This is a genomic window from Streptomyces sp. DSM 120436 (assembly GCF_055778765.1).
Window position 1 is genome coordinate 1,988,433 of the sequence record NZ_JBSKBS010000002.1, and the last position, 56,646, is coordinate 2,045,078.

The window sequence follows — 56,646 nt, forward strand, 5'->3', positions numbered from 1 at the left end:
CGACGTCGAGGACGTCGTACGCCGGTGGCGGGAGCGCCGGGCGGCGTCGGACGGACAGGGCGACCAGGGCGGGCCGGGCCGCTAGACGGTCAGCAGGCGCTCCGCGAGTTCGCGGTAGTCCCGCAGCGCGAGCCGCAGTTGCTCGGTGTCGGCGGCCGGCGCGGAACCGTCCTTCGGGTCGCCCTGGGCGGGCGTCCGCCAGTTCTGCGCGAGGGCACGGCGGCGCTCGGTGAGCGCGTCGGTCAGCCGCTCGGTGAGCTCGTGCAGGACGAGGTCCGCCTCCTCGACGGCGTCCCGCGGCCGGTCCACGAACCCGGCCACGGCCTGCCGGAGCTGCGCGGAGAGGCGGTCACAGGTGTCGTCGGTGAGCAGACGGGCCTCGGGGCCGTGGTGACCGGTGTGCCCGGACCCTCCCTTCGCGCCGGGTGCGGAGCCGTGGGCGCCGGCGCCGTCCGGGCCGGTGCCGGGCGTGTGGGCGCCGGCGCCGTCCGGGCCGGGCACGGTGGTGCGGTCGGTCGTGCGGGCGCCGGCGCCGGGGGCGCCGGTCTGCGGGTGGGCGGCGACCAGCGGGCTCCCGGTCCCGGCGGAACCGGTGTCCGTGCCGCGGGGGGCGGCGGAGGTCTCCGTACCGTCGTGCCCGCGGACCGGGGATCCGCTGCCCGCGCCGTGCGCGGTGTCCGTGCCCCCCGGCAGGGTGTCCGTGCCGCGCGGGGCGTCCGTGCCGCCGAAGCCGGCGGTGGGGTCCGCGCCCCCACGGCTCGGGGAGGCGTCCCCCGCACGGGCGGCGTCCGTCTTGCGGTCGAGCGTGGCCGCCTCGTGGCCGGGGTCCGCGGAGGCGGGGCCGGTGGCCGGGGCGTCCGGGGCGGCCCCCTGGCTCCGGGGGATCCAGGTGTCCTGGGTGTGACGGGGTGCGTCGGGCATGACGATCAGCTCTCCTTCGCCTGGCGGCGGTGCAGCAGCGACGGGGTGCGCTGCCCGCCGCGGTGGGTGGCGGGGGCGTCGGCACGGCCGCCGGCGACGCCACGGCGTGCGCCGTCGTGCCGTGACGGCCGGACCAGTTCCTCGAACAGCGCCCGCGCCTCGACCATCGCCTCGCGCATCTCCTCCGTGCCGGCGCTGCCGTCGTGCGCGCCGTCCGGGTGGGCCCGCGCGACGCGGTGCACGCGGCGGTAGCCCTCGACGTGGTGGGCGTGGTGCACGGACAGCGCCGCGACCTGCTCCTCGTACTGCCCGCCCGCGGGGAAGCCGCGCGCGCCGGCGAGCTCGGCGATCAGCCGGTCCGCCTCGACGACCGCCTCGCGCGGGGCGTCGACGAACCGCTCCTGCGCGGCCGTCCAGCGCGCCTCGTAGCGCTCGCGCTCGGCCGGCTCCAGCGGCCGTACCTGGAGGGAGCCGTGGCGCTCCACGCGCTCGGCCAGCTCCCGTTCGGCGGCCTTGGTGTCCCCGTCGTGCCGCGCGACGGCACGCTCGTACTCGGGGCCGAAGCGCCGCTTGAGGTTCGCTCCGTGTCGCGGGCCGCGTGCGCGCAGGGTCAGGACGACCGCGACGGCGACAACGACCGCGAAGATCACGATCAACGCAATGATCAGGCCAGTGGACATGATGCCTTCCGGGGGTTCTCGTCCCAACCGGCACTCCTCGCGAGCCGGTTCGCCCATCGGGTTGCCCGATGCACCGCGCACAAACTGCGCGGTGCAGACGCCCGCGCCCGCCGCCGGCACCCCCGCCGCCCCAACTCGCTTGCGCGGACGTGCTGTCGGGGACCGACAATGCCGCCATGACCTGGACCGTCGCCCCGGAACGCCCCGACTCGCCCGCCGCCCTCGCGCTCTGGCGGGCGTACTACACGGAGGTCAGCGACCGCTGGTACCTGCTGCACGAGGGACGCCGGACCGACCCGGACGAGCTGGAGCGGGAGATCGCCGCCACCTCGGGCGCCGACCTCGTCCCGCCGCGCGGGCTGCTGCTGATCGCGCGGTACGCGGACGCGCCGGCGGGCAGCGCCGGGATCCGGCTGTCACCGGACGGCACGGCCGCCGAGCTGACCCGGGTGTTCCTGCACGAGCGGCTGCGCGGCCGGGGCGGTGCGGCGCTGCTGGTGCGGGCCGCCGAGGAGGCGGCGCGGGCCCGCGGCACCCGCCGGATGATCCTGGACACCCGCGGCGACCTGGTCGAGGCCCGCGCCCTGTACGCCCGCCTCGGCTACACGGAGACCGAGCCGCACAACGACGACCCGTACGCCGAGCACTGGTTCGCCAAGCGGCTCGCCTGAGCCCGGGCGGGCAGGCGGCCCTCAGCGCGCCGGGGTCACCGCGCGGGCGCCCCGGGGGCGTTCGTCACGGGAGCCGCACAGCTCGTCGTTGAGTTCGTGCACGAGCTGCACCAGGTCGGTCGGGCGGTCCGCCTCCCACCAGTCGCCCAGCAGCTCGGCCAGCGACTCCTCGCGTGCCCGTGCCAGCCGTTCGCTCACCTCCCGGCCCTCGTCGGTGAGCATCATGTCCACGCCCCGGCGCACGGCGAGGTGCCGGCTCTCGACCTGCCGCGACGCCTCCAGGACGACGTCCAGCGGGACGGGGTTGCGCTCGGCGAGCCGGGCCGGTTCCACCGAGCCGTGGCGGCGCATCCGCAGCAGCAGCCAGCTCGACGCGGGCAGCAGGTCGTAGCCCGCGCGGTCGGTGATCCTCCGGTAGATCTCCCGGCGCCCCTCGCGGGTGGCGAGCACCGACAGCGCGCGGCACACCTCGTCGTGCGAGGAGCGCTCCACCGGGTTCGGGGCCAGGGTCTCGGAGACGTCGGGCGCGGTGACCGAGGCGCGCAGCGGGTCCTCCTTCAGGAACCAGGCCAGCGCGAAGCCCAGCAGCGCGAACGGCACGGCGTACAGGAAGACGTCGGTGATGGCCGTGGAGTAGGCGTCCAGCGCGGCGGGGCGCAGGGCGGGCGGCAGCGCGTCGATGCCGCGCGGGTCGGCCTCCAGCGTCCCGGGCGAGACGCCGGGCGGCAGATCCGCGCCGCGGAGGGCGGCGGTGAGCTGGTCGTCGAGCCGGCCCGCGAAGATCGCGCCGAACACGGCGACGCCGAAGGAGGCGCCGATGGACCGGAAGAAGGTCGCCCCGGAGGTGGCGACGCCGAGGTCCTCGTAGGGGACGGCGTTCTGCACGATCAGCACCAGGACCTGCATGACCAGGCCGAGGCCGAAGCCGAAGACGAAGAAGAACGCGCTCATCACCGCGGTGGAGCTCTGCGTGTCGAGCTGGTGGAGCAGCAGCAGTCCGACGGCGGTGACGGCGGTGCCCGCGATCGGGAACACCTTCCAGCGGCCGGTGCGGCTGACGATCTGCCCGGAGCCGGTGGAGGACAGCAGCATGCCCGCCACCATCGGCAGCATGTGCACCCCGGACAGGGTCGGGCTGATGCCGTGGACCACCTGGAGGAAGGTCGGCAGATAGGTCAGCGCGCCGAACATCGCGAAGCCGACGATGAAGCTGATCACGGCGGACAGGGTGAAGGTCCGCACGCGGAACAGCTTGAGCGGCAGCACCGGTTCGGCGGCCCGGCGCTCCACCGCCACGAAGGCGACGATCAGCACGGCGCTCAGCACCGCGAGTCCGATGATCTGCGGCGACGCCCAGGCCCAGGTGGTTCCGCCGAGGGAGGCGACCAGCACCAGACAGGTGGCGACGGAGGCGATGAGGAAGGTGCCCAGGTAGTCGATCACGTGCTTGGCCGACCGGCGGGGGATGTGCAGCACGGCGGCGATGACGGCGAGCGCGACGATCCCGACGGGCACGTTGACGTAGAACACCCAGCGCCAGCTCAGATGCTGGGTGAACAGCCCGCCGAGCAGCGGCCCGAGCACACTCGTCGCGCCGAACACCGCCCCGAACAGGCCCTGGTAGCGGCCGCGTTCGCGGGGCGGCACCAGATCGCCGACGATCGCCATCGACAGCACGATCAGTCCGCCGCCGCCGAGGCCCTGCAGCGCGCGGAACCCGATCAGCTGGGCCATGTCCTGCGCCACCCCGCACAGCACGGACCCGACCAGGAAGATGACGATGGCGGTCTGGAAGAGACGCTTGCGGCCGTACTGGTCGCCGAGCTTGCCCCACAGCGGGGTCGCGGCCGTGGACGCCAGCAGGTAGGCGGTGACCACCCAGGACAGGTGCTCCAGGCCGCCCAGCTCGCTGACGATGGTCGGCAGGGCGGTGGAGACGATCGTCTGGTCGAGGGCGGCCAGCAGCAGGCCGAGCAGCAGCGCGCCGATCGACAGCAGGACGCCGCCGGACACCTGGTCCTCGCCGGCGCCGCCCGTCCCCGTCGAACCGTCCGGCGGTGCGGGCCGTGCGGGTCCCGTGTCCGACTCCGAACGGTGCGCGTCCCCGGCCATGCAGACCTCCAGAGGTTCTCGTTCCACCCTCCATCGTGGTCGGAGTGACCGCATATGGCCTGTCGAGTCCTACCGGAAGTTCTCATTCCGGGGGCGCGCGAACGCGAGTGTGAAGATGATCTGCATAATCTCTGGAGTTCGCGAGGGGAGGGATGACACGTGGACCAGCCGGACGGGCACCCGTGCCCGGAATGCGGTGCGCCCAGGAACACCGACAACACTCCGTCGTGCGGCTGCACCCGACGCGCCTCCGACGCCCTCCGCGACGCCCGCACGGCGGAGGCGGCCGCGGCGGAGGACTTCGACCCCCTGCGGATACGCCCCTACGTCGACCTGGACGGCCGTCCGGGCAGCACTACGCCGGACGGGTCGCCCCGGGCGACGGAACCGGGCGCGCCGCCCGCCCCCGAGGCGCCCGGGGCTTCCCGGACACCCGTGAGCGGGGGTGCGGGAGCGCCCGACGCCACCGCGGCCCCGGAGGCCGTACACCCCGACGCCACGGAGACCGGCGGGGCAGCGCCCGGCTCCGCGGCCGCGTCCGAAGCGGGGGGAGCCGGAGCGGGGGGAGCCGGAGCGGGGGGAGCCGCCGGCGCCGGGGCGACGCCCCGCACCGGAACACCCCGCGCGGGGGCCGCGCGCACCGGCGGCCACACCGACGCGGCACCCGCCACCGCCGACCGGGCCGGCACCGGCGCGCCCGGCGGACGGCGGGCGCCGGCGGAAGCCGCCGGCCCGGGGGCGCCCGACGCCACCATGACGCTGCGCGCCGTCCGCCCCGACGGCGCTGCGCCCGGCACCGGGAAGTCCGGCGCCGCGGCCGCGCCCGGCGCCCCGGCAGCCGCACCCGGACCCGACGACGCCACGGCCGTGGGGAAGACCGTCGCCCCCGGCGCCGACGACCGCACGTCCGTGCTGCCCACGCCCCTCGCCCCCGGCACCGCACGGCCGAACGCCGACGATCTGGGCCTCTTCGACGACGCCACGCGTCCGCTCCGCGCGGTGCCCGCGGAAGCGGCGGTGCCCGTGGAAGCGGTGGCGCCCGCGGGAACGGCCGTCCCCCGGCCCGGCGCCGCCGCGCCGCGCGACCGCCGCAGGCGCGGCGCGCTGATCGCGGCGTCCGGCGCGGTCGTGGCCGTCCTGGGCGCGGCGGGCTGGGCGAGCGGGCTGTTCTCGTACGACACGCCGTCGCGGAACACCGCCGCACCGGACGACATCAGGGCGAGCGTGCCGGACGCGTCGTCCGCGGCCCCCTCGGCGGAGCCGTCCCCCGACGCCTCGTCCGCCTCCCCCACCGCGTCCGCGTCCGCGTCGGACTCCCCCTCCGCGAGCGCGAGTGCGAGCGCGTCCGGGTCCCCGTCGCCCTCGGCGTCCAGTTCCGCGCCGAGCCCGTCCGCGTCCGCCGAGCCGTCGGCGACCCCGTCGGCCGACGCCGCGTCCTCCGCGCCCGCGGCGGCCCCGGAGCCGGAGGAGCCGGTCGGCGCCGCCCCCGTGCTGCGGCGCGGCGACCGGGGACCGGAGGTCGTCGAACTCCAGCAGCGTCTGCGCCGGCTGTGGCTGTACCACGGTGACCTCGACGGCCGGTACAGCCACCGGGTGGAGGAAGGCGTGCGCCACTACCAGTGGTCCCGCGGCATCACCGAGGAACTGGGTGTGTACGGCCCGCAGACCCGCAGCCGCCTGGAGACGGAGACCCAGGCGCCCTGACAGGCCCGCGCCGCCGGTCGCCCCTCACGCGGAGACGTGCAGCCGGATCGTCCCCTCCGGCGTGCGCTCGACCCGCACCTGGGTCAGGTCCCGGACGACGACGTCCGGCTGGTGGAAGCCGGCCCGCGGGCCGATGCCGACCACCCGCATCCCGGCGGCGCGCCCCGCGGCGATCCCCGCGCCGGAGTCCTCGAAGACGACGCAGTCGGCCGGGTCGACGCCCAGCTCCGCCGCGCCCTTCAGAAAGCCCTCCGGGTCGGGCTTGCTCGCGCCGACCGACTCGGCGGTGATCCGCACCGCGGGCTGTTCGAGCCCGGCGGCGGCCATCCGCGCCGTGGACAGGGCGACGTCCGCCGACGTGACGAGCGCGTGCGGCAGCCCGTCGAGGGAGGCGAGGAACTCACGGGCGCCCGGTATCGCGACGACGCCCTCGGTGTCCGCGGTCTCCTCCGCGAGCAGCCGGGCGTTCTCCGCGTGGTTCTGCTCCATGGGCCGGTCCGGCAGCAGCAGGGCCATGGAGGCGTAGCCCTGTCGGCCGTGCACCACCTTCATGACCTCGTCGCCGTCCAGCCCGTGGCGCTCGGCCCAGCGGCGCCAGATGCGCTCGACCGAGGCGTCGGAGTTGACGAGGGTGCCGTCCATGTCCAGCAGGAGGGCGCGGGCGGGGAGTACGGCGGTGGTGGCCGTCATCGGCTGCTCCAAGGCGGGGGTGCGGGACCGCGGGGGCTGATCCTGTACGGGACCGTGGGGACGGACCCCGTGCGGACCGTGGGAACGGATTCCGTGCGGGACAGAGCGGCCCCGCCCGCCGGTCAGGGAGAACGGGCGGGAGCCACTTTGTTCATCCACGGTACAAAACGTACCCCACGTCCCGCCACCGTCCCCACCGGGTGTTCACCGACGGGACGGACCCCGGTCACCCGGCGACCGCCTCCCACAGGCTCCACACGCCCAGGCCCAGCATGAGCAGCGCCGCGATCCGCGTGATCAGCTTCAGCGGCACCCGCTTCATCAGCGCCTTGCCGCCGACGATGCCGAGACCGGCCACCGCCCACAGCGCCAGCACGGCCCCCAGGCCCACCGAGAGCGGGTCGTCGTAGCGGGCGGCGAGGTTGGCCGTCATGATCTGCGTCAGGTCGCCGAACTCGGCGACCAGGATGAGCATGAACCCGGCCCCGGCGACCTTCCAGAAGGACTGGTCCTCCGGCTTGCGGATCTCCTCCTCGCCCTCGTCCTTCTTGAACAGCAGCATCGCCGCGCCGGCGAGGAAGAGCACACCCGTGACCGCGTGCACGAGCTGCTGCGGCAGCAGGGTCAGCACACTGCCCGCCGCCACGGCCAGCGCGACGTGCACCGCGAAGGCGGCGGCGACGCCGGCGAAGACGTACGAGGCGCGGTAGCGGGTGCCGAGGACGAGACCGGCGAGCGCGGTCTTGTCGGGCAGTTCGGCCAGGAAGACGACGCCGAAGACGACGGCCGTCACGGTCAGGCTGATCAACGGTTCCTCAATCGGTCGGGGCCGCCCCGCCGAGAGCGATGAGCTTGCGCGCAAGACGCCTCGGCACGGCAGCACACTTCGGCGCCCGTGCCGTACGGCGCGGGCGTGCACTGCTTGCCGAAGGTCTCGCCGGCAGGCCCCTCACGGGCCTGCCTCCGGGCGCCGGCTCAGGCGGGCTGAGCAGTATGTCGACGGTCCGACACAGGGCTACTCCCCTTCTGCGCCGTCCATCGTACGCGAGGCCCGCCAGGACCCGGGAGACGGACGCCGGGCCCGGCCGCGCACCACCGTGCGCGGAAACTCCACACCAGGGCCGTAGACATGTCATGAGCACGTCATTAACTTCTTGCCGGACCCTCGCCTCCCGGCAACACGGCGTCGCGAGCATCCCCCTGCACGCACGCCAACACCCGCACCCCTCAAGGGAGTTCGCATGTCGAAGCTCTACGCGCGTCGACGGCTCAGCATAGCCGCGGCGCTCACCGGACTCATAGCCTCCGCCGGGCTGTTCAACGCCCCGGCCGCCTCCGCCGCCCTCCCCACCCCGGTGAGCGCCGCCACCGCGCGCGGCTACCTCGCCACCCTCCCCGTGCGCACCGAGAGCCGCACCGGCTACGACCGCGACCTGTTCCCGCACTGGAGCACCGTCAGCGGCAGCTGCAACACCCGCGAGACGGTCCTCAAGCGCGACGGCACCGATGTCGTCACCGACTCCGCCTGCGCCGCCACCAGCGGCCGCTGGTACTCCCCGTACGACGGCGCCACCTGGTCCGCCGCCTCCGACGTGGACATCGACCACCTGGTATCCGTAGCTGTGACGATCTGAATCGGTGTTTTCGCAGCTCAAAAGGTCAACGGCATATCGCCGACAACTGACGACCGCGAGATGATCAGCCCATGAGCTTCCGCGTGTACGCCAGGCACGTTCGTGACCCCGATCTCCCTTTCGACATGCGCCACCGAGCTCTTCGGAGCGCAGTGGCTGTTACTGCCCACTCGGTTTTCACGGGACGTGGTCATACCTGAGCACGGCAGGAAACCTCAGGAATGACGAGACGGCGCTAGCGGGCTCAGTCCGTGTCCGTGGCTGCCAGCACAGCGATGCGCCGAGCCCCCGGGGCGACGGAGACCAGCCCTATGTCCCACGCCACGCGCTCGAACCACTCCGTGGCGGCCCCAAAGCTGTACCAGTCACATTCCTGGACGGCTCTCTCCACTTCGCCGACCGGCGCTGTCGTGGAGGCTCCGGACAGGGCAGTGAGGGAACGCCAGGCGGCCAGTCGCCCATAAGCGCCGTAGACACCGTCGTTGTACGCGCCGCCGGCCGATGCCGCCGCGAAAAGCATGCGCCAAGCGTGGTCCGGTCGACAGGCGGAGAGGGTGAAGCGCTTGCCTGGCCCAAGGCCGCTCAGGCACTCCAGCCCCAGTGCCGCCAACAGCCCGGGAAGGATCTCCGCCTCAACCGGCTCCGCCGACTCGTACGTCCCGGCCTCGCTGCGGCCGTTGGACTCCTCCGCCCAGTTGGCCACCGCCGCGGCAGCGGTCTCGCTGAACTCCTCCGTCGTTGTCCCGGTCACGTGCGGCAGGGACGTGACGCTGCCCAGCGCGGCACCGGGGCCGTCCTGTGGCCAGTAAGGCATCGAATGACTGGCCCCGCCCACTGAGTACCTCGGAAGAGGTGGCATCTCCTCGGTCACCAACAACTCCAGCGGCAGCCCCGCGAGCGGATGATGGCTCCAGTGCGGTGAAGTCGCCCATGCCTCGATCGCCGCCGAGTCCGCGATCGCGACCCCCCTGAGCACCAGCTCCTGCACCAGGCAGGCGCGCAGCTCCTCCGAGGCTGCCGCGCGTGAACCGCCGCCGACGAAGGCCGTGCCCAGGTCCTTCGGGGTCTGGCCACCGGCGAGGAGGGACGCCGCGTAGCGGGCCAGCTTTCGATTGCCCGGCGAGACGGCCGACACGAGCCGCAACGCCTGCTCGACGTACTCCTGGCCCGAGGTCGTAGTCAGCAGGCGGAGGAGACAGTCGAAAACACTGCGGTACTGCCAGACCTGAGCGGCGGAGGAACCGTATCGGTCGGCCAGGGCGATGCCGAGATCGGCCACGAACGCGACATCACCCTGATCGAGCCTTCGCTCGGCCACATCCCACACCTCGGTCACGTTCTCCAGCTCGGGCAGGCGCGTCACGATCTTCTGTATGCGGTCGTTCACCCCGTGAGCCTAGGGGAGGGCCGGCCGGAGGGTCAGGTCATTTCTGCGGCCTCAGTCGGCCTCATAGCGAGCCAGACGCCTTCGCAGGCCGAGGTTCTCTCCTTGCGCAATCTCCAGCGCCTGGCGGAGTCTCGTCACCTCCTCACGGTGAGCCTCCTTCTGCCGCGCGAGGCGGGCGCTCAGCGCCCTTACGGCAGCCGAGGTCGAGGAGTCGCCCGGAGGATCCGCAGGCCCCGCCGGAACCGGTCCGGTCTTGGCCCTATGCCGCTCGATCCGGGTGCGCAGGTCCGGACTCCGGTAAAGGAAGTCAGTGCTCACCCCGGCCTGGCGGGCCACTGCGGTGAAACTGATGGGCTTGCCCGCCTTGGCCAGCTCGGCAAGCGCGGCGCGGGCCCGCTTGTCGGCTTCCTGCGTTCGCGCGCTGGTGGCCTTGCGGAGGTGTTCGGGCAGCGGCGTCATGCGGACGGCTCCTGCTGATGGGTGGTAGACGGCGGTTCAGGGCGATCGGCCGCGCCGGCTCCGCGAACTGCCCGGAGTTGCCCGTCCTCGTGGACACTGACCTGGTCCAAGGCGACGAGGACCTTGTTCAGAGCGCGGGTCTCGGCGAGGCGGCCGGCGAGCCAGATGTTGTCCTCACCCATCGGCTCGCCGTGGCGGGCGGTGAACTGGGTTTGACGGCATGCGATCAGCGCTTCGGTCTGGTCGAGCTGGTGCTGTAGTTCGTCGCGATGGCTGGCGTCGGTGACGAACTTGTCGCAGGTGAGGCAGGCATTGCCTTTGGAGCAGACCTGTCTGGGCGGGAGCATGCACCAGCCGTTGGGCAGCACCCGGTCGGCACGTCGGTCGAGGTGGAGGAGGTCGTAGAGGTCGCTCGGGTCCACCTCGGCGGTCCGGCCGTCGGCGGTCACCTTCTTGTAGCGGAGGAACTCGCGCTCGGCCGTGACCGCCAGGGTCTTCGCGTAGTGCATGGTCATGGCCGGGGTGACGTGTCCCAGGTAGCGCATGACGACGTGGATCGGGACCCCGGCGTTGATCAGGTCGGTCGCCCGGGTGTGTCGGAAGGTGTGCGTCTTGGAGATCATGACGGGGCGGCCGACGCTGTCGGTGATCGCCAGGGTCCTGGTCAGCTCGCGGAGACGACTGTGAAAGGTCGCCGAGGCGTAGGGCCTCCTCCCGAGCCGGTTGTTCTTGGTCTGCAGGAAGAGGTAGCGCGGATCCGTTCCCTCCGGGGCGCCCTGGATGGCGATGAATTCCCGAGCCCACTCCTGCTGGCGGCGGACGATGTCGACGATCTCCTGGTCGACGGGGATCGTCGGTGGATCCCCGCCAGTGATCTTCGTCTGCTGGTAGGTGAGCCGGGCCACGAATCCGTCCGGTTCCTTGCCCTCCTGCCCGCCCGCCGTCAGGAGCGGAAGCAGCGGTTCGAAGTCCATCATCAGGACCTCGTTCATGCGCCGGCCGGTCCGGATCAGCAGCATGAGCGCATGGAAAGCCTGCCGGTCGTCGAGGCCACCCTCGCCCTTGGGAGCCGCGAGGACTCCGGAACCTGCGGCAATCTTGCTGATCACCTCGTCCTCCAGGGCCATGTCGTCCGGCGGCTGGTTGGTGAGCCGCGGCTTGTCCTCCAGCCGGAACAGCACGGAGTGGTGCGCACCGAGGGTGCCCCAGCGGCGGTCACCGAGCACTCTGACGGCCTCGGCACGGTTGTCGTACATCCAGCGGTAGAACGCCTCGATGGTCACCAGCGGGCCCCGCCGACTGTTCTTCGCGAGCCGGCCGCCCTTGTTCGCGCCGGTCATCGCCGTGTGGTTGTTGAGCAGGTCCACGAATCCCCGTAGCCAGGTCCGCAGTTCCTCCGGGTTGTCCACGAGGTGTGGGCCGACGCATCCCACCTGGTCGATGTACCACTGGAACCGCTTCAGATGGTCCAGGCGGCTCTTGACCGACGACCACACGTACCGTTCCGTCGACAACTGCACCGACAGCCACCACTTCGCAGCCTCCCGGAACCAGTCCGTGGTCAGCTGGCTGAAGTTCGCGACCGTCCGGCCGTACGGTTCGTGCTCCCTCTGCGGAATGCGTTGGTCCAGCGCCGGATTCCAGACGTTCAGACGCCACCACTCGCCGTCGTGGTAGGCGTGGGCGAGGCGGTCCTGGAGATGCTTCAGGCCGTTCTCGACGAACACCGGCAGGTGGGAACTGGCCGAGGCGTTCGTGCGCATCAAGGCCCCACGGACCTCCCGCCCCCACTCCTCGTGGGTCAGAGCCGTGAGCGAACACGCTGATCGCGCAGCCGGACTCCCGTGCTCCACCGCGAGAACAAGCCCGCGACGCAGCTCCCCCATACGCATGGTGTTGATGCTGTATCCGTCGGCGACCTGCTGGTGCACGCACCAGGCCAGCTCCCACAGCATCGGCTCCGGCAGCCCTCGCAGGCTCAGTGACTGCGTGAACCAGCCGCGTTCCTTGTCGATCGTCCGCCTGCTGAACGCGGAGAGGTAGTCCTCGGGCATGTTGGCGGCATCGAAGTGATCCTGCCGATGTTCCTCCGGCAGGCTCTCCCAGAGCCGCCTCGCCCGCTCCACGCTGAACAGCTCGGCGATCGGCAACCGTGGATCCCGCTTGTCCCGCCGGTTTCGCTCCCGTACCCGTGGCGCCGCGTCCCGCTGCTGCGGCAGGGCCACGGTCCCGGCCGGATCAGGAGTCATGACCGGCCCCCCATGTCTGCGTGATCTTCTGCCAGTCCGCGCACGCCCTCAGTTCGGCGTCCTCCGTGACATGGGCGTACGTGTTGATCGTGGTCTGGATGTCCGTGTGACCGAGTCTCCGGCTGACCACATGCATCGGCACGCCGGACAGCAGCAGGGCCGTGGCGTGGGTGTGCCGGTACCAGTGTGGTGTCATGTGCGGAGGCAAGCCGGGTAGATCCTTCTTCCGTGCGGTCAGGTGTTTGTAGACGCTCTCCGGCCGGAGCGGGGCGAACCTGCGCCCGCGGTGCAGGTTGCAGAAGATGTACGCGTCGTCCCAGTCGTCCAGCTCGACGTCGGCGCCGGCCTCGCACAGCGCCCAGACCCAGTCCCCGTACAAGCGGTCCAGGGCGGACCCGACGAAGACGCGACGGTGGCCGCTCTTGGCGCGCAGACCGTACGGATGGTCCTCGCGAGGGACGACCTCGATCTGCGCGGTGGTACCCGTGCCGGTCTTCCAGTCGCGATGCCGCAGGCCGAGCGCCTCGCCGAGCCGCAGCCCGGTCTCCTCCAGCAGCGCCCAGAGCAGGCGATACCGCAGCTCGCCCGACCAGACCGCACCCGCCGGGCCCCAGGAGGCCTCCGCGTCGCGGATCGCCGCCATCTGACCGGGGAGCAGCACCGGTACCGGTTTCGTCCGTACACGGACCTTGACCACGCTCGAACGACGCCCGCTCCTGCGCGCCACATGCTCCAGAAACGGCAGATAGCTGCCCGGCCTGGCCTGCACCGTCTCGTACAGTCGGCCGGCGACCTCCACACCGCGCGCTGCGTGGTAGCGGTAGAACCCCATGACCGCACGGGCCCGGCTCGCCACGGTCGCGTCGGCCGCCTTCGTCCCGTCGTGGAGCGGCACCACGTCCTCAGCCACGCCGCCTCGGCGCAACTGCCCGACGAAGGTGCCGAGTTCACTCACTCCGACCGCGTCCCACGGCTGTGCCCGCCGCTCCAGGAACGTCCACCACAGGGCCAGGCCCCGCGCATAACTCCTGACGGTGTTGGGCGAGCAGTCCCTCGATCTCAGGTACTCCAGGTACTGCTCCACGGGCTCAGCGACGCGGAAATCCTCGCCGAGGACCGTCCACGTCGCCCCTTCCTCCGTGACAACCCGCTGCGTACCCGCCACCACACCCCCACTGTCTTCTCTGTGAGCGACACCTCACCGCTGTACCGGATAACGCACCGCTCACAGAGAAGACACGGCTCACAACGCCACGTCACAGACGTCGGCGGCATCACGAGGAAGGTGCGGATAACACCTGGTGCCGCTCGCCGAGGCCTGGGACTCCGGCGCCGGCTCCTGGACCACCGCCCGGCGCCAGGCCTTCGCCAACGACCTGACCCGCCCGCAGCTCCTCGCCGTCACCGACAACGTCAACCAGGCCAAGGGCGACCAGGACCCCGCCACCTGGATGCCGTCCCGTACGGCCTACCGCTGCACGTACGTCCGCGCGTGGGTCCAGGTGAAGTACCACTACGACCTGGCCGTCGACTCGGCCGAGAAGTCCGCCCTCCAGGGGTACCTCAACAACTGCTGAGGCAGCGCGGCCCGAACCGCCGGGTGCGCCACTCTCCCCGGTGGCCTCCGTCGCTGCGTACCGTACGGGGCGACGGAGGAAGGGGTCACCATGGCCGGACTGCGGCTCGGACCGCTGCTGAGGTACGTCGACGGCTCGTCCGCGACCGTCTGGGCGGAGACGGACGGACCGGGCACCGTCGAGGTGCGCTGCCCGGACGGCGCGGGCGGGACCTCCGGCACCTTCCAGGTGTGCGGCCACCACTACGCACTGGTCCGGGTCACCGGCCTCACCCCGGGCACCGCCACCCCGTACGAGGTCGTCGTCGGCGGCGAGCGCGTGTGGCCGTCCGCCGAGGAGCCGTTCCCGTCGCTCCCGCCCTCGGTGATCCGCACCCCCGCCTCCGACGACCGGGCGCGCATCTCCTTCGGTTCCTGCCGCTGGGCCTCGCCGCCCACCGGGGAGCCCGACCCGGTGGGGCCCGACGCCCTGGACGCCCTCGCCCAGCGCATCGCCGCCGACCCCGAGGGCGAGCGGCCCGACGTCCTGCTGCTGCTCGGCGACCAGGTGTACGCCGACGAGACCTCCGAGGCCACGAAGGAGTGGCTCGCCGCGCGCCGCGACCTGAGCGAGCCGCCCGGCAGCCAGGTAGCAAACTACGAGGAGTACACCCACCTCTATTACGAATCCTGGCTCGACCCGCAGGTGCGCTGGCTGCTGTCCACCGTCCCCACCTGCATGATCTTCGACGACCACGACGTGATCGACGACTGGAACACCTCCGCCTCCTGGGTCGAGGACATGCGCGCCACGTCGTGGTGGCGGGAGCGGGTGCTCAGCGGGCTGATGTCGTACTGGGTGTACCAGCACCTGGGCAACCTCTCCCCCGCCGACGTCGACGCCGACCCCGTCCACGCGGCCGTACGGGAGGGTCCCGACGGCACCGCCGCGCTGCGCGCCTTCGCCGCCGAGGCGGAGGCCGACGCGACGGCCGTGCGCTGGAGCTACCGGCGCGACTTCGGCCGGGTGCGGCTGGTCATGGTGGACAGCCGCGCGGCCCGGGTGCTCGAGGAGGGGCGGCGCTCGATGCTCGACCCGGGCGAGGCCGACTGGCTGCGCGCCCAGGTCTTCGACGGCCGCGGCTCCTACGACCACCTGCTCGTCGGCACGTCCCTGCCCTGGCTGCTCCCCCACCTGGTGCACGACGTGGAGGTGTGGAGCTCCGTGCTGTGCCGGGGCGACAAGGGCCCGCGCTGGGCGCGGCTCGGGGAGAAGCTGCGGCGCGCGGCGGACCTGGAGCACTGGTCGGCGTTCCCGGACTCGTTCGGCGAGCTGGCGGAGCTGCTCGCCGACGCGGGCAGCGGCCCGGACGCACCCGCCACGGTGTGCGTGCTGTCCGGGGACGTCCACCACGCCTACGTCGCCGAGCCGGAGTGGCCGGGGCGCGCGGGACCGAGGGCACGGGTGGTGCAGCTGACCTGCTCCCCGGTCCACAACTCCATCCCCGCCTCGATGCGGATGGGCTTCCGCTTCGGCTGGAGCGCCGCCGCCCGGGGGCTGGGCCGGGTGTTCGCGCGGCACGGCGGTCTGGGACGGCCGCCGGTCCACTGGCGCAGGACGGGCGGGCCGTGGTTCGGCAACCAGCTCATGACGCTGGCCACCCGGGGGCGTTCGGCGGTGCTGCGGCTGGAGCACGCCCAGCAGGAGCGGACCGGGGTGCGGCTGCGGCGCGTGACGGAACGGCGGTTGAGCCGCTGAGACCCGCGGGCACCTGTGCGTCCGCTGTGCAACGGGGGGCGGTTCCGGTCATTCCGCCGATCAAGGGGGCGCGGCGGGGGGTGCGGTGACGTGCGGTGACGTGCGACGGGGGCGCGCGGGAGGGGGTCAAAGGGGGCTGAAGCCATGGCCAAATGTTGAACTTGCAAGCAAGTTTTACGCGCACCTAACGTGGGATTCCGACTCGGTTCCGCCCCAGGACCCGGCCTCGTCCGGGGGCCGGCCTGACCGAAGGAGACCCCCCATGAACGGACGCCTCACCAGCGCCCAGCCCTATGCCCTGGGCCTGTTCCGCATGGTCGTCGGCCTGCTCTTCGCCTGCCACGGCGCCGTGTCCCTGCTCGGCCTGTTCGGCGGCACGGACGGCAACGGCGGCGCCGTCGGGACCGGCGCCTGGCCGGGCTGGTACGCCGCCGTGATCGAACTCGTCGGCGGCGGGCTCGTCCTGCTCGGCCTCGCCACCCGGGCCGCCGCCTTCATATCGTCCGGCGCGATGGCGTACGCGTACTTCAAGGTGCACCAGCCCGAGGCCCTCTGGCCGATCGAGAACCACGGCGAGAGCGCGGCCATGTACTGCTGGGCCATGTTCCTGCTGATCTTCACCGGCTCCGGCGCCTTCGGCCTGGACCGCCTGCTCGGCCGGCGCACCTCCGCGCGGGACGGACGGCCGACGGAGCAGACCCCGGTGGCCGCCTGACCGCACCGCCTCACCCACCCGTACGACCGCCGACGCCTCCCCACGGCGCCCGCCTCCCCAACGGCACCACCGAGTCGCACCGGGCGCCCCCCGCCGCACACCGCGCGGGGGGCGCCTGCACGTGCGTCCGCCCGCGCGGGGGCGCCTTGGCGTGCGGGTGCTCTGGTGGGGAGATGCCTTGTGTGCGGGCGCTTCGGTGAGGAGATTCCTTGTGTGCGGGCGCCTTCGTGCGGGCGCGGGGCGCCGGCGGGCGGCGGGCGCGCGAACTGCGGGCGGCGGGCGCGCGAACCCCCCGTGACCTTTCTGTCACTTGCCGCGCGTACGCTGTATGGCTGTCATCGGCCTCTCCTGCCACTCCTGCCGCCTCCGCCGCGACAGCGCGGCAGGCACGGGCCCACGGGGGCGTACGGGGAGTGCGAGTGGAGAGTGTCGGGTCGCTGGTCGGCAGCCCGTGGATCTACGCGGTGGTGGCCCTGTCGGTCCTGCTCGACGTGTTCCTCCCGGTGCTGCCCAGCGGGGTGCTGGTGATCGCCGCGGCCACCGCGGCGGCCGCGAGCACCGCCGCCTACGTGCCCGACATCCTGGTGCTGACGCTCTGCGCCGCCACCGCCTCCGTCCTCGGCGACCTGGTCGCCTACCGCCTCGCCTGGCGCGGCGGCGCCCGACTGGACCGGGCCCTCGCCCGCTCCAGCCGGCTGCGGGGCGCGCAGGAACGTCTCGGTGCGGCGCTGGCCCGGGGCGGCGGCGGTCTCGTCGTCCTCGCGCGGTTCGCACCGGCCGGCCGCTCGGTGGTCTCGCTCGGCGCCGGCGCCGCCCGCCGCCGCGCCCGCGACTTCCTGCCCTGGTCCGCCCTGGCGGGCCTGTCCTGGGCCGGCTACAGCGTCACCCTCGGCTACTTGGGCGGCCAGTGGCTCGGCGCCACCTGGGTGGCCACGGCGGTGTCCGTGGGCGCCCTGTTCGCGGCGGGCGCGGGCGCGGGCTACCTGATGCGCAAGCCGCGGACGTCGGAGGCGCGGTAGCCCCCGGGGCGGGGTGACGGCGGATCAGCGGCCGGGCGACGAGGGCTCAACGGCCGGGTGACGGCGGATCAGCGGCCGGGCGACGAGGGCTCAACGGCCGGGTGACGGCGGATCAGCGGCCGGGCGACGAGGGCTCAACGGCCGGGTGACGGCGGATCAGCGGCCGGCTGACGCCGCTCAGCTCGCCGCCCGGCGGCCCGGGGCGCCCCGGACCTCCAGGTTCTCCAGCAACTCGGCCGTGGCCTCGGCGATCACCTCGACCGCGCGGTCGAACACCTCGCGGTTGTGGGCGGCCGGCGCCCGGAAGCCGGACACCTTCCGCACGTACTGCAGGGCGGCGGCGCGGATGTCCTCCTCCGTGGCCTCCTCGGGGAGCGCGGGCGGACGCAGGGTCTTGATGCTCCGGCACATGCCCCCAGTCTCGCGCCTCCCGCCGCCCGGGGCCACGAAGTGAAGACCCCTGCGCAACTCGCCACCCATATTCGAACAGGCGTATCATTGGGCCGTGGCTGCGACCTATGACTTTCCGAGTGACCTCCTCGCCGGTCAGGAGGAACTGCATCAGGTCCGGGCCGAGTTGTCGGCCCTGCTGAAGCGGCTCCCCTGGTCGGTCGAACCCCTCGACGGGTTCAGCGACGACCACGGCTGGCGCAAGATCGAACGCCCCGCCTCGCCCGGCTGGACCGAGGACGAGCAGGCCGAGGTCGAGAAGCTCCGGCGCCGCGAGCACGAGCTCGCGGTGTTCGTCAGCACCCACCGCTACTGGTCCGAGGTCACCGGCACCGACCGCGTGCAGGCCCGCTCCGCGCTGAAGCACGTCCAGCTGAAGCACGTCCAGGGGAACGCGGACGAGGAGCGGTCGCCGTAGCCCCCAAGGGGACGCCGTAGCCCTCCCGACGGCACAGGGGCCCCCGGAGATGCTCCGGGGGCCCCTGTCATGGGTGGGCGCGGACGGTTTCGAACCGCCGACATCCTGCTTGTAAGGCAGGCGCTCTACCCCTGAGCTACGCACCCTCGCCCGTGCTCGCCGCCCGGGTCGAGTGGACAGCCTACATGGCCGGGGTCACGGTCCCGCAAACCGTTCCTCACCAGTGAGCAGGAGTGGGTCCTGGACCCGTGCCTGGTCGACGGGCGCGTCCCGAACGGTTGTGGATGCGCTGGTCACCCGCGTTCGCGCCGCGTCCGGCGCCACGGATCGTGTCCGTGGTCCGGGGACGCGGGGGCGGGTTTCCTCATGCCCGCGGGCGCCGTGTCCGGCCCGGGCGGTCCGATGCCCCGCACGATCGCTCCGGCCTTGGAACGGACACCGTTCACGCCGGACGTGATCTCCGCCTCCACACGCACCACCCGGTGCCCGGCCCGCGCCGCCCACCGGGACAACCGGGCGATCCGCCGCTCCAGGTCGGTCCTCTGGTCACGGCAGGAGACACGGGCATGAAGACCCAGCCCGCCCACCGCCTCGGGCGCGGCCCCGACCCCGACGTTCACGAGGATCGTGCGCGGGCCGATCCGCTGCGCCGGTACCGGCAGCGTCCCCTCACGGAACCAGCGATACGCCGTCTGCGGATGCACACCCCGCGCCCTCGCCCGTTCCGTGAGGTCCATGCCCTGACAGCGACACCCACTCACACATGGTCACGCTCACTCACACGACTTGGAAGAGCAACAGCTGAAGACCCCGTACACCCTGGCCGGGGGGATATCCCCACCTCGGATCCGCCGGTCGGCCGGATCCCCCCGCGGCCCCCGTCTCCGTACGGTCGAGGACGTCCGACGCCGCCGTACCGCGCGGTCGTTCGGTCCGCCCGCCCGCCGTACGCCCAGGGGGAGCCCGCCATGACCGCCACCGCCCGTGCCACCACCACCCGCACCACCGCGTCCACCCGCGCCTCCGGCGTCCTCGGCACCGTACGGACGCGTGGCCTCGCGCTCGCCGGGGCCGCCGTGGTGCTCGGCGCGGCGCTGAGCGCCTGCGGGGCGTCGGCGGCCGACGACGACGAGCCCGACCACCGCACCTTCGACCTGCCCGGAACGGGTCTGACCGTCGACTCCGACGAATCCGCCCTGGAGATCGTCGCCTCGGACGATCAACCGGAGGGCGAGATCGCGGTCACCCGCTGGTTCCAGGGCACCGTCGCCCTCGGTGCCGACCCGGAGGTCACCTGGTCCATGGACGGCGACCGGCTGGTGCTGCGCGAGAAGTGCTCGGGCGTCGTCGCCGACTGCTCCACCAAGCACCGCGTCGAGGTGCCGCGCGGCGTCGCCGTCACCGTCGAGAGCGACGACGGCAGCGTCCGGGCCGGCGGCTTCCGCGACGCGCTGACCATCCGCACCAAGGACGGCTCGGTCCGCGTCACCGACACCAGCGGCCCGCTGGAGCTGCGCAGCGGCGACGGATCGGTGCGCGCCGAGGTCTCCTCCCGCACCGTGCGCACCCACAGCGGCGACGGCTCCGTGCACCTCGTCCTCACCGCCCTGCCCGACCGGGTGGAGTCCCGCAGCGGCGACGGTTCGACGACCATCGAGCTGCCCCGTGGCGCCTACCGCGTGGACACCTCGACCGGCGACGGGGCCGAGGACGTGTCCGTACCGCGCGACGACTCCAGCGCCCATGTGGTGACCGCCCGCACCGGCGACGGCAAACTCACCGTGCGTACGGTGAACTGACGGGCCCGTGTGTTCGTCCTGTACCGGTGGGAGAATGACAACGGGCAGGGCGAACGACAGTACGGGAGAGGGATGTGACGGCGACACCAGCACAGCCGTACTCGCCGTCGGAGCCGCGCGTGCCTCGCATGCGCCGATCCCTTCCCGAACCGGCGGGACGGCGTGCCCGCCGGGCCCCCGGACCCCTGCGTGACGCGCTCGTCCTCGCGGCCCTTCCGCTGGTCGCGGCGCTGGTGCTGCCCGCCGCGTTCGCCGGGGGCGGCACCCGGCGCTGGTTCGGCGGGCGCGCGGAGAACCAGCGCGCCGAGGCGCAGGCCGCCAAGGACGCCGCGGCCGCCGCCTTCTACGAACTCGACACCGCCCAGCGCGACCTGCGGATCTCCATAGAGACGATCACCGCCGTCGACGACTCGCCCGCCGCGCACCGGGCCGTCGAGGACTTCGCCGCGCTCGGCCGGCGCATCGACGAGGCCAGCCACCGCTACATCGGCGCCGTCGACGCCCACGACCTCGACCGCGACGACCTGGACGCCTCGACGGCCTCCCGGGCCCGCGCCGACCTGACCGCCGCCAAGGACGAGCTGGGGCGGGTCAAGCAGGACCTGGACCGGTTCGCCGACGGGCTCGGCCCGCTGCTCGACAAGGCCGAGACCCAGCTCGCCCGGCTCGCGCCCGCCGTCGAACGCGCCCGGCAGGCACTGCTCGCCGCCTCCCAGGCCCTCGACGCCACCCGCGGCTCCGGGCTGAAGGCCGACGACCTCGCCGCCCGGCTGGCCGCCCTCTCCCCCGAGCTGACCAAGCTGAACCAGGGCGCCGGACAGCACGGCGTGCCCGCCACCCTGGACCGGGCCGCGCGCGTCACCCGCGAGGCCGAGGCGATCCGCGTGGAGGCCGAACGGCTGCCCGAGCGAGCCGCCGAGATCGACCGCCGTCTGGTCTCCCTGCGCACCCGCGCCCAGGCCCTCACCACCCGCTCCGAGCAGGTCGAACCCGTGCTGAGCGAACTGCGCCGGCGCTTCACCGTCGCCTGCTGGCAGGACCTCCAGGGCGTGCCCGAGATCGCCGAGCGCACCGTGCGGCAGGCCGAGGACCGGCTCGCCGAGGCCCGGGCCGCCCGTGAGGAACAGCGCTGGCCCGACGCCACCGCCCTGCTGTCCACCGCGCGGGCCCTGCTGAACACCACCGACGAGGCCGTGTCCGCTGCCGGGGACCGCCTGCGCCGGCTGAACGCCGTGCAGAAGGACCCCGAGCAGGAGATCGAACGCACCCGGTTCGCCATCCGGGACGCCCAGCGGCTCGCCATGGCCGGCCGCAACACCCCCGACCCGCGCCACGCCCGCCCGCTCGACGACGCCGTGGCCCGGCTGGAACGCGCCGTCGCCGGACTGGAGGGCCGCCACCCCGACTACTGGCAGTTCCTCACCGAGACCGAGGCGGTCCGGGAGACCGCGAGCCGTGTGGTGGCCCAGATCCGGGAGGAGCGGGGTGCCGGCGCCAACTGACCGGCCACTCCTCACCGGTCCGGTTAACCTGTGCCCATGCCTCGCTACGAATTCCGCTGCCGCACCTGCGGCGACACGTTCGAACTGAGCCGTCCGATGGCGGAGTCCTCCGCTCCCGCGGCCTGCCCGGCGGGTCACGACGACACGGTCAAGCTCCTCTCCACGGTCGCGGTCGGCGGCACCGCCTCCGCTGCCGCCCCTGCCCCCCGCGCGGGGGGCGGTGGGGGCGGGGGCTGCTGCGGCGGAGGCTGCTGCGGCTGACACCGTGCCGGCGGGCCCGGCGGGCCCGGCGGGTCCGGTGCCCAGGTAGCGGAGGGCAGCCAGCACTCTGCGGGAGTAGCCCTCCCCCCTCCACCCGCCAGCCCGGGCTTGTCGAAGAGGAGGAGCAGGCCGGCCAGGACCGTGCCGAGCAGCTCGACGACGCCGCGGCGGCCCCCCACATCAGGCCCACCGCGCACCGCACCACACGCCGCGCCATGACTCGCATGATCGCGAGACTAGCCGGGCCGGTCGGGGGCACACACTGCGGAAAACCGCATTTCCCCCTGCGGGGAACCGCACCCGGTCGTGCGGCTTTCCTCAGCGACCCTTCAGCTCCGATTTCCTAGCGTGGACGACATGACAGCCATCGCAGCGCAGACGATCACGGCGGCCTCGGGCACGGACGCCGGACCGCAGTGGGTCAACGACCTCATGGACGCCCTCGGCGCCCCCGGGGCCGGACTCGCCATCGCGCTCGAGAACCTCTTCCCGCCCATACCCAGCGAGGTGATCCTGCCGCTGGCGGGGTTCGCCGCGAGCAACGGGCGGATGGGCCTGATCGCCGCGCTGTTGTGGACCACCATCGGCTCGGTGATCGGCGCGCTCGCCCTGTACGGGGTGGGGGCACTGCTCGGCCGGGAGCGGACTCTGGCGCTGGCGAGACGGTTGCCGCTGGTGAAGGTCGCGGACGTGGAGAAGACGGAGGCGTGGTTCCTGCGGCACGGGTCGAAGGCGGTGTTCTTCGGGCGGATGATCCCGCTCTTCCGCAGCTTCATCTCCATACCCGCCGGGGTGGAGCGGATGCCGTTGCCGCTGTTCCTCGGCCTGACCACGCTGGGCAGCGCGATATGGAACACCGCGTTCGTGCTCGCGGGCTACGCGCTCGGGGACAACTGGACCCAGGTGACGTCCATCGTCTCGACCTACTCGAAGGCGGTGCTGGCCGCGGCCGCCCTGGCCCTGGTGGCCTTCGTGGTCGTACGCCTGTTCCGCTCGGGCGGCGGCAGCCGCCGCGCCGGACGGGACTCGGCGGGCGCCGGCTCCCGCGGGGCGGACGCCGACGCCGACGAGGCCGGGGCGGCCGACGACACCTCGTCCGCGCACGCCCGGCCCGATCGCTCGGCCGCCGACACCCTGATCCTGCGCCGCCCCGAGTGATCCCCCGGCCGGGCCCCGGCCGGGGCCCGGCTCAGCGGGAGCGGACGGTGCGGAGGAACTCGCGGAGGATGCGTTCGCCCGCCAGGACGCCCCGCTCGGGCAGGGACCGGATGTCGGGGGCCGTCCAGGAGGCTTCGGCGAGTTCGCCGTGGCCCGGGCGCCAGCCCAGGTCGGCGGCGAGGAGCAGGTCCGCGTCGAGGAGGGAGTCGCCCGCGGCGAGGGTCAGGTCGGCGCCGCTGCGGCGGGCGACCTCCCGCATGGCCGCGCTCTTGGTGAGCGGCTTGGGCACGGCGTAGATCTTGCGCCCCTGGAGGGACACGGTCCAGCCGCGGTTCTCCGCCCACTCCCCGAGTTCCTTCACCCACTCCTCGTGCAGCAGCTCCCGCTCCACGACGAGGTAGGCGAAGAGGTCCTCGGCGGTCCGGTGTTTGCGCACCCACACGGGGTCGGCGGTGCGCAGCAGATGGTCCTGCACCTCGGACAGCGGGGCGCACTCGTCGGCCAGCCGGGCCTGCACCCGCGCGTGCCAGTCGCGGTCGGAGACGCCGTCGACGAGCAGGTGGCCGCCGTTGGCGCAGATCGCGTAGGTCGGAGCGGGGCCGGGGAGGTTGATGCGCTGGTACTGCTTGCGGGTGCGGGTGGTGGTGGGGACGAAGAGGGCCTCGTCACCCAGCTCGGTGAGGAGCCGGGCGGCGGTCTCCGTCAGGTAGGACAGGGGCCGGCTCTCGTGCACCTCCACGCACAGCAGCCTGGGCGCCCGCGCGTCGGGCATGGTCAGGGCGAGGGCGGCGGCGGAGTAGATGAGGGTGCGGTCGAGGTCGCTGGCGACGATGACGGACATCAGCGGCTCACCGCCGTGCCGTCGGCGCCGGTCGCGCCCCGGGTGAAACGGGGGTGGATCAGCCCGACGCAGGTGTACGGCAGATCGGGGACCTCCTCCACGGGAACGCCCCGCTGCTCGGCGAGCAGGCGGACGTGGTCGAGGTCGCTTCCGGCCCCGGCGCGGGCCAGCACCTTCCAGGGCACCCGGCGCAGCAGCACCCGGGTGGTCTCGCCGACGCCGGGCTTGACGAGGTTCACGTCGTGGATGCCGTACTCCTCGCTGATGCGCTCCACGGCGGCCCAGCCCTCCCAGGTGGGCGTGCGGTCGGCGGCGAGCAGGTCCTTGGCCTCGGCGCAGGCGGCCTCGGTGACCTCCTCGAAGCGGGCGGAGACGGCGTCCAGGAAGGCCACCGACAGATCCGCGTCCGCGAGTTCGCGGTAGTACTTCGCGCCGTGGTAGTCGTCGGGGCCGACCAGGTCGGCGCGCAGCACGGTGCGCGAGATCAGCCCGGAGACCGTGGAGTTGAGGCAGGCGGACGGGATCAGATAGTCCTCGCGGGTGCCGTAGGTGCGCACGCAGGAGCCGGGGTCGGCGAGGACCGCGATCTCCGGGTCGAAGCCGGTGATGCCCTCGGTCTTCTCGAACTCCTCGACGGCCTGGGCGAGCTCGCGGGTGATGGCGCCCTTGCCGGTCCAGCCGTCGACGAACACCACGTCGCGCGGGTCGTGGTGGGCGGCCAGCCAGCGCAGGGCGTTGGCGTCGATACCGCGGCCGCGCACGATGGACACGGCGTAGTGCGGCAGGTCGAGGCCATGACGGTGCTGCGCCCAGCGGCGCATCAGGATGCCGACCGGGGTGCCCGCGCGGGCCAGCGACACCAGCACCGGGCGGGGCATGGGGGTCCCCCCGCTCGAGCGAAGCCGAGAGTGGGGGAGCTCGGCGAGGACGGTCTCGGTGACCACGCCGACGGCGTGCGCCAGCCGGGCCGCCGAGGCGTCCAGGGCGTTGTGGAAGAGCTGCTGGTACTGCTCGCTGGGCTGGTACTCCACGGGCAGCGACTCGGCGTAGTGGGCGCCGCCGCTCTGGATGGCCTCCTCGCGCTCCTCGGTCGGCGCCTCCAGCGTCACGTCCGAGAGGTCCTGGAGCAGCCAGCCGACCTCCTCGGGCGCGTACGAGGAGAAGGCGGGGCCTCGGAGGGGCTCGGGCAGCATGGTGGCGGGCCTTTCGGGAACGTCCTGGGCGGCGGCGGGCACGGCGGACACAGTGGGCACGTACGACGGTACGACCGCGAGGAGGACGTGCGGGGTGTGTTCGGCGAGCCGGGCGAGCAGGCCGTCGGGCGCGTGCAGCGCGGGCGTGTCGGCGACCGAGTCGACGACGGCGACGACGGCGTCGAAACCGGCGCCCGCGACGTTGTAGGCGTACCGCTCGCCGGGGCCGTCGGCGGGGTCGTCGTGAGCGGGGAAGACGAGACGGCTGCGGATGGCGTAGCCGGGGTCGTCGACCGCGAGGACGGGTGAGCGGGTGGTGGTGGAGTAGCGCACCTCGGCGCCGGTGGTGCGCTCCAGTTCGGTGGCGAGGCGCAGGGGGGCGTACATCAGTTCCTCGAAGCCGAGGACCAGGACGCGGTGCGCGTCCTCGGGAAGGGCGGTGGCTATTCGGGCCGCCATGGCGGGGAGGGCCGCGTCCAGCCGGGCGCGGTGGGCGGGGGTGAAGCCGTGGCGGCCTCCGTCGGGGAGATCCTCGGGCCAGTTCAGGTCCACTCGCGTGAGGTCCCCGGGCGGCTGCGGCCCGGTGGGCGCCGCGGCCGTCCTCCCACCGCGGTCCGCGCCCTCGTACCGCGCCACCAGCGCCTGCCCCCTCTCCAGGACGCCGTCAGGCAACCGCACCGTCCCCGACGCGGTCGTCACCAGGTCGATCCGCGCCCCGATCTCCCGGGCGAACTCCTCCAGCCGCCCGGCGTCCGCCGCCGACCGCATGTCGACCAGCGCGACGACGACGTACCGCTTCCGCGGATACCGCGCGTGCAGGGCGCGCACGGTGTTCAGCACCGTGTTGCCCGTCGAGAACTCGTCGTCGACCAGTACCAGCGGCCCGTCCCCGGCCAGCAGGGCCGGGTCCTCCGGCAGCAGCAGATGGGAGGTGGCGTGGGAGTGCGACTCCTCGAAACCGCCGGCGGCGGCGACCCCGGCGACCGGCCGGCGCGTGGAGTGCAGGCAGGGCGCGGCGCCCAGGCCGTCGGCGACGGAGTGACCGAGGCCGGTCGCGGTCTCGGCGTACCCGAGCACGACGGCCCGCCCGGCCGCCTCCTCGCCCAGCAGCTCCCGCACCCGACGGCCGAGCGCGACGCCGTGTCCGTACACCACGGACGGCGCCTGGGGCACGTGCTTGCCGAGGACGTTCGACACCAGCAGGTGGGCCCGCTTGGGGTTGCGGCGCAGCGCCAGCCCCAGCAGCCCGCGCAGCCGTTCGTCGCCGGCCAGCTCGACGCCGAGCCGCTCGGCGACCCAGGTGCCGGACCAGGTGTTCACACTTCTCTCCCTTTCGGTCACTCCGCCGGACCCCCCGCTCACTCCCCCGGCCTCCCGGTCGCCGCGCCGGACCCCACGGTCACTCCCCCGGACCCCCCGGTCACTCCCCCCGGCCTCCCGGTCGCTCCGCCGGACCCCTCGCTCACTCGGTCAGGCCCGCCGCGAGCAGTTCCACGAAGCCGATGTCCTCGTTGGCGACGCCGAAGACCTCGGCGCGCAGCAGGGTCCGCTCCGCCCAGGCGCGGTGCGGCTTCACCTCGTTCATCTTGTTGGTGTACGCGGAGCGCAGTACACCCCCGCCGTCGCGTTCCGGCCGGAGGATGTCCTGGGCGTCGCTGTACTCCTCGTGGCTGACGACGGACAGCGCGTGCACGGGCAGCACGTGGGAGGGGTGGATGCAGGTCTTGCCGAGCAGGCCGTTGGCCCGGTCCAGGGAGATCTCGCGCAGCAGGCCGTCCATGGCGTGCTCGATGAGCCTCTGGCGCAGCGCGGTGGCCTCCACCTCCAGGAAGGGGCTCTGCCGCAGCTGCGGCTTGAACATGCGCTCCTGCACCCGGAAGTACTCCCAGACGGGCCCGGTCACGGTGAACCCGGTGCCGTCGGCACGGCCGAGCATGTTGACCACGTCGGAGATCACGGAGGCGACGACCTGGATGTCGTACGCGGTCATGTCGGGACCGCGGCGCAACCCGTAGGAGGAGCAGAAGTCGGTGACGCCCAGGCGCAGGGCGAGCACGCGGTCCCGGTACTTGTCGACGGCGCGGAAGATGCCTTCGAGGGTCTCGACGCGGGTCTCGCGGTAGAGCAGCTCGGGCGACTCCAGCACCGGCATGGCGAACAGCCGGCGGCCGCTCACGGACTCGGCGGCGGTGAGCGCCTCGAGGAACGGCAGGCCGCGCTCGGCGGTGAACTTCGGCAGCACGAATCCGGACAGCACCGCCACGGCGGGGCCGAGGCGGCGGACCAGGTCGCCGATCTGCCCGGGCTCCCGGACCCGGACGAACAGCAGCGGCAGGTCGGCTCCGGGCCGTGCGGCGAGGTCGGTGAGCTGGCGGACCAGGTTCTCCTCGCCGGCGACGACCTCGGCGTCGCCGATGGAGTCCTCCAGGCACAGCACCATGGAGACCACGCCGCGGGCACCCTGCTTGACGACGTCGTCGGCGAGCCGGGGGCGGGTGGCGGGGCTGTAGAGCGTGGCGCCGAGCGCCGCGGACAGCAGCCGGGCCGGGGAGTCGGCGGTGAACGCGCAGGGCTCCCGGTAGAAGAGACGTTTCCGCACCTCAGGGGCGATGTGCCCGAAATGACGCATTGAACTCCCCCGTGGCAGTAGTGGACTCCGTGGAACACCGGAAGGTGGCCGGTAATAGTACGTAGAAGCCCGTGTCGGCGGTTCCCGCCGGGCGTGAACTCCAGGTAACCCCGTGATGTCGGGACCAACCCCCCGCATTGTCGTGGCCAGGCCGGAGAAGGCAGGATGACGGCATGACGCACGCGATGCTGAAGGGGTCGAACGTTCCTCTCGAGGCCACCACGGTACGCGCCGTGCTGCGCTGGTCGCCCGGGCAGGGGGTGCCGGACGTCGACGCCTCCGCGCTGCTCCTCGGTCTCGACGGCCGCGTGCGCTCCGACGAGGACTTCGTCTTCTACAACCAGCCCCGGCACCCGTCCGGGAAGGTGTGGCGGCTCGGCAAGAAGCGCGTCACCGAGGGCCTGACCGACACGATCCAGACAGATCTCGCCGGTGTCGAGTCCGGTGTCGGCCGCATCCTCCTCGTGGCGTCGGCGGACGGCGTGACCTTCGACCGCGTCCAGGCGCTGCGCATCCTGCTGTACGACGCGCAGAACCCCGACGGGGAGGCGTTGGCCCACTTCGACGTCAAGCCTGAGACGGGCCAGGAGACCGCGCTGATCTGCGGTGAGCTGTACCGGCGCGGGGAGGGCTGGAAGTTCCGGGCGCTCGGCGAGGGCTACTCGAACGGGCTGAGGGGCCTGGCGACCGACTTCGGCATCTCGGTGGACGAGTCGGAGGCCGCCGAGGAACCGGAGACGTCCGCCGCACCGGCGCCCGCCGCGCCGGGCACGCCCGAGCCCCCGGCGCAGGCCCCCGAGGGCGTCTCGCCCGACGCGGTGACGCAGCCGCAGGTTCCGGCGGTGCCGCCGATGCCGGCGGCGCCGCCGGTCCCGGAGGTGTCCCGCCCGCTGCCGCCGGAGCAGTCGCCCGCGGGAGTGCCCGCGCAGCCCGCGTACGGCTACCCCCCGCAGCACCCCCCGACCGCCCCGCCCCCGACCGTCCCGCCCCCGCTCGCCGCGCAGCCGGCCTACGGCTACCCGCACCCGGCGAGCCGTCCCGCGTACGGCTATCCGGCGCCCGCGCCCGCCACGGCCGCCGCCCAGCCGGCACAGGCGGGGTACGACCTCCCGCCGCCGGCCACGGGCGCGCCCGACCCGGACTTCCGGCTGCCGCCGCAGGGACCGCAGTTCATCGGACGCTAGGGCGCACCGCGACAGGCGCCCGGGGCGCCCCGGGCGGCCCGCGGCTCAGCGGTGGGGCTTGGTCTTGGAGCCCCTGCCCCACTGCAGGCCCCAGCCGTACAGGCGGTCCAGCTCGGCCTGGAAGCCGTAGACGAACCGCACCTCGCGGCGCACGACGATCTCGTTCTTCACGTTCTCGATCAGCACCACCGCGCAGGAGCGGGCCTGCGGCTGGCGTTCGTCGAGGGCGATCTCGATGCGCGGGCCGTTGCTCGGGTAGAGCGTGACGACGGCCTTGGTGCGGTCGAAGGCCGGGGTCTGGTCGTAGATGTAGACGAAGACCAGCAGGCGTTTGATGTTCTCCCGCTGGTCGAGGTTGACGTAGATCGTCTCACCGGAGCCGGAGCCGAACCGGTCGTCACCGCTGAGCTTGACGTACGGCGGGTCGTTGACGTCGCCCAGATAGCCGCCGAGGGGCTGCACCACACCCTTGGTGCCGTCCTGCAGCTCGTACAGGCAGCCCAGGTCGAGGTCGACGTTGACCATGGACTGACTGTGTGCGATGACCTCCGGCGGCTTGAGCGCCTTGAACGGGTGGCGCAGCAGGCTCTCGCGCTGCAGGCCGCCGAAGTCGGAGGTGCGCATCTGCCAGCTCAGGTTGATGCGCAGATGCCCGGTGGCGGCGCCCTGTTTGGTCAGGGACACGTGTGAGTGCCGCTTGGTCAGCTCGATGGCGTTCGTGGCCGCGTTGCCGGAGACGAAGTCGTCGTTCCGCCCGCGCCGCAGTCCGTCCAGTAAACCCATTCCCGCCCCATGTCCACTCGTCGGGCCCCCGCCGGTGGCCGCGGGGCGCCGGTGCGCCGCACGGCCGACGGGGCGGCCACGAGGACCGGGTCCTCGTGGCCGCCCCGTCGAGAGCGTTCCTCACCCGGAGGGCTGTCACACCCCGGACGAGACCTCTGTCTTCTCTCCCGCGGTCGCCTCGGCCGCGGCGAGCCGCTTGTTGCGGAGCACGGAGGACCAGAAGGAGGCGCCGATCAGGACGACGCCGATGAGACCGGTGATGAGCTCGTTGATCTCGTACTGGATGGTGACGAGCAGGATCAGCGCCAGGGCGCCGATCGCGTAGTGCGCGCCGTGCTCCAGGTAGACGTAGTCGTCCAGGGTGCCCTGGCGGACCAGGTAGACCGTGAGCGACCGGACGTACATGGCGCCGATGCCGAGGCCGAGCGCCATCAGGACGATGTCGTTGGTGATGGCGAAGGCGCCGATCACACCGTCGAAGGAGAAGGACGCGTCCAGCACCTCGAGGTAGAGGAACATGAAGAACGCGGCCTTGCCGCCCACGGCGATCGCCGACTTGGGCTTGCCCGCGCGTGCGGCCTTCTCCTCCTCTTCCTCTGCCTGCTCCTCCTCCTCTTCGAGCTTGTTCTCGAAGTAGCCGGAGAGTCCGCCCACGATCATGTAGGTGATCAGACCGGCGATGCCGGACAGCAGAACCGTCTCCGCCTTGTCCACGTGCGCGCCGCCGTGCTGGTGGGCGTTGGAGGCGAAGGTCACGGCGGAGATCAGCAGGACGACCAGCGCGACGCAGACCGACAGCATGTCGACCTTGCCGAGCTTGGACAGCGGCCGCTCCAGCCAGGCCAGCCATTTGTGCTCCCGGTCCTCGAAGACGAAGTCCAGGAAGATCATGAGCAGGAACATGCCGCCGAAGGCCGCGATGGCCGGGTGGGCGTCGGTGACGAGCTCCTGGTAACGGTCCTTGTCGCTCAGCGCGAGGTCGACCGCCTCGATGGGGCCGAGCTGCGCGCTGACCGCGACGATGACGACGGGGAACACCAGCCGCATGCCGAAGACGGCGATCAGGATGCCGATGGTGAGGAAGATCTTCTGCCAGAAGGCGTTCATCTTCTTCAGGATTCCGGCGTTGACGACCGCGTTGTCGAAGGACAGCGAGATCTCGAGGATCGAGAGGATCGCCACGATCCCGAAGGCGGTCCACCCCCCGAAGAGGAATGCTGCGACCAGGCCGAGCGCGGTCACCGCGAACGACCAGCCGAAGGTTTTCAGAACCACTGGCTACCCCATGTGTGTGAACGGGTCTCCCCCGCCGCCGTGGCGGCTTTACGAAACATTGACCCCGAAGTCTAGAGCGATGCCGCGCAGACCCGACGCGTACCCCTGCCCTACCGCACGGAACTTCCACTCGCCCTGATAGCGGTACAGCTCACCGAAGATCATCGCCGTCTCCGTGGAGGCGTCCTCGCTGAGGTCGTACCGGGCGAGCTCCTGGCCGTCCGCCTGGTTCACCACGCGGATGAAGGCGTTGCTGACCTGGCCGAAGGTCTGGCCGCGCTCGTCCGCCATGTGGATGGACACCGGGAAGACGATCTTGTCGCACTGCGGCGGCACCTTGGAGAGGTCCACCAGCAGGGACTCGTCGTCGCCCTCGCCCTCACCGGTCAGGTTGTCGCCGGTGTGCTCCACCGAGCCGTCCGGGCTCGTGAGCTGGTTGTAGAAGACGAACCACTCGTCCCCCATGACGCGGCCGCCGCTGCACATCAGCGCACTGGCGTCGAGGTCGAAGTCGGCGCCCGTGGTGGAGCGCGCGTCCCAGCCGAGCCCGATCATCACCTGCGTGAGGTCGGGTGCGGCCTTGGACAGGGAGACGTTCCCCCCTTTGGCGAGCGTGACGCCCATGATGATGGTCCCCCTCCGGGTGGTCTTCCAGGTGGTCCTGCGCTCCCCGCGAGGGGGCGTCCCCGGGCGCCGCGCGCTGCGTGCGCGCGGCGCCCGGGCGAGGGCCGTACGGGACGGCCCGCCCGGGTGCGTACCCGGGACGTGCCCGTCTCAGACGTTCACGCCGAAGTCCTGCGCGATGCCGCGCAGGCCGGAGGCGTAGCCCTGGCCGATGGCGCGGAACTTCCACTCCGCGCCGTGGCGGTACAGCTCGCCGAAGACCATGGCGGTCTCGGTCGAGGCGTCCTCCGACAGGTCGTAGCGGGCGATCTCGGCGCCGCCGGCCTGGTTGACGACGCGGATGAACGCGTTGCGCACCTGGCCGAAGGACTGCTGGCGGTTCTCGGCGTCGTAGATGGAGACCGGGAAGACGATCTTCTCCACGTCGGCCGGGACGGTGGCCAGGTTGACCTTGATCTGCTCGTCGTCGCCCTCGCCCTCACCGGTGAGGTTGTCACCGGTGTGCTCGACGGACCCGTCGGGGCTCTTGAGGTTGTTGAAGAAGATGAAGTGCTGGTCGCTGGCGACCTTGCCCGAGCTGTTCAGCAGCAGGGCACTGGCGTCCAGGTCGAAGTCGGTGCCGGTCGTGGTGCGGACGTCCCACCCCAGTCCGACGATGACCGCGGTCAGGCCCGGCGCCTCCTTGCTCAGCGATACGTTGCCGCCCTTGCTGAGGCTGACTCCCACGAGTCCTCCCTTGGTGTCCCGGGGGCGGGATGCCCCGTTGTGCATGGATGTCGGATCAACGAGTCGATCCTAGTGACGGGTTCCCCGGGCCCGCAGACCCTGGGGACGGACGCTCACAGGGTGTCGAGCGCCGCGAGGTACTCGCCGGGGTCACGGGCGTCCGCCATCGCGCTGGTCACGGTGCGGCGCACCACGCCCTGTTTGTCGATCACGAAGGTGCCCCGGACCGCGCAGCCCTTGCCCTCGTCGAAGACGCCGTAGGCGCGCGAGACGTCGCCGTGCGGCCAGAAGTCGCTGAGCAGCGGGAAGGGCAGGTCCTCCTGCTCGCCGAAGACCCTGAGGGTGTGGATGGAGTCGTTGGACACGGCGAGCACCTCGGCGTCGCGCTCGGCGAACTGCTCCAGCCGGTCGCGGATCTCGCTCAGCTCGCCGGTGCAGACACCGGTGAAGGCGAACGGGTAGAAGAGCAGCACGACGTTCTTCTGCCCACGGAAGTCGGACAGACGCACCGGGGCGCCGTGATTGTCCTTGAGTTCGAAGTCGGGGGCCTGCTCGCCGACCGGGATCGTCATCGTCGTCCTCGTCGCTCCGGGGTGGTGCCGTGCGACCACCCTACGCAGGCCGGACGAGGGCCCCGCGAACGGGCCGACGCGTGCTGCGCACGTCGTCGCCGGCCCGTCCGGGGGTGGGTCACCGCTTCGACTTGGCGGCCTTCGGGGTCGCCAGCCGGCTGCCGCTCCAGTCCTTGCCCACACTGACGCTCTTGGACGCCGTCAGGCCGGCCGTGGTGGCGGCCTCCGAGATGTCACTCGGCTCGACGTAGCCGTCCCGGCCGGTCTTCGGCGTGAGCAGCAGGATCGCGCCGCCCTCTTCGATGTACGTGGTGGCATCCACCAGCGCATCCGTCAGGTCGCCGTCGTCGTCACGGAACCACAGCACAACGGCGTCGGCCACGTCGTCGTAGTCCTCGTCGACGAGGTCGCTCTCGATGACGCCCTCGATGGCCTCGCGGAGCTCCTGGTCGACGTCGTCGTCGTAGCCGATCTCCTGGACCACCTGCCCGGGCTGGAACCCCAGCCTGGCGGCAGGGTTCGTCCGCTCCTCCGCGTGGTCCGCGGTCGCGCTCACGGGTTGCCTCCTGATCATGTCTTGGGAATAACTCAGCCACGCGCGTGCGCGAAGCATTGGCCGTAGTCCACACGGGCGGGACGGATCGCGCAAGTACCCGGCCGTGCGGACCGCCGAAACGGTGACGATCCTGGCCGGGTCACCGCAACTTCAGGCACACCGCCCTCGTCAGCAGTGATGGACACCACACCTTTGTGCCCTGTTTGGGCGTTTGGGAACCGTCTGTGGGTACGAGACTCGCATGTACTCGCCCCTTGCGTCACCGTACCGGCCCCGGCGCGGGATTACCTCTCGGTAGAGATGACGTCCGCGGCCGCGGGGTGGAGCATGGGAGCGGCGCACACCGGGCCGTGACGAGCGAGACGGCGGCCCTTCTCCGGCCCTCTGACAGGTAAGGAACAGCGTGGCTTCCGCATCCGATCGCAGCCCGATCATCATTGGCGGCCTTCCGAGTCAGGTTCCTGACTTCGACCCCGAGGAAACCCAGGAGTGGCTCGACTCCCTCGACGCCGCGGTCGACGAGCGCGGCCGGGAGCGGGCCCGCTATCTGATGCTGCGGCTGATCGAGCGGGCCCGCGCCCGGCGCGTGGCCGTGCCCGAGATGCGCAGCACGGACTACGTCAACACGATCCCCACCCGGGCCGAGCCGTTCTTCCCGGGCAACGAGGAGATCGAACGCAAGATCCTGAACGCGACCCGCTGGAACGCCGCCGTGATGGTCTCGCGCGCCCAGCGCCCGGGCATCGGGGTCGGCGGCCACATCGCCACGTTCGCGTCCTCCGCGTCGCTGTACGACGTGGGCTTCAACCACTTCTTCCGCGGCAAGGACGAGGGCGACGGCGGCGACCAGGTCTTCTTCCAGGGACACGCCTCGCCGGGCATCTACGCCCGCGCGTACCTGCTGGACCGGCTGAGCGAGCAGCACCTGGACGGGTTCCGCCAGGAGAAGTCGAAGGCGCCGTACGCGCTGTCGTCGTACCCGCATCCGCGGTCGATGCCGGACTTCTGGGAGTTCCCGACGGTGTCGATGGGCCTCGGCCCGATCGGCGCCATCTACCAGGCGCGGATGAACCGCTACATGCACGCGCGCGGCATCGCGGACACCTCGAGGTCGCACGTGTGGGCGTTCCTCGGCGACGGTGAGATGGACGAGCCGGAGTCGCTGGGCCAGCTGAGCATCGCCGCGCGCGAGGGCCTGGACAACCTCACCTTCGTCGTCAACTGCAACCTGCAGCGGCTGGACGGCCCGGTGCGCGGCAACGGGAAGATCATCCAGGAGCTGGAGTCGGTCTTCCGCGGGGCCGGCTGGAACGTGATCAAGCTGATCTGGGACCGCACCTGGGACCCGCTGCTGGCCCAGGACCGCGACGGCGTGCTGGTGAACAAGATGAACACCACGCCGGACGGCCAGTTCCAGACGTACGCCACCGAGTCGGGCGCGTACATCCGGGAGCACTTCTTCGGCGACGACCACCGGCTGCGCGCGATGGTCGAGGGCATGACCGACGACCAGATCCTGCACCTGGGGCGCGGCGGTCACGACCACCGCAAGATCTACGCGGCGTACAAGGCGGCCCTGGAGCACAAGGGCCAGCCGACGGTGATCCTGGCGAAGACGATCAAGGGCTGGACGCTCGGCCCGAACTTCGAGGGCCGCAACGCCACGCACCAGATGAAGAAGCTGACGGTCGACGACCTGAAGCACTTCCGCGACCGGCTGCACCTGCCGATCCCCGACAAGGACCTGGAGTCCGGGCTGCCGCCCTACTACCACCCGGGGCCGGACACGGAGGAGATGCAGTACATGCACGACCGCCGCCGGTCCCTCGGCGGGTACGTGCCGACCCGGGTGGTGCGCGGCAAGCCGCTGGCGCTGCCGGACGACAAGGCGTACGCGAGCGTCAAGAAGGGCTCGGGCCAGCAGTCCATCGCGACGACCATGGCCTTCGTGCGGCTCCTGAAGGACCTCATGCGGGACAAGGAGATCGGCCGCCGGTTCGTGCTGATCGCACCGGACGAGTACCGCACGTTCGGCATGGACTCGTTCTTCCCGAGCGCGAAGATCTACAACCCGCTGGGCCAGCAGTACGAGGCGGTGGACCGGGAGCTGCTGCTCGCCTACAAGGAGTCCCCGCAGGGGCAGATGCTGCACGACGGCATCTCCGAGGCGGGCTGCACGGCCTCGCTGATCGCGGCGGGCTCGGCGTACGCCACGCACGGCGAGCCGCTCATCCCGGTGTACGTCTTCTACTCGATGTTCGGGTTCCAGCGCACCGGGGACCAGTTCTGGCAGATGGCCGACCAGCTGGCGCGCGGCTTCGTCCTCGGCGCGACCGCGGGGCGGACCACGCTGACCGGCGAGGGTCTCCAGCACGCGGACGGGCACTCGCAGCTGCTCGCCTCGACCAACCCGGCGTGCGTCGCGTACGACCCGGCGTTCGGCTACGAGATCGCGCACATCGTGCGGGACGGGCTGCGCCGGATGTACGGCTCGTCCGAGGAACACCCGCACGGCGAGGACGTCTTCTACTACCTGACGGTCTACAACGAGCCCATCCAGCACCCGGCGGAGCCGGAGAACGTGGACGTCGAGGGCATCGTCAAGGGCCTGTACCGCTTCAGCGAGGGCCGGGACGGCTCGTACCCGGCGCAGATCCTGGCGTCCGGGGTCGCGCTGCCGTGGGCGATCGAGGCGCAGAAGATCCTCGCGGAGGAGTGGGACGTCAAGGCGGACGTCTGGTCGGCGACCTCCTGGAACGAGCTGCGGCGCGAGGCGGTGGAGTGCGAGCGGCACAACCTGCTGCACCCGGAGGAGGAGCAGCGCACCCCGTACGTGACGCGCAAGCTGGCCTCGGCGCGGGGGCCGGTGGTGGCGGTGTCGGACTGGATGCGGTCGGTGCCGGACCAGATCGCGCGCTGGGTGCCGGGGACGTACCAGTCGCTGGGCGCGGACGGGTTCGGCTTCGCGGACACGCGCGGTGCGGCGCGGCGGTACTTCCACATCGACGCGCAGTCGATCGTGCTGGCGGTGCTGACGGAGCTGGCGCGCGAGGGGCACCTGGACCGCTCGGTGCTGAAGCAGGCGATCGACCGGTACCAGCTGCTGGACGTGACGGCCGCGGACCCGGGCGCGGCGGGCGGCGACGCGTAGGCAGGGGAAACGGCTGAGCCCCCGGCGCGTCGCCGGGGGCTCAGCCGTGTGGTGCCCGGGTGTCAGAGCATGCCGGAACCGATGCCGCCCGCCCCGGCCAGCCAGATGACGGCCAGGAGCGTGTCGATGGCGCCGAGGACCAGGGCGATCAGGGCCGGCACCGAGCGGGAGCCCGCCCAGCTGCGGCCCATCGCCAGCCAGCCGCACACCATCGCCACCGGGCCGAGAATGATGCCCAGGACGAAGAAACCGGCGACGGCGCAGATGGCTCCGACGATCCCGAGCGTCGCGCGATCCGGCCCGGACCGTGACCACGTCCGGCCACTGGTGCGGGGGTGCCTGCGCGTTCCGTGTCCAAAGCTCGCCATCGTCAACTCCCTGATGGGTTGGTTGACATGGCGGGTACCCCCGCTCCCGTGACGAATTCCCCCCGCGCGTACGGCGGGTGACCGCCGCCCGCACGCCGCGGCCGGCCCTCCCCCGTGCCCTGCGCAGGACGTGACCCGCTGCGACCTGGGCACGGTCCGGAGGGGAGGGGCCACCGCACCGGTTCACCCTGACGGGCGGAACCCGCTCCGGCGGCACGTCAGGAGACCGTCGGGAAACCGTCGGATGCGACCGGCTCCCGCCCCGCCTCCACGTTCCCGCCTCCACGTTCCCGCCTCCGCGTTCCCGCCTCCGCGTTCCCGTCACGAACCGGCATGCGGACTCATCCCTGAATCGGCGCGACGAAACGTGATCCCGGTCACTGGGCCCCCGCGAGACACTCCCGTTCTCCTAATGTGTCCTTCCAGTGACTTCCTTCGACACCACCCCTCAGCTCAACGTCTGGCGGGCGCTGCTGGCGCTCCTCGTGGTCTTCGTGATGCTGGCGACCACCGGCTGGACGGCACGGCGCCATCAGCGCCACCCCGCTCCCCTGCAGGCGTCGCTCGCCGCGTGGGAGGACGGCCGGGTGGCCGGGAGGCGGCTGCCCGACCCGCAGTCGGCGCCGACGCGGCTGGCCCGGTTCTTCGCCTCGCTCACCGACGCGCAGCGGCTGCGGCTCGCCGAGCGCTATCCGCTCGCCGTCGGCAACATGAACGGCGCGCCGGTCGAGCTGCGCTACCGCGCCAACCGGATCGCCCTGGCCGAGGCGCACGCGGTGGAGCTGCGACGGCTGCACGACAGCCGGCTCACGCCCGCGGGCCAGCGGCAGGCGGCCCGCAGGACGGACCGGATCGAGGCGCTGATGCGGCCGGGCCGGCACATCCTCGCCTTCGACCCGGCGGGTTCCGGGCGGGTCGCCGAGGTCTTCGGCGACCTGGGCCGGGCCGAGCGGGTGTCGGTGGTCGTCCCCGGCGTCGACACCGACCTGCTCACCTTCCAGCGCTCCCGCGGCAGGCACTCCGCACCCGCGGGGATGGCCAGGTCACTGTACGAGGCCCAGCGGGACGCCGATCCCGCGACCCGCACGGCCGTGATCGCCTGGGCCGACTACACCGCGCCCAGCGGACTCGGCATGGACGCGGCCACGGCGATGCGCGCGGAGGACGGCGCGGGCCGGCTGGACGCGATGGTGCGGGGACTGCCCGGCCCGGCCCCGGTCTCGCTGTTCTGCCACAGCTACGGCTCGGTGGTCTGCGGACTGGCCGCGCACGGGCTGCCGGACCGGGTGTCCGACATCGCCGTGGCCGGCAGCCCGGGGATGCGGGTGGAGAACGCCTCCCAGCTGCGCACCACCGCCCGGGTGTGGGCGATGCGGGACGCCGACGACTGGATCCAGGACGTGCCCTACCTGGAGCTCGGCGGACTGGGCCACGGGGCCGACCCGGTGGCCGACGGGTTCGGCGCGCGGGTGCTGTCGGCCCGTGACGCCGAGGGGCACGCCGGGTACTTCGCGCCCGGGACGGACAGCCTGCGGAACTTCGCGGGCATCGGAGTTGGCGCATACACGGCGGTGTCGTGCGCACACCGGGACGGGGCGTGCCTGGCGGGTTTGTCCGGTACGACCCCTACCCGACGCGCGTAGAGGCGGGGATACTGCGGTACACACGGGGGAGGGGACGGGGAGGCTCGTGCCGCATACGATGAGCCGCATGGGTGACGTACTGGCCGGATTTCATGCCGCCTGGGAGTTCGAGTCCGACTCCGTGCTCATCCGTTACGTACGAGGGATTCGAACACCCAAGCTATTCCAGGCGCTCGGTGAACGGCGCGTGCCGCTGGAGGCGATCGAGGGCGTGACCCTCACGCCCGGGAAGCGCGGGACCGTGGTCCTGCGGCTGGAGCCCCGGCCGGGAGCCGACCCGCTGATGGAGGCGGCCGCCGGGCAGTTGAAGGAGAGCAGCGACCCCTACCGGCTGGTGCTGCCCGCCGAGCGGGAGACGCTCGCCGAGTACTACGCCGACGAACTGCGCGACCGGCTCACCGAGTCGGGCCCCGCCGAACGCCATCTGGTGGCCGTGCCCGAGCCGCCGCTGCAGTTCAAGGCGTACGACGGCAAGGCGACGTTCGACGGCATGTCGGTGGCGTTCCGCTGGTTCTGGACGGGGGCGTCCTCGGCGAAGTGGAAGGCCGGCGACCAGCATTTCCCCGTCTCCGAGCTGAGCGGGGTGGAGTGGCGTTCGCCCGAGGTGTTCGAGGGCCATCTGCGGCTGCTGCGCCGGGACACGACGGTGCCGGCCCCGGCACAGGCCGACCAGGACCCCGCCGCGGTGGTGTTCGGGCTCGGGTACGGGCCCGTGCACGAGTCACTGCCGTTCGCGGCGGCTGTGCTGGCCGCGGCGCGGGACGGTGCGGCGGTGCCGGCGATATCGTCGCCGGCGGCGGTCGCGGGCGGGGTGACCGCCGCTCGGCGGGATCCCGCGGACATCGCCGAGCGGATCCGGCATCTCGGGGAACTGCATCAGGCGGGGCTGGTGACGGACGAGGAGTTCTCCTCGAAGAAGGCGGAGTTGCTGGCGGAGCTCTGATCCGTCCCCCGGGCGCCGGTCCGCCGTGGCCGGCCGCGCGGTTCCCCGCGTTCCCCGGCGCCGTCGTGACCGGGTGCGCGGTCCTCGGGCCCCTCCGCGGCCGGGGCGCGCCCGGCGTCCGCGTAGAAGCTGATCTTGCGGTCCAGGACGGCCAGGGTGCCCTGGAGCTCGGCGATGCGGGCCAGCACGTCCTCGCGGGTCGCCTCGAGCAGCTCGAAGCGCTCGGCGTACGTGTGGTCGCCGGCCCGGACCAGTTCGGCGTAGCGCACCATGTCGGCGACCGGCATGCCGGTCAGGCGGAGCTTGCCGACCAGGGCGAGCCAGTCGAGGTCGCGGTCGGTGTAGCGCCGCTGCCCGGTGTGGGAGCGGTCGACGTGCGGCATGAGGCCGATGCGCTCGTACCAGCGCAGGGTGTGCGCGGTCAGCCCGGTGCGGGCGGCCACCTCGCTGATCGTGTACGTGTCCTTGCCGTCCGGCCGCCGGCCGCCTCGCGGGGGCCCGGCGCAGGTGTCGGTCCTGGTGTCCGTGGTCTCCGTCACCGTCATGGCGTCCACGCTAGATCCTCGCAGTGCGCTCCGGGCAAGCGGCCGCGGCCGGAATCGGGCGGACGTGCCGGGGTTCTCCGGTTATCGTGCGGGCATGACCTCCGCACGCCGAGCGACACCCGACGACGCGGGGGAAGTGCTGCGTCTGCGCCAGGTGATGATCGACTCGTTGGCCGGATCGGACCCGTCCACCGCCTGGCACGCGGTGTCCCTGCCGGGCCTGCGCGACCGGCTGGCGGCGGACGGCTCCTTCGCCGTGTTCGTCGTGGACCACCCGGAGCGGCCCGGCGCCCTCGCCGCGATGGTGGCCGGCACGCTCGACTACCGCATCGGCAACGCGCGGAACCCGCTCGGCACCGACGGCCACGTCTTCAGCGTCGCCACCGCCCCGGACGCCCGCCGCCGGGGTTACGCGCGGGCCTGCATGCACGCGCTGCTGGAGTGGTTCCGCGAGCGGGGCGCCGGGCGGGTCCGGCTGTCCGCCAGCCCGGAGGCCGAGCCCCTGTACCGGTCGCTGGGGTTCACGCCCAGGCCGGACCCTTCGCTGGAGCTCAGACTGTGAACGCTTAGGCTCGTCGGCATGTCGCTGAAGAGCCTCGCGTCGATCGAGAACTGGCCGGTCCCCACCGCTGCGGCGGGGGTGGTACGGGCGGACGGCGCCGTCCTGGGCACGCACGGGCCGGCCGGGCGCCGCTTCCCGCTGGCCTCGGTCACCAAGCCGCTGGCCGCCTACGCGGTGCTCGTGGCGTACGAGGAGGGGGCGGTCGAGCTGGACGAGCCGGCCGGCCCGGACGGCGCGACGGTCCGGCACCTGCTGGCGCACACCTCGGGCCTGGCCTTCGACGAGCACCGGGTCACCGCCGCGCCCGGCGAGCGGCGGCTGTACTCCAACGCCGGGTTCGAGCAGCTCGGCGACCACGTGGAGAGGGCGACGGAGATCCCGTTCGCCGAGTACGCGTGGCAGGCGGTGCTGGAGCCGTTGGGGATGACGTCCACCTCGCTGGCGGGCTCCCCCGCCAAGGACGGTGTCTCCACGGTGGACGACCTGCTGCGGTTCGCCGCCGAGGTGCAGGCGCCGCGGCTGCTGGACCCGCGGACGGTGGCCGCGGCGATGACCGTGCAGTACCCGGGCACCAAGGGCGTGCTCCCGGGCTACGGGCACCAGAACCCGAACGACTGGGGGCTGGGCTTCGAGATCCGGGACGGCAAGTCGCCGCACTGGACGGGCGCCTCGTCCTCGCCGCGCGCCTTCGGGCACTTCGGCCAGTCGGGCACGTTCCTGTGGATCGACCCGGACGCGGGCGCGGCCTGCGTGGCGCTCACCGACCGGGCGTTCGGACCCTGGGCGGTCGAGGCGTGGCCGCCGTTCACCGACGCGGTGCTGGCCGAACTGCGCGGCTGACTCCCGCCGTCCGCCCGGATGTGCCGCAACCACCGGCGCCACCTGCGGGGTTGGCGTGGGGCCGGTGTGAAAACCCTGTGGAAGCGATGTCGGTGGCGCGCCCTATGATGCGCCGGACGATCACGCGGGACCCGGGGAGGGCGCGACATGTTCGGTAAGTTGTTCGGCAGGGGCGAGGGCGGACCGGAGGCGGATCCGTACGCCCTGCCGGCGCCGCGCAGGAAGAACGGGACGTACGTCCTGCGCGCCCTCGGGGACACGCGTGTGCTGGCCGTCGTGGAGGCCGCGGACGCGGGTGACTGGGAGGCGGTCAGGACGGCCCTCACCCCCTTCGACCTGGGCCGCGAGCACCGCGTCCTCGGCCAGCTGGCCGACCTGGACGGGGTGCAGGACTGGATCGGCCGCGCCGTCGAGGAGGACAAGGAGCACCGGGCCCTGGCCCTGCTGATCTCCGGGGCGCGGCACATCAAGTGGGGCTGGGAGGCCCGGACCAGCGCGCGTGCCGCGGACGTCACGCGGGAGCAGTGGCAGACCTTCTACGAGCGGCTCCGCGTCGCCGAGCGGCAGCTCTTCGAGGCCGCCGAGCTGCGTCCGGACTGGATCACGCCGTGGCGCCAACTGCTCACCTCCGCGCGCGGCATGTCGCTCGGCTCCCCGGTCGCGGAGGTCCGGCGCGACGCCGCCCTGCGCCGTGACCCGCTCGACCTGGAGATCCACCTCGAGTGGCTGTCCCAGCTCCAGCCCCGCTGGGGAGGCGAGCCGGGGGAGGCCCTGGAGTACGCCCGCGCGGCGTTCGCCGCCGCACCCGACGGCCACCGGCTCGGCTGCGCCGTCGCCATGGCGTACATCGAGGAGTGGGTGGAGTCCGACGACGGCGACTGCCTGCAGCAGCCCCAGATCCGGGCCGAGCTGAGGCAGGCGGCGGAGCGCAGCGTCCTGCACCGCGCCTACGAGCGCCGCCTGGGCTGGCAGGGCGACTACAACATCTTCGCCATGGCCCTGTCCCTGGCCGGGAGCAGCACCGCCTCGAACGTCTTCCGCGAGCTGGAGGGCGCGTACACCGAGTGGCCGTGGGTGTACATGTCCGAGCCGCAGAAGGCGTACGCGCGCTTCCGCAAGGCCTTCTGAGCCCCGGCTCGCCCCCGTCGCCACCGCACGCCCTCACACCCCGGACCGCCGATGACCCTGCCCGAGAACACTGCCGACCGCACCTTCCAGGTGGACCTGCGCGGTCTCGTCGACCTGCTCTCCCACCACCTCTACTCCAGCCCCCGCGTCTACCTGCGTGAACTGATGCAGAACGCGGTGGACGCGCTCACCGCCCGGCACGCCCTCGAACCGGCCGCGCCCGCCGGCTCGTTCGGCATCCGGCTGTACGCCGACCGCTCCGTGGTCCGCGTCGAGGACGACGGCGTCGGCCTCACCGAGGCCGACGTGCACACCTTCCTCGCCACGATCGGCCGCAGCAGCAAGCGGGCCGACGGGATCGCCGAGCGACGGGGCGACTTCATCGGCCAGTTCGGCATCGGCCTGCTGTCCTGCTTCCTGGTCGCGGACGAGATCCACGTGGTCAGCCGGTCCGCCCGCACGCCCGGCGCGCCCGCCGTGGAGTGGCGGGGACGCGGCGACGGCAGCTACACCGTGCGCACCCTGCCCGCCTCCGCCCGGCCCGCCCCCGGCACCACCGTCACCCTGACCCCGCGCGCCGACGCGGGCGAGTGGACCGCGCCCGCGCAGGTGCGGGGCCTGGCACGGCACTTCGGCTCGCTGCTGCGGCACCCGGTGACCTTCGACGACGGCTCCGGCCCCGCCGTGCCGGTCAACCCTCAGGAGGCGCCCTGGGCGCGGACGTACCCGACTCCGGGCGCCCGGTCCCGCGCGCTCGCCCGGTACGGCGAGGAGGTGTTCGGCTTCGCGCCGCTGGACACCATCGAGCTGGACCTGCCGGCCGTGGGGCTGAAGGGCATCGCGTGCGTGCTGCCGGAGGCGGTGCCGGCCGGACGCCGTCACGGCCACCGGGTGCACGTCAAGGGCATGCTGCTGTCCGAGCAGGCGGAGGAGATCCTGCCCGACTGGGCGTTCTTCGTGCGCTGCGTCGTCGACGCGGAGAGCCTGCGCCCGACGGCGTCCCGTGAGTCCCTGTACGAGGACGACACCCTGGCCGCGGTGCGCGACGCGCTGGCCGAGAAGCTGCGCGCGTGGATCGCCCGCGTCGCCGCCAGCGACCCCGAGCTGCTGCACCGCTTCCTCCAGGCCCACCACCTGTCGGTGAAGTCGCTCGCCGTGCACGACGACGAGATCCTGCGGATGCTGCTGCCGTGGCTGCCGTTCGAGACCACCGACGGGCACTGCACGCTCGACGAGTTCTCCCGCACCCACCGCACCGTGCTGGTGACGTCCAGCGTGGAGGAGTTCCGGCAGGTCGCGGCGATCGCGTCGGCCGCCGGTCTCGGCGTGGTCAACGGCGGCTACACCTACGACCGCGAACTGGTGCACCGGCTGCCCGAGATCCGGCCGGAGGTGAGCGTCGCCGACCTCGACCCGGCGACCCTGACCGCGCACCTCGACCCGGTCGACCGGGAGACGGAGCTGGCCGCCGCGGCCTATCTGGCGCTGGCCCGTGACGCCCTCGCGGTGTTCGACTGCGACGTGGCGCTGCGCTCCTTCCAGCCGGCGTCCGCGCCCGCCCTGCTGGTCGACAGCCGGGAGGCCCGGCACGAGCGCACCCGCTCCCGGCTCGCCCGCGAGCAGGAGGGCGGCCTGTGGGGCGACATCCTGGGCGCCCTGCAGCAGGAGGCGCCGCGCGCCCAGCTCGTCCTCAACCAGCTCAACCCGCTGGTGCGCACCGCCGTCGCGATCGACGAGCCGGAACTGGCCCGCACCAGCGCCGAGGCCCTGTACGGGCAGGCCGCGCTGCTGTCCCGGCGTCCGCTCAGGCCCGCCGAGTCCAGCCTCATCAACCGCTCCTTCCTCGACCTTCTCGCCCACGCCCTGCGCAAGGACAGCTGACGATGCAGACCCCGCCCCAGACCACCGACGAGCTGTACGAGGCGCTGCGGGAGAACGACCGCCGCCCCTACGGCCGGACCCGCACCGTCACCGCCGAGGAACTCGCCGAGGCGGCCGAGCTGTTCGGCGAACCGGTACCGCTGATCCACGCCCTGCTGGAGCTCCAGGAGGCGTACACCTACGGCTCCGAGCCGCGGAAGTCGCCGGTCGTGTTCGCCCGGCTGCTGAACCTCTTCGACGAGCAGCCGGACGTGTTCGACGACCGGCTGCGCCACCAGCTGTTCTGGCGGTTCAAGTGGGTCGCCGGCGCCCTGCTCAGCCTGCCCGAGATACCGCTGGTCAGCCTGCGCCAGTGGCTGACGGAGATGCGCGACCGCTACGAGAAGGCCGGCCTCGACCTCCAGCCGTACTACGGGCAGGCCTACCGGCTCGCCGTCCACACCGGTGAGGACACCGTGCCGGCCTACGAGTTGTGGGCGGGCCGGGCCCGCGTCCCGCTCAGCGACTGCGAGGCCTGCGAGACCTGCGCCCGCGCCCTGCACCACCTGGCGTCCGGCGACGACGAGCGGGCGCTGCGCACCTGGGAGCCCGTGCTGGCCGGCAAGGAGTCCTGCCAGGAGGAGCCGGCCCGTTCCATCTCGCACGCGCTGCTGCCGCTGCTGCGCACGGGCCGTACCGACGAGGCGCGTGGTCTGCACCTGGCGGGGTACCGCGGCTGCCGCCGCAACCCGTCGATGGCCGGGGAGGTCGGCCGCCACCTGGAGTTCTGCGCGCTGACCGGAAACGAGGCGCGCGGCCTGGAGCTGCTGGCGGAGAACCGCAACCTGTTCGACGAGGTGGACTCGCCGCTGGAGCAGCTCGACCTGCTCACCGGTGTGGAGGTGCTGCTCGCCCGTGTCGAGGCCCTGGGCCACGGGGAGCTGCCCGCCGCCGGGTTCCCCGGCCGGAGCTGGACGGTGGCGACGCTGCGCGCCGAGGTGCGCGAGCGCGCCGACGACCTGGCCGCCCGTTTCGACGCCCGCAACGGCACGACGGCGCACTCCGACCGCCGCGGGACCCGCCTCGGCCGGGCGCCGCTGCTGGAGTCGCTGGAGCTGACGCTGCGCCCGCGCACCCTGGAGGACGCGGCGCCGGCGCCGGCCGCTCCGGCCCCGGCGCCCGCCGAGACCCTGCCCGAGTCGCCGGCCGACCTGATCAGGCGGGCGCGGGAGCTGGACGAGCAGGGGCACCCGGACGCGCACGCCTGCTGGGCGCGGCTGCGCGACCTCGTCTCCGCCCGCGACTACGTCCACCCGGACGACCCGGAGACGGGCCCGCTGGTGCGGCTGCGCGCCGACCTGCTGGAGGAGGAGGCGACGCTGGCGGAGCGCGGGGACGCGCACGAGGAGGCGGCGGCCCTGTACGAGGAGGCGGCGGGGCTGTACGAGGACGCGGGGCTCGCGGGTCACGCGGTGTTCGCCCGGGCGAGCGCGGTGCTGGCGGGGGCGCAGGTGCCCCCGCCGGGTGCGGAGGCCGAGGGCGCGCGGCCTGAGGGCGCGGACGCCGAGGGCGCGAGCGTCGAAGGCGCGGACGCCCAGGGTGCGGGCGCCGGGGGCGCTGGCGCCGGGGGCGCTGGCGCCGAAGGTGCGGGCGTCGAGGGCGCGCGGCCTGAGGGCGCGGACGCCCAGGGTGCGGGCGCCGGGGGCGCTGGCGCCGAAGGTGCGGGCGTCGAAGGTGTGGGCGTCGAGGGCGCGCGGCCTGAGGGCGCGGACGCCCAGGGTGCGGGCGCCGGGGGCGCTGGCGCCGAAGGCGCGCAGGCCGAAGGCGCGGACGCCGAGGCACGGGCCGCCGCCCGGGCCGCCGTGTTCACCGAGGCGCACGCGGAGCTGGTGCGGCTGCACGAGCAGGCGTCCGGGATCGCTCCGTACCTGGAGGCCCGGCTGCTGCGCCTGAGGGTGAGCGCGTGCGGCCTGCGGCTCCAGGCGTCCGGGGACAAGGCGCAGGTGGCCCCGGTCCTCGCCGAGGCGGAGCTGCTGTACGACTTCGCCGTCCGGCACGGGCTCACCGGGCAGATCGCCGCCGCCCGGCTGCTGCGGGCCACCACGCACGCCATGGCCGGCGACCTGCCCACCGCGCACGCCGAGGCGGACGAGCTGGTCGCGCTGCTGCGGACGGACGGGCCCGCCTGGCACCTGCCCCGCGCCCTCTCCCTGCGCGGCAAGATCCAGCTCGGCCTCGGGGACGCGGAGGCCGCCCACGCGAGCCTCAGCGAGGGGATGCGGCTGACCGCCGAATGGCCCGCCGAAGCGGTCGACGCCCCGGACCTGCACGGCGAACTGGCGCAGGCGTGCCTGCATCTGGGCCGCCCCGACGAGGCGTTGCGGCACCTGACGCGGTCGGCGGAGCTGGAACTGCGGGCGGGCAACCGGTTCGACGCGTTCTGCGCCTACAGCAACGCGGCCCAGCTCAGCCTCGACCTGGGCCGGATCGAGGACTGCATCGCGCTGCTCGACTCCCTGCTCGTCGAGCCGGACGTCGTCGACGGCGAGCTGGACGACCGGCTCGTCGCCCAGCTGCGCCTGACCCGCGCCCGCGCGCTGCGCGCCGGTGACGACCTCAAGGCCGCCACCGCGGAGTTCGTCGCCCTCGCGGCCGAGTCGGCCGACTGGGACGACGATCCGGGGAGCCACGCCATGATCGCTGCGGAGACCGCCGTACTGCTCGGCGAGGCCGGGGAGTTCGGCAAGGCCCGGGAAGCGGTGGACCGGGCGCTGGCCGCCCACGCCCGCGACCCGCGGTTCGAGATGCTCAGCAACGCCCTGCGGGAGCTGGCCCGTCTCCAGGCTCACCGGCAGGGCCCCGACGGCCTGGCGGGCGCCCGCGTCTTCCTCGACGACGCCGGCCGGGTCGCCGACGAGGCCCGCGCCGTGGGCTTCGAGGCGCACGGCCGCTCCCTGGACACGGCCCTGGCCTACGAGCACGGACGGGTCAACGCGTACGCCGGTGCGTACGACGAGGCGCTGGCCGCGCTGGAGAAGGCCCTCGGGCTGCTCGGGGAGCCGGGCGAGGACTCCGGCCCGGCCGGGGAGTGGGCGGAGTGCGTCCGCCTGGCCGGTGTCGTGGAGGGCATCTACCTGGAGCGCACCGCCGCGGCCCTCGCGCGGATCGAGGCGGCGGCGGACCGGCTGACGTCCCTCGGCCACACGGAGCTCGTCGAGGAACTGACCGCTCTCGCGGCGAGGCTGCGCGACGAGGACTGAGCGTCACGGCCCGGCCGGGCCACGGGCCGGTGACCGAGTCGACGGTCACCGGTCCGGTGCTCTTGTACCGGTGGGACGTCTGCCGCACGGCGAAGGTTCATGGAGCGACTGCGTGGTCCACTCCCCACCCCGCTGGGCACTCCGCGTGACGAGGCGGCCGTCGCTCCGCAGAGGGGATCCCCCGTACCGGACCGGACGAAGGGGACGTGACGTGCGGCGCGGCACGGTTCCGTGAATTCACTGTGACAGTGATCTCGTTTACCCAGCGTTTCCGTACCGTTTGATGACCTTGTGTCATTTCCCCTGTGCGGCGCGGAGGTTAAGACACGTCAGCACCCCTTGTGCAATCCGCGTAGACCGTTCAATCTTTCGGCTGGCGGCAGGCAAATGCGATCGCGGTCACATCGTCCGCGCTTGGCATGTGCCTGACATACGTGCGTTCCGGCGACCCGGTGCGGACGCCCGCCGCGCGGCGCCTCACCCCCAGGAGGCGCGACCCCCACACTCCCCACCTGTCGAGGAGGAACCCTCAGATGGCAGTGCAGCGAAACACCAGGCGCAGATCGATCGCCGGCGTCGGCGCGGTCGCCGCGGCGGCTCTCACGGGCGGCCTGTTCACCGCTCCCGCCGCGCACTCCGCCGAATCCCCCCAGGGGGCGATCGCCTACGCGGACGCGCCGAACGCGGTCGAGGGCAGCTACATCGTCACCCTGAAGCCGGACACCGAGGCCGCCTCCACCAAGGGCAAGGGCCTGGCCGAGAAGTACGGTGCCGACGTCGAGCACACCTTCCGCGAGGCCGTCAACGGCTACACCGTCGAGGCCACCGAGGCGGAGGCCGCCGCACTGGCCGCCGACCCCTCGGTCGCCCTGGTCGAGCAGAACCGCGCCTTCACCATCCAGGCCACGCAGACCAACCCGCCGTCCTGGGGCCTGGACCGCATCGACCAGACCGCGCTGCCGCTGAACAACTCCTACACGTACGACGACACCGCCGGCCAGGGCGTCACCGCGTACATCATCGACACCGGTGTGCGCGTCTCCCACAGCGACTTCGGCGGGCGTGCCCGCAACGGCTACGACGCCGTCGACGGCGACAACGTCGCCCAGGACGGCAACGGCCACGGCACCCACGTCGCCGGCACGGTCGCGGGCAGCGCGTACGGCGTCGCCAAGAAGGCGAGCATCGTCGGCGTGCGCGTCCTGGACAACAACGGCTCCGGCACCACCGCCGGCGTGATCGCGGGCGTCGACTGGGTCGCCGCCAACGCGGTGCTCCCGGCCGTCGCCAACATGTCGCTCGGCGGCGGCGCCAGCACCACGCTCGACAACGCGGTGCGGCGCGCCATCGCCGCGGGCGTCACCTTCGCGGTCGCCGCGGGCAACGAGTCCACCACGGCGACCGGTTCCCCGGCCCGGGTGTCCGAGGCGATCACCGTCGGCGCGACCACGTCCACCGACGCCCGCGCCAGCTACTCCAACTACGGCGCGAACCTGGACATCTTCGCGCCGGGCTCCTCCATCACCTCCGCCTGGCACACCGGCGACAGCGCCACCAACACCATCTCCGGCACCTCGATGGCCGCCCCGCACGTCGCCGGCGCCGCGGCCCTCTACCTCGCGGACAACCCGTCGGCCACCCCGGCGCAGGTCGCCTCCGCGCTGGTCGCGGACTCCGTCTCCGGCGCCGTCTCCAACCCGGGCAGCGGCTCCCCCAACCGCCTGCTGAAGGTCGGCGGCAGCGGCGGCACCACCCCGCCGCCCGGCAAGACCTTCACCAACTCCACGGACTACTCGATCCGCGACCGGTCGACCACCGAGTCCCCGATCACCGTCACCGGCGTCTCCGGCAACGCCCCCTCGGCCCTCCAGGTCCCGGTGAACATCGTCCACACCTACATAGGCGACCTGACGGTCCAGCTCGTCGCTCCCGACGGCTCGCTCTACACCCTCAAGTCCTCCGGCACCGGCGGCTCCACGGACAACATCAACACCACGTACACCGTGAACGCCTCCTCGGAGACGGCCAACGGCACGTGGAAGCTGCGCGTCACCGACAGCTACTCCGGCGACACGGGCTACATCAACAGCTGGGGCCTGACCTTCTGAGGTCCTGAGCACAGCGCCCCCCCTCCGCCCCGGCAGGTGATCCCCCCCTGCCGGGGCGGAGGCTTGTCCGGACGGCGACCGGCCGCACCGGTTCACCGGTGTCCCCAGACCTCCTTTGGTGTGATGTCCCATGAAGTCCCCGCGATACCCATCGTGTTGTGGAACGACGCCCAGCTCACGACGGAGTCACCCGTGCGCTGCGAGCCCCGGTCGAACCCGTACCCGGGCCAGCCCAGATCTCCTGAGGGGCTGAACCAGATGCCCCTGCCCTGCTCGACGGCGTGCGCCTCCAACTCCGCGTCCAGCTCCGTCGGCACGCGCCCGATCAGCCGGATCCCTTCGCAGACGACCTGCGGACCGCACACCCCGTCGACCAGCACGCAGGTCAGTCCGACGCCCTCGACGAAGTAGCTCTTGAGGGCCGGACGCTGTCCACGCGATTCGGCTCGGCGGAACTCAACACACCACTGCGAACGATGAACGTTCCACCGGACGATTTCGCGTTCCTGGGCCGTGAATCCGAGCCCCGCCATGACGTCGACGGCTTCCTCCCGACCGACACCGAAGTGCAGCGGCCCCACCGCTCGATGCGGGACGTACTCCCACTCCTCGCGCTCCGAATCCGTCAGTCTCACCCGGTGGTCCTCGCTCACGGGCTCATCCTCCGCCACGCCACCACGCGTTCCGACGACGCCCTCCCGTACCCGCCACCGCGCGGCAACTCGCGCTTACGCTCGCCCCCGTCCCGCTGGATCACTACGGCTGGCCTCCGTAGCTTGCGCTGGCGTCGACGCGGACCCCCACCGCAGGCTGTGCCGCATGGAGTTGATCGCGCGGGGCCGGGAAGCCGACGTGTACGCGCTGGACGGGTCCAGGGTGCTGCGGCGGTACCGGAGCGGGGCCCCACCGGTCTGGAGTCACGCCTGATGGTTCACCTCGCGGCATGCGGGTACCCGGTGCCGCAGGTGACTGCGTGAACAGTGGGACCCGAAGTGTTCACGCTTTTCGGTGAGAGTGTCGTTCCCTGAGGGCGGCGACGAACGCGGCCCGGGGCGCGGCAGCGTTCCCCCTGGGCCACCGGGCTGCGCCGCCGTCGTCTTCGGCCCGCCAACGAGTACGCGGGGCAGCCGATGTGGCGACCATCACGGCCCCCCCTCCTCCGCCGGGTGCGGCACGAACGCGTCGTCACGGTCGTCTGCGACAGGCCGGGGCCGACCCCGCGCGCAGCCGTCCTCACGGATCCGCTTCTCGCCCCGCCCCGCTGCCCGCAGAGCAGGAAGGACGAACCGCTCGCGGGGCTCGCCCTCGTTCCACTCACATGCGTCGATCCCTGTCGAGACAGGTGTACTTCATGCCTCCGCCCCTGCCGGCGGCGCTGAAATGACAAGGTCGAGCGGAGTCGTCCAGCCGCAGTGCGCAGACGCACTCCACCGGTGGACGCCCTGTGTCCGCACCGGCACCTCACAGGACGTCACACATGAGGTCACCGTCTCGTGACCCGTAGGGCGACGGACCCGCCCATGACGTCGTGCACGCGGTACCCCGTCGCTGTTCCTCACCCCGGGTCAGAACGCCGACATCTCCCACATCAGCACCTCCGCCTCCGTGACCGCCACCGCCTCCGCGTCCTTCTCGTCCGTGAGGCGGGCCGCGTCGCCCGGGTTCAGTGCCTCGCCGTCGAGGCGGACCGTGCCGCGGACCACGTGGACGTAGACGTGGGCCGCCGCGGGGACCGCCGTGCGCTCCCCCGCCGACAGCCGGCGGACGTGCAGCATCGCGCCCGCCTCCGGGAGGGCGTACGGCGTGGAGTCGGCTATGCCGCGGACGACCTCGTAGCGGGGTTCGCCGCCCGGCTTCAGGGGGGCCAGCCACATCTGGAGGAAGGTCAGCGGGGCGCGGCCCGCGTTGCGCTCCACGTGGCGGACGCCCGACGCCGCGCTGAGGCGCTGGAGGTCGCCGGGGCGGATCACCGTCTCCTCGCCCGTGGAGTCGCGGTGGGTCAGCTCGCCGGCGATGACCCACGTGACGATCTCGGTGTGGCTGTGCGGGTGCTCGTCGAAGCCGGCGCCCGGACCCAGGTGCTCCTCGTTGCAGGCGATCACCGCGCCGAAGCGCAGGTTGTCCGGGTCGTAGTGGGGGCCGAAGGAGAGGGCGTGCCACGACTCGATGCCCGCCGCCGGGTCTCCGCCCCTGTAGCGCTCGCTCGCTCGCCTGACGTCCATCACACCTCCCACCGTAGGCCCTGCCGGAGGGTGCGGGGACGGCGCACGGCGGGGGCACCGGGGCCCGGACGCGGGGCACGGACGCGGGGGCGGGCGCGACCCTGGGGCACGGTCCGCCGTCCGGATGAGGCAGTCTTGTCCCCGTGCCCGAACCCGAAACCACTGCCCCCGGACCCGCCGCACGCCCCGCCCATCCGCACACAGCGACGCTGAAGCGGCTGGAGCAGTCCTCGGGCAGTCTCGCCGCCCAGGCCATCGCGCGGATGGACGAGACGCTGCCCTGGTACCGGGCCATGCCGCCGGAGAACCGCTCCTGGATCGGCCTGGTGGCCCAGGCGGGCATCGCCGCCTTCACCGAGTGGTTCCGGCGCCCCGACGCACCGCAGGCCATCTCCACCGACGTCTTCGGCACCGCGCCGCGCGAGCTGACCCGGGCCATCACGCTGCGGCAGACCGTGGAGATGGTGCGCACCACCATCGAGGTGATGGAGACCGCCATCGACGAGGTGGCGGCCCCCGGCGACGAGAACATGCTGCGCGAGGCGCTCCTCGTGTACGCCCGTGAGATCGCGTTCGCCACCGCCCAGGTGTACGCCCAGGCCGCCGAGGCACGCGGTGCCTGGGACGCGCGCCTGGAGTCGCTGGTGGTGAACGCCGTGCTCAGCGGGGAGGCCGACGAGGGCGCCGTGTCCCGGGCCGCCGCGCTCGGCTGGAACTCCCCGGAGCACGTGTGCGTGGTGCTGGGCACCGCTCCCGACGGGGACTCCGAACTCACCGTGGAGGCCATCCGGCGGGCCGCCCGGCACGCCAAGCTCCAGGTGCTCACCGGGGTGCTCGGCGACCGGCTCGTCGTCATCGCGGGCGGCAGCGACAACCCGCTGGCCGTCGCGAAGTCGCTGATCGGCCCGTACGCGGCCGGTCCCGTCGTGGCCGGCCCCGTGGTGCCGGACCTGCTGGCCGCGACCCGGTCCGCGCAGGCCGCCGCCGCGGGCCTCAAGGCGTGCTCCGCCTGGCAGGACGCCCCGCGCCCGGTGCTGGCGGACGATCTGCTGCCGGAGCGCGCGATCGCCGGGGACCCCTCGGCGCGCGAGCAGTTGGTGGAGGAGATCTACAGACCGCTCGAGGAGGCCGGCGCGGCGCTCCTGGAGACGCTCAGCGTGTATCTCGAACAGGCGAGCAGTCTCGAGGGCGCGGCGCGGATGCTGTTCGTTCACCCCAACACCGTTCGTTACCGGCTCCGACGTGTGACAGACGTCACCGGATGGTCACCCTCCGATGTACGCTCGGCGTTCACCCTGCGGATCGCGCTGATCCTGGGACGTCTGGCTGATGGTGATCTCCAGACCTAGCCTTTTGTGGAGGGTCGACAAAACCCCCTCCGGTTCTTCGTCCTTGTCCTCACGGGCGGCCGTGCCCGTACGCAAGAGAGAGTGTGAGAGTGCTCGTACTCGTCGCTCCCGGCCAGGGCTCCCAGACGCCCGGCTTCCTGACCGAATGGCTCGAACTCCCCGGTGCCGCCGACCGCGTCGCCGCGTGGTCGGACGCCATCGGACTCGACCTCGCCCACTACGGCACGAAGGCCGACGCGGACGCGATCCGCGACACGGCCGTCGCCCAGCCGCTGCTGGTCGCGGCCGGGCTGCTGTCCGCCTCGGCACTCGGTGACATCGCCCCCGGCGCGGTCGCCGGTCACAGCGTCGGCGAGATCACCGCCGCCGCCCTCTCCGGCGTCCTCGACGACTCCGCCGCCCTCTCCCTGGTCCGCAAGCGGGGCCTGGCCATGGCCGACGCCGCCGCGATCACCGAGACCGGCATGGCGGCGCTGCTCGGCGGCGACCCCGAGGTGACCGTCCCGCACCTGGAGAAGCTGGGCCTCACCCCGGCGAACGTCAACGGGGCCGGCCAGATCGTCGCCGCCGGCACCAGGGAGCAGCTCGACGCGCTGCAGGCCGACAAGCCCGAGGGCGTCCGCCGGGTCGTCCCGCTGCAGGTCGCCGGCGCCTTCCACACCCGTCACATGGCCCCCGCCGTCGACACGCTGGCCGAGGCCGCCAAGGCCCTCGCGCCCGCCGACCCGAAGGTCGCCTACGTGTCGAACAAGGACGGCGAGACGGTCGCGTCCGGCGCCGAGGTGCTGGAACGCCTGGTGGGCCAGGTCGCCAACCCGGTCCGCTGGGACCTGTGCATGGAGACCTTCGAGGAGCTCGGCGTCACGGCCCTGCTGGAGCTCTGCCCCGGCGGCACCCTGACGGGCCTGGCCAAGCGCGCCCTGCCCGGCGTCAGGACGCTGGCCCTGAAGACCCCCGCCGACCTCGACGCGGCCCGCGAGCTCGTCGCCGAGCACACCGCCTGACGCCCTTAAGGAGCCGACCGCATGGCGAAGATCAAGCCCAGCAAGGGCGCCCCGTACGCGCGCATCCTCGGCGTGGGCGGCTACCGTCCCACCCGGATTGTGCCGAACGAGGTGATCCTCGAGACGATCGACTCGTCCGACGAGTGGATCCGCTCCCGCTCCGGCATCGAGACCCGGCACTGGGCCGGGCCCGAGGAGACCGTCGCCGCGATGTCGGTCGAGGCCTCGGGCAAGGCGATCGCGGACGCCGGCATCGACGCCTCGCGGATCGGCGCCGTCGTGGTGTCGACCGTGTCGCACTTCGCGCAGACCCCGGCCATCGCGACCGAGATCGCCGACAGGCTCGGCACGGACAGGGCCGCCGCCTTCGACATCTCCGCCGGCTGCGCGGGCTTCGGCTACGGCCTGACCCTCGCCAAGGGCATGATCGTCGAGGGTTCCGCCGAGTACGTCCTGGTCATCGGCGTGGAGCGGCTGAGCGACCTGACCGACCTGGAGGACCGCGCGACGGCCTTCCTGTTCGGTGACGGCGCGGGCGCCGTGATCGTCGGCCCCTCGCAGGAGCCGGCCATCGGCCCGACCGTGTGGGGCTCCGAGGGCGACAAGGCCCAGACGATCAAGCAGACCTACTCGTGGGACCGCTTCAGGGGCGGTGACCTCTCCGAGCTCCCCCGGGACAGCAAGGGCGACCTCAAGTTTCCCGCGATCACCCAGGAAGGCCAGGCGGTGTTCCGCTGGGCCGTGTTCGAGATGGCGAAGGTCGCCCAGCAGGCGCTGGACGCGGCCGGGATCACCGCGGACGACCTGGACGTCTTCATCCCGCACCAGGCCAACGTGCGGATCATCGACTCGATGGTGAAGACCCTCAGACTGCCGGAGCACGTCACGGTCGCACGTGACATCCGCACCACCGGCAACACCTCGGCCGCCTCGATCCCGCTCGCGATGGAGCGGCTCCTGGCGACCGGCGAGGCGAAGAGCGGTGACACCGCGCTCGTCATCGGCTTCGGGGCGGGTCTCGTCTACGCCGCGACTGTCGTTACCCTCCCCTAGGCACTCCGTGCCGGATCATGCTTCCGGTGCAGGAGAAAGCACCGCCACACCCTCTGGAATCACAACGAAGGAGCGCCACCATGGCCGCCACTCAGGAAGAGATCGTCGCCGGTCTCGCGGAGATCGTGAACGAGATCGCCGGCATCCCGGTTGAGGACGTCCAGCTGGACAAGTCCTTCACCGACGACCTGGACGTCGACTCGCTGTCCATGGTCGAGGTCGTCGTCGCCGCCGAAGAGCGCTTCGACGTCAAGATCCCGGACGACGACGTCAAGAACCTCAAGACGGTCGGCGACGCGACCGAGTACATCCTCAAGCACCAGGCCTGAGCACGCGCGGGGCGTGAGCCCCGCCAGGGCCGGGAGTCCCCCGGTCCCGCCACCCGGCGGTGGCGCCGTACGCATCCTCGTCAATCGTTGGAGAAAGAATTCCGATGAGCTCGACCAATCGCACCGTGGTCGTCACCGGTATCGGCGCAACCACACCGCTGGGTGGCGACGCGGCCTCGACCTGGGAAGGCCTCGTCGCCGGACGGTCCGGCGTGAAGCTCCTGGAGCAGGAGTGGGCCGCCGAGCAGGCGGTCCGCATCGCGGCCCCGGTGGCCGTGGAGCCCACCGAGGTCATCCCCCGGCCGCAGGCCCGCCGTCTGGACCGCTCGGCGCAGTTCGCGCTGATCGCGGCCAAGGAGGCCTGGGCGGACGCCGGCTTCGAGGGCAAGGCCGGCGAGATCCCGGACGTCGACCCCGACCGGCTGGGCGCGGTGATCGCCTCCGGCATCGGCGGCGTGACGACCCTGCTGGACCAGTACGACGTGCTGAAGGAGAAGGGCGTCCGCCGCGTCTCCCCGCACACCGTCCCCATGCTGATGCCGAACGGCCCGTCCGCGAACGTCGGTCTGGCGGTGGGCGCCCGCGCGGGCGTGCACACCCCGGTGTCCGCGTGCGCCTCGGGCGCGGAGGCCATCGGCTACGCCATCGAGATGATCCGCACCGGGCGCGCCGACGTCGTCGTCGCGGGCGGCACGGAGGCGGCGATCCACCCGCTGCCGATCGCCGCGTTCGGCAACATGATGGCGATGTCCAAG

49 protein-coding genes, 1 tRNA gene and 3 pseudogenes (2 of these 53 running past the window's edge) are annotated in these 56,646 nt (G+C 72.7%); 28 read left to right on the forward strand and 25 right to left on the reverse strand.

Annotated features, from left to right (window positions below):
* Positions 1–85, forward strand: the 3' end of a protein-coding gene (locus ACWH4W_RS31110; protein ID WP_473079134.1) for a DnaJ family domain-containing protein. The gene continues 356 nt to the left of window position 1, outside the view; 85 of the gene's 441 nt are visible here — the last part of the coding sequence; its start codon lies beyond the left edge, outside the window; it ends in the stop codon at positions 83–85.
* Here ACWH4W_RS31110 and ACWH4W_RS31115 read toward each other — a convergent pair.
* Both ACWH4W_RS31115 and ACWH4W_RS31120 read right to left on the reverse strand, forming a co-directional pair.
* Complete coding sequence (locus ACWH4W_RS31115) at positions 82–921, reverse strand: hypothetical protein (RefSeq protein ID WP_473079135.1); 840 nt, start codon at positions 919–921, stop codon at positions 82–84. The two genes, ACWH4W_RS31110 and ACWH4W_RS31115, sit on opposite strands and share 4 nt — an antisense overlap.
* A 5-nt stretch (positions 922–926) precedes the next feature.
* Positions 927–1,601 carry a hypothetical protein gene (locus ACWH4W_RS31120; RefSeq protein ID WP_473079136.1) on the reverse strand — a complete coding sequence of 225 codons (675 nt, stop codon included), beginning with the start codon at positions 1,599–1,601 and terminating at the stop codon, positions 927–929.
* A gap of 176 nt (positions 1,602–1,777) precedes the next feature.
* Here ACWH4W_RS31120 and ACWH4W_RS31125 point away from each other — a divergent pair, with 176 nt between their 5' ends.
* Positions 1,778–2,272 carry a GNAT family N-acetyltransferase gene (locus ACWH4W_RS31125; protein ID WP_473079137.1) on the forward strand — a complete coding sequence of 165 codons (495 nt, stop codon included), beginning with the start codon at positions 1,778–1,780 and terminating at the stop codon, positions 2,270–2,272.
* Positions 2,273–2,293: 21 nt separating this feature from the next.
* Here the strand turns inward: ACWH4W_RS31125 and ACWH4W_RS31130 are convergent, their stop codons facing one another.
* Positions 2,294–4,384: an MDR family MFS transporter gene (locus ACWH4W_RS31130; protein WP_473079300.1), complete on the reverse strand. Its 2,091-nt coding sequence runs from the start codon at positions 4,382–4,384 to the stop codon at positions 2,294–2,296.
* A gap of 159 nt (positions 4,385–4,543) precedes the next feature.
* Between ACWH4W_RS31130 and ACWH4W_RS31135 the strand changes: the two genes are divergently transcribed.
* Positions 4,544–6,088, forward strand: a complete 1,545-nt coding sequence (locus tag ACWH4W_RS31135; protein WP_473079138.1) for a peptidoglycan-binding domain-containing protein — start codon at positions 4,544–4,546, stop codon at positions 6,086–6,088.
* 24 nt (positions 6,089–6,112) lie between these two features.
* Here ACWH4W_RS31135 and ACWH4W_RS31140 read toward each other — a convergent pair whose 3' ends face one another.
* Together ACWH4W_RS31140 and ACWH4W_RS31145 are read right to left on the reverse strand one after the other, a co-directional pair.
* Positions 6,113–6,778 carry an HAD-IA family hydrolase gene (locus ACWH4W_RS31140; RefSeq protein WP_473079139.1) on the reverse strand — a complete coding sequence of 222 codons (666 nt, stop codon included), beginning with the start codon at positions 6,776–6,778 and terminating at the stop codon, positions 6,113–6,115.
* 226 nt (positions 6,779–7,004) lie between these two features.
* Entirely contained in the window at positions 7,005–7,586 is a 582-nt protein-coding gene (locus tag ACWH4W_RS31145) for a TMEM165/GDT1 family protein (RefSeq protein WP_473079140.1), read from the reverse strand.
* A gap of 433 nt (positions 7,587–8,019) precedes the next feature.
* Between ACWH4W_RS31145 and ACWH4W_RS31150 the strand changes: the two are divergent.
* Positions 8,020–8,400 (forward strand): annotated as a pseudogene (locus ACWH4W_RS31150) (hypothetical protein); the annotation flags it as partial.
* A 256-nt stretch (positions 8,401–8,656) separates the two neighbouring features.
* Here ACWH4W_RS31150 and ACWH4W_RS31155 read toward each other — a convergent pair.
* From ACWH4W_RS31155 to ACWH4W_RS31170, 4 genes are read right to left on the reverse strand one after another with little or no spacing between them, the layout of a single operon-like run.
* Positions 8,657–9,799 carry a DUF6183 family protein gene (locus ACWH4W_RS31155; protein WP_473079141.1) on the reverse strand — a complete coding sequence of 381 codons (1,143 nt, stop codon included), beginning with the start codon at positions 9,797–9,799 and terminating at the stop codon, positions 8,657–8,659.
* A 51-nt stretch (positions 9,800–9,850) separates the two neighbouring features.
* Positions 9,851–10,258 carry a DUF6262 family protein gene (locus tag ACWH4W_RS31160; RefSeq protein WP_473079142.1) on the reverse strand — a complete coding sequence of 136 codons (408 nt, stop codon included), beginning with the start codon at positions 10,256–10,258 and terminating at the stop codon, positions 9,851–9,853.
* On the reverse strand, positions 10,255–12,507 hold the full coding sequence (locus ACWH4W_RS31165; protein ID WP_473079143.1) for a tyrosine-type recombinase/integrase: 2,253 nt from the start codon (positions 12,505–12,507) through the stop codon (positions 10,255–10,257). The genes ACWH4W_RS31160 and ACWH4W_RS31165 overlap by 4 nt, the downstream gene beginning before the upstream one ends.
* Positions 12,497–13,675, reverse strand: a complete 1,179-nt coding sequence (locus ACWH4W_RS31170) for a tyrosine-type recombinase/integrase (protein ID WP_473079144.1) — start codon at positions 13,673–13,675, stop codon at positions 12,497–12,499. Before ACWH4W_RS31170 ends, ACWH4W_RS31165 begins: the two co-directional genes overlap by 11 nt.
* 127 nt (positions 13,676–13,802) lie before the next feature.
* Between ACWH4W_RS31170 and ACWH4W_RS31175 the strand changes: the two are divergent.
* From ACWH4W_RS31175 to ACWH4W_RS31190, 4 genes and pseudogenes are all read left to right on the forward strand, one after another.
* Positions 13,803–14,084: pseudogene (locus ACWH4W_RS31175) on the forward strand (HNH endonuclease family protein); the annotation flags it as partial.
* A 90-nt stretch (positions 14,085–14,174) separates the two neighbouring features.
* Positions 14,175–15,821 (forward strand): alkaline phosphatase D family protein, encoded by a 1,647-nt coding sequence (locus tag ACWH4W_RS31180; protein ID WP_473079145.1) that lies wholly within the window; start codon positions 14,175–14,177, stop codon positions 15,819–15,821.
* 262 nt (positions 15,822–16,083) lie between these two features.
* Positions 16,084–16,536: a DoxX family protein gene (locus ACWH4W_RS31185; RefSeq protein ID WP_473079146.1), complete on the forward strand. Its 453-nt coding sequence runs from the start codon at positions 16,084–16,086 to the stop codon at positions 16,534–16,536.
* A gap of 419 nt (positions 16,537–16,955) precedes the next feature.
* Complete coding sequence (locus ACWH4W_RS31190; protein WP_473079147.1) at positions 16,956–17,555, forward strand: DedA family protein; 600 nt, start codon at positions 16,956–16,958, stop codon at positions 17,553–17,555.
* A 177-nt stretch (positions 17,556–17,732) separates the two neighbouring features.
* Here ACWH4W_RS31190 and ACWH4W_RS31195 read toward each other — a convergent pair whose 3' ends face one another.
* Complete coding sequence (locus ACWH4W_RS31195) at positions 17,733–17,966, reverse strand: DUF2277 domain-containing protein (protein WP_473079148.1); 234 nt, start codon at positions 17,964–17,966, stop codon at positions 17,733–17,735.
* A 94-nt stretch (positions 17,967–18,060) separates the two neighbouring features.
* Between ACWH4W_RS31195 and ACWH4W_RS31200 the strand changes: the two genes are divergently transcribed.
* Positions 18,061–18,423, forward strand: a complete 363-nt coding sequence (locus tag ACWH4W_RS31200; RefSeq protein WP_473079149.1) for a hypothetical protein — start codon at positions 18,061–18,063, stop codon at positions 18,421–18,423.
* 74 nt (positions 18,424–18,497) lie between these two features.
* On the opposite strand, the gene ACWH4W_RS31205 is transcribed toward ACWH4W_RS31200, so the two are convergent.
* Together ACWH4W_RS31205 and ACWH4W_RS31210 are read right to left on the reverse strand one after the other, a co-directional pair.
* Positions 18,498–18,569 (reverse strand) — tRNA-Val (locus tag ACWH4W_RS31205).
* 147 nt (positions 18,570–18,716) lie between these two features.
* Entirely contained in the window at positions 18,717–19,127 is a 411-nt protein-coding gene (locus ACWH4W_RS31210; protein WP_473079150.1) for an IS607 family transposase, read from the reverse strand.
* 264 nt (positions 19,128–19,391) lie between these two features.
* On the opposite strand from ACWH4W_RS31210, the gene ACWH4W_RS31215 reads away from it, so the two are divergent.
* The 4 genes from ACWH4W_RS31215 to ACWH4W_RS31230 all read left to right on the forward strand — a co-directional run bounded on the left by ACWH4W_RS31215 (position 19,392) and on the right by ACWH4W_RS31230 (position 23,143).
* A complete protein-coding gene (locus tag ACWH4W_RS31215; protein ID WP_473079151.1) occupies positions 19,392–20,222 on the forward strand; it encodes a DUF4097 family beta strand repeat-containing protein in 831 nt (276 codons plus the stop codon).
* 128 nt (positions 20,223–20,350) lie between these two features.
* The gene (locus ACWH4W_RS31220; RefSeq protein WP_473079152.1) at positions 20,351–21,724 is read left to right on the forward strand and encodes a hypothetical protein; all 1,374 of its coding nucleotides are present in this window, start codon (positions 20,351–20,353) and stop codon (positions 21,722–21,724) included.
* A gap of 36 nt (positions 21,725–21,760) precedes the next feature.
* Positions 21,761–21,985: an FmdB family zinc ribbon protein gene (locus ACWH4W_RS31225; RefSeq protein ID WP_473079153.1), complete on the forward strand. Its 225-nt coding sequence runs from the start codon at positions 21,761–21,763 to the stop codon at positions 21,983–21,985.
* A 357-nt stretch (positions 21,986–22,342) separates the two neighbouring features.
* Positions 22,343–23,143, forward strand: coding sequence for a DedA family protein (locus ACWH4W_RS31230; RefSeq protein WP_473079154.1), 801 nt, complete (start codon positions 22,343–22,345; stop codon positions 23,141–23,143).
* A gap of 31 nt (positions 23,144–23,174) precedes the next feature.
* On the opposite strand, the gene ACWH4W_RS31235 is transcribed toward ACWH4W_RS31230, so the two are convergent.
* The 3 genes from ACWH4W_RS31235 to ACWH4W_RS31245 form a co-directional block, all read right to left on the reverse strand.
* A complete protein-coding gene (locus ACWH4W_RS31235) occupies positions 23,175–23,984 on the reverse strand; it encodes an HAD family hydrolase (protein WP_473079155.1) in 810 nt (269 codons plus the stop codon).
* Positions 23,984–26,497, reverse strand: a complete 2,514-nt coding sequence (locus tag ACWH4W_RS31240; RefSeq protein ID WP_473079156.1) for a phosphoribosyltransferase — start codon at positions 26,495–26,497, stop codon at positions 23,984–23,986. The genes ACWH4W_RS31235 and ACWH4W_RS31240 overlap by 1 nt, the downstream gene beginning before the upstream one ends.
* A gap of 142 nt (positions 26,498–26,639) precedes the next feature.
* Positions 26,640–27,806 (reverse strand): HpcH/HpaI aldolase/citrate lyase family protein, encoded by a 1,167-nt coding sequence (locus ACWH4W_RS31245; RefSeq protein ID WP_473079157.1) that lies wholly within the window; start codon positions 27,804–27,806, stop codon positions 26,640–26,642.
* A 173-nt stretch (positions 27,807–27,979) separates the two neighbouring features.
* Here ACWH4W_RS31245 and ACWH4W_RS31250 point away from each other — a divergent pair, with 173 nt between their 5' ends.
* The gene (locus ACWH4W_RS31250) at positions 27,980–28,990 is read left to right on the forward strand and encodes a TerD family protein (protein ID WP_473079158.1); all 1,011 of its coding nucleotides are present in this window, start codon (positions 27,980–27,982) and stop codon (positions 28,988–28,990) included.
* 45 nt (positions 28,991–29,035) lie between these two features.
* Here the strand turns inward: ACWH4W_RS31250 and ACWH4W_RS31255 are convergent, their stop codons facing one another.
* The 6 genes from ACWH4W_RS31255 to ACWH4W_RS31280 all read right to left on the reverse strand — a co-directional run bounded on the left by ACWH4W_RS31255 (position 29,036) and on the right by ACWH4W_RS31280 (position 33,526).
* Entirely contained in the window at positions 29,036–29,773 is a 738-nt protein-coding gene (locus ACWH4W_RS31255) for a TerD family protein (protein ID WP_473079159.1), read from the reverse strand.
* A gap of 135 nt (positions 29,774–29,908) precedes the next feature.
* On the reverse strand, positions 29,909–31,048 hold the full coding sequence (locus ACWH4W_RS31260) for a DUF475 domain-containing protein (RefSeq protein WP_473079160.1): 1,140 nt from the start codon (positions 31,046–31,048) through the stop codon (positions 29,909–29,911).
* A gap of 48 nt (positions 31,049–31,096) precedes the next feature.
* Entirely contained in the window at positions 31,097–31,672 is a 576-nt protein-coding gene (locus ACWH4W_RS31265; protein WP_473079161.1) for a TerD family protein, read from the reverse strand.
* 150 nt (positions 31,673–31,822) lie between these two features.
* Entirely contained in the window at positions 31,823–32,398 is a 576-nt protein-coding gene (locus tag ACWH4W_RS31270) for a calcium homeostasis/redox stress adaptation protein (RefSeq protein ID WP_106414403.1), read from the reverse strand.
* 113 nt (positions 32,399–32,511) lie between these two features.
* Positions 32,512–32,970, reverse strand: a complete 459-nt coding sequence (locus ACWH4W_RS31275; RefSeq protein ID WP_473079162.1) for a peroxiredoxin — start codon at positions 32,968–32,970, stop codon at positions 32,512–32,514.
* Positions 32,971–33,088: 118 nt separating this feature from the next.
* The gene (locus ACWH4W_RS31280) at positions 33,089–33,526 is read right to left on the reverse strand and encodes a DUF3052 domain-containing protein (protein ID WP_031018687.1); all 438 of its coding nucleotides are present in this window, start codon (positions 33,524–33,526) and stop codon (positions 33,089–33,091) included.
* Positions 33,527–33,929: 403 nt separating this feature from the next.
* Between ACWH4W_RS31280 and aceE the strand changes: the two genes are divergently transcribed.
* On the forward strand, positions 33,930–36,677 hold the full coding sequence (gene aceE / locus ACWH4W_RS31285) for a pyruvate dehydrogenase (acetyl-transferring), homodimeric type (RefSeq protein ID WP_473079163.1): 2,748 nt from the start codon (positions 33,930–33,932) through the stop codon (positions 36,675–36,677).
* A 62-nt stretch (positions 36,678–36,739) separates the two neighbouring features.
* Here aceE and ACWH4W_RS31290 read toward each other — a convergent pair whose 3' ends face one another.
* Positions 36,740–37,045: a small hydrophobic protein gene (locus ACWH4W_RS31290; RefSeq protein WP_473079164.1), complete on the reverse strand. Its 306-nt coding sequence runs from the start codon at positions 37,043–37,045 to the stop codon at positions 36,740–36,742.
* Positions 37,046–37,470: 425 nt separating this feature from the next.
* Here ACWH4W_RS31290 and ACWH4W_RS31295 point away from each other — a divergent pair, with 425 nt between their 5' ends.
* Together ACWH4W_RS31295 and ACWH4W_RS31300 are read left to right on the forward strand one after the other, a co-directional pair.
* The gene (locus tag ACWH4W_RS31295) at positions 37,471–38,688 is read left to right on the forward strand and encodes an alpha/beta hydrolase (protein WP_473079165.1); all 1,218 of its coding nucleotides are present in this window, start codon (positions 37,471–37,473) and stop codon (positions 38,686–38,688) included.
* A gap of 67 nt (positions 38,689–38,755) precedes the next feature.
* Positions 38,756–39,631, forward strand: coding sequence for a DUF4429 domain-containing protein (locus ACWH4W_RS31300; RefSeq protein WP_473079166.1), 876 nt, complete (start codon positions 38,756–38,758; stop codon positions 39,629–39,631).
* A gap of 92 nt (positions 39,632–39,723) precedes the next feature.
* Here ACWH4W_RS31300 and ACWH4W_RS31305 read toward each other — a convergent pair.
* Positions 39,724–40,176: pseudogene (locus tag ACWH4W_RS31305) on the reverse strand (MerR family transcriptional regulator); the annotation flags it as partial.
* 94 nt (positions 40,177–40,270) lie between these two features.
* Between ACWH4W_RS31305 and ACWH4W_RS31310 the strand changes: the two are divergent.
* From ACWH4W_RS31310 to ACWH4W_RS31335, 6 genes are all read left to right on the forward strand, one after another.
* On the forward strand, positions 40,271–40,738 hold the full coding sequence (locus tag ACWH4W_RS31310) for a GNAT family N-acetyltransferase (RefSeq protein ID WP_473079167.1): 468 nt from the start codon (positions 40,271–40,273) through the stop codon (positions 40,736–40,738).
* Positions 40,739–40,756: 18 nt separating this feature from the next.
* Positions 40,757–41,578, forward strand: a complete 822-nt coding sequence (locus ACWH4W_RS31315) for a serine hydrolase domain-containing protein (protein WP_473079168.1) — start codon at positions 40,757–40,759, stop codon at positions 41,576–41,578.
* Between the two features lie 147 nt (positions 41,579–41,725).
* Positions 41,726–42,706, forward strand: a complete 981-nt coding sequence (locus ACWH4W_RS31320; protein WP_473079169.1) for a hypothetical protein — start codon at positions 41,726–41,728, stop codon at positions 42,704–42,706.
* Between the two features lie 51 nt (positions 42,707–42,757).
* Positions 42,758–44,587 carry an HSP90 family protein gene (locus tag ACWH4W_RS31325; RefSeq protein WP_473079170.1) on the forward strand — a complete coding sequence of 610 codons (1,830 nt, stop codon included), beginning with the start codon at positions 42,758–42,760 and terminating at the stop codon, positions 44,585–44,587.
* Positions 44,588–44,589: 2 nt separating this feature from the next.
* The gene (locus ACWH4W_RS31330) at positions 44,590–47,826 is read left to right on the forward strand and encodes a hypothetical protein (protein WP_473079171.1); all 3,237 of its coding nucleotides are present in this window, start codon (positions 44,590–44,592) and stop codon (positions 47,824–47,826) included.
* A 533-nt stretch (positions 47,827–48,359) separates the two neighbouring features.
* Positions 48,360–49,934: a S8 family serine peptidase gene (locus ACWH4W_RS31335; protein ID WP_473079172.1), complete on the forward strand. Its 1,575-nt coding sequence runs from the start codon at positions 48,360–48,362 to the stop codon at positions 49,932–49,934.
* 92 nt (positions 49,935–50,026) lie between these two features.
* Here the strand turns inward: ACWH4W_RS31335 and ACWH4W_RS31340 are convergent, their stop codons facing one another.
* Together ACWH4W_RS31340 and ACWH4W_RS31345 are read right to left on the reverse strand one after the other, a co-directional pair.
* Positions 50,027–50,587, reverse strand: coding sequence for a hypothetical protein (locus ACWH4W_RS31340; RefSeq protein WP_473079173.1), 561 nt, complete (start codon positions 50,585–50,587; stop codon positions 50,027–50,029).
* A gap of 912 nt (positions 50,588–51,499) precedes the next feature.
* Positions 51,500–52,156 (reverse strand): pirin family protein, encoded by a 657-nt coding sequence (locus ACWH4W_RS31345; protein ID WP_473079174.1) that lies wholly within the window; start codon positions 52,154–52,156, stop codon positions 51,500–51,502.
* A gap of 143 nt (positions 52,157–52,299) precedes the next feature.
* Between ACWH4W_RS31345 and fasR the strand changes: the two genes are divergently transcribed.
* The 5 genes from fasR to fabF all read left to right on the forward strand — a co-directional run.
* The gene (gene fasR, locus ACWH4W_RS31350) at positions 52,300–53,505 is read left to right on the forward strand and encodes a fatty acid biosynthesis transcriptional regulator FasR (RefSeq protein ID WP_473079175.1); all 1,206 of its coding nucleotides are present in this window, start codon (positions 52,300–52,302) and stop codon (positions 53,503–53,505) included.
* Positions 53,506–53,594: 89 nt separating this feature from the next.
* On the forward strand, positions 53,595–54,509 hold the full coding sequence (locus tag ACWH4W_RS31355; protein ID WP_473079176.1) for an ACP S-malonyltransferase: 915 nt from the start codon (positions 53,595–53,597) through the stop codon (positions 54,507–54,509).
* 21 nt (positions 54,510–54,530) lie between these two features.
* Complete coding sequence (locus ACWH4W_RS31360) at positions 54,531–55,562, forward strand: ketoacyl-ACP synthase III (RefSeq protein ID WP_473079177.1); 1,032 nt, start codon at positions 54,531–54,533, stop codon at positions 55,560–55,562.
* Positions 55,563–55,642: 80 nt separating this feature from the next.
* Entirely contained in the window at positions 55,643–55,891 is a 249-nt protein-coding gene (locus tag ACWH4W_RS31365; protein ID WP_004988657.1) for an acyl carrier protein, read from the forward strand.
* A 104-nt stretch (positions 55,892–55,995) separates the two neighbouring features.
* Positions 55,996–56,646: the 5' portion of a beta-ketoacyl-ACP synthase II gene (gene fabF / locus ACWH4W_RS31370; RefSeq protein WP_473079178.1), read on the forward strand. It continues 621 nt past the right edge of the window; the window shows 651 of its 1,272 coding nt (coding positions 1–651); its start codon is at positions 55,996–55,998; its stop codon lies beyond the right edge, outside the window.

Bases quoted from the DNA above. Each gene is read 5' to 3' on its own strand.
- ACWH4W_RS31250 (WP_473079158.1), top strand. From the start codon at position 27,980: ATGACGCACGCGATGCTGAAGGGGTCGAACGTTCCTCTCGAGGCCACC.
- ACWH4W_RS31290 (WP_473079164.1), bottom strand. From the start codon at position 37,045: ATGGCGAGCTTTGGACACGGAACGCGCAGGCACCCCCGCACCAGTGGC.
- ACWH4W_RS31320 (WP_473079169.1), top strand. From the start codon at position 41,726: ATGTTCGGTAAGTTGTTCGGCAGGGGCGAGGGCGGACCGGAGGCGGAT.
- ACWH4W_RS31160 (WP_473079142.1), bottom strand. From the start codon at position 10,258: ATGACGCCGCTGCCCGAACACCTCCGCAAGGCCACCAGCGCGCGAACG.
- ACWH4W_RS31115 (WP_473079135.1), bottom strand. From the start codon at position 921: ATGCCCGACGCACCCCGTCACACCCAGGACACCTGGATCCCCCGGAGC.
- ACWH4W_RS31225 (WP_473079153.1), top strand. From the start codon at position 21,761: ATGCCTCGCTACGAATTCCGCTGCCGCACCTGCGGCGACACGTTCGAA.
- ACWH4W_RS31120 (WP_473079136.1), bottom strand. From the start codon at position 1,601: ATGTCCACTGGCCTGATCATTGCGTTGATCGTGATCTTCGCGGTCGTT.
- ACWH4W_RS31330 (WP_473079171.1), top strand. From the start codon at position 44,590: ATGCAGACCCCGCCCCAGACCACCGACGAGCTGTACGAGGCGCTGCGG.
- ACWH4W_RS31230 (WP_473079154.1), top strand. From the start codon at position 22,343: ATGACAGCCATCGCAGCGCAGACGATCACGGCGGCCTCGGGCACGGAC.
- ACWH4W_RS31315 (WP_473079168.1), top strand. From the start codon at position 40,757: ATGTCGCTGAAGAGCCTCGCGTCGATCGAGAACTGGCCGGTCCCCACC.
- ACWH4W_RS31255 (WP_473079159.1), bottom strand. From the start codon at position 29,773: ATGGGTTTACTGGACGGACTGCGGCGCGGGCGGAACGACGACTTCGTC.
- ACWH4W_RS31220 (WP_473079152.1), top strand. From the start codon at position 20,351: ATGCGCCGATCCCTTCCCGAACCGGCGGGACGGCGTGCCCGCCGGGCC.
- ACWH4W_RS31325 (WP_473079170.1), top strand. From the start codon at position 42,758: ATGACCCTGCCCGAGAACACTGCCGACCGCACCTTCCAGGTGGACCTG.
- ACWH4W_RS31345 (WP_473079174.1), bottom strand. From the start codon at position 52,156: ATGGACGTCAGGCGAGCGAGCGAGCGCTACAGGGGCGGAGACCCGGCG.
- ACWH4W_RS31275 (WP_473079162.1), bottom strand. From the start codon at position 32,970: ATGACGATCCCGGTCGGCGAGCAGGCCCCCGACTTCGAACTCAAGGAC.
- ACWH4W_RS31300 (WP_473079166.1), top strand. From the start codon at position 38,756: ATGGGTGACGTACTGGCCGGATTTCATGCCGCCTGGGAGTTCGAGTCC.
- ACWH4W_RS31180 (WP_473079145.1), top strand. From the start codon at position 14,175: ATGGCCGGACTGCGGCTCGGACCGCTGCTGAGGTACGTCGACGGCTCG.
- ACWH4W_RS31125 (WP_473079137.1), top strand. From the start codon at position 1,778: ATGACCTGGACCGTCGCCCCGGAACGCCCCGACTCGCCCGCCGCCCTC.
- ACWH4W_RS31165 (WP_473079143.1), bottom strand. From the start codon at position 12,507: ATGACTCCTGATCCGGCCGGGACCGTGGCCCTGCCGCAGCAGCGGGAC.
- ACWH4W_RS31310 (WP_473079167.1), top strand. From the start codon at position 40,271: ATGACCTCCGCACGCCGAGCGACACCCGACGACGCGGGGGAAGTGCTG.
- ACWH4W_RS31245 (WP_473079157.1), bottom strand. From the start codon at position 27,806: ATGCGTCATTTCGGGCACATCGCCCCTGAGGTGCGGAAACGTCTCTTC.
- ACWH4W_RS31360 (WP_473079177.1), top strand. From the start codon at position 54,531: ATGGCGAAGATCAAGCCCAGCAAGGGCGCCCCGTACGCGCGCATCCTC.
- ACWH4W_RS31235 (WP_473079155.1), bottom strand. From the start codon at position 23,984: ATGTCCGTCATCGTCGCCAGCGACCTCGACCGCACCCTCATCTACTCC.
- ACWH4W_RS31195 (WP_473079148.1), bottom strand. From the start codon at position 17,966: ATGTGCCGGAGCATCAAGACCCTGCGTCCGCCCGCGCTCCCCGAGGAG.
- ACWH4W_RS31140 (WP_473079139.1), bottom strand. From the start codon at position 6,778: ATGACGGCCACCACCGCCGTACTCCCCGCCCGCGCCCTCCTGCTGGAC.
- ACWH4W_RS31335 (WP_473079172.1), top strand. From the start codon at position 48,360: ATGGCAGTGCAGCGAAACACCAGGCGCAGATCGATCGCCGGCGTCGGC.
- ACWH4W_RS31185 (WP_473079146.1), top strand. From the start codon at position 16,084: ATGAACGGACGCCTCACCAGCGCCCAGCCCTATGCCCTGGGCCTGTTC.
- ACWH4W_RS31365 (WP_004988657.1), top strand. From the start codon at position 55,643: ATGGCCGCCACTCAGGAAGAGATCGTCGCCGGTCTCGCGGAGATCGTG.
- ACWH4W_RS31215 (WP_473079151.1), top strand. From the start codon at position 19,392: ATGACCGCCACCGCCCGTGCCACCACCACCCGCACCACCGCGTCCACC.
- ACWH4W_RS31265 (WP_473079161.1), bottom strand. From the start codon at position 31,672: ATGGGCGTCACGCTCGCCAAAGGGGGGAACGTCTCCCTGTCCAAGGCC.
- ACWH4W_RS31130 (WP_473079300.1), bottom strand. From the start codon at position 4,384: ATGGCCGGGGACGCGCACCGTTCGGAGTCGGACACGGGACCCGCACGG.